A 57,671-nucleotide genomic window follows, 5' to 3' on the forward strand; every position below is an offset into this window, starting at 1 on the left:
TCAGCGCCACACCGGCTTCCCACGGCATGCCGGGTTTCAGGCCGGCCAGCTTGGCGTTGAATTTCTCGATGAATGCCGGTGCCACGTCTTCATGGACAAACAGGATTTTCAGCGCCGTGCAGCGTTGGCCGTTGAAGGACAGCGAGCCGGTCAGCGCCTCGCTGACCGCGTTGTCCAGGTCCACATCCGGCAGCACCAGCCCGGGATTCTTCGCATCCAGCCCCAGGGCGGCACGCAAGCGGTGCGGGCGCGGGTGGAGTTTCTTCAGGTCGCTGGCGGCCTTGTTGGTGCCGATGAAGGCAAAGATGTCGATCTTGCCGCTGGCCATCAGCGCGCTGACGGTTTCCCGGCCGCTGCCGTAGATCACGTTGATCACCCCCGCCGGGAAGCTGTCGCGGAAGGCTTCGAGCAGCGGCCGTACCAGCAGCACACCGAGCTTGGCCGGCTTGAACACGACGGTGTTGCCCATGATCAAGGCCGGAATCAGCGTTGTGAAGGTTTCGTTCAGCGGATAGTTGTAGGGCCCCATGCACAAGGCCACGCCCAGGGGAACGCGGCGGATCTGCCCGAGGGTGTCCTGTTCCAGCTCGAACCGGCTGGAGCGGCGGTCCAGTTCCTTGAGGGCATTGATGGTGTCGACGATGTAATCGCAGGTGCGGTCGAATTCCTTCTGGGAGTCCTTGAGGTTCTTGCCGATCTCCCACATCAGCAACTTGACCACGGCCTCGCGCTGCTCGCGCATGCGCGCCAGAAAGGTTTCCACATGGCGGATGCGCTCGGCGACGCGCATCGTCGGCCACTGGCCCTGGCCGCGATCGTAAGCCCGGACGGCGGCGTCCAGGGCGGTGAGGGCGGTCTCGGCATCCAGCAGGGGCGTGCTGCCGAGAATCACTTGTTCATCACCCAACTCGCCGGTCAGGTAGACGGGGCTGCGGACGACGGCCAGCGGCCCTTGCCAGGTTTGCAGGACGCCGTCGACCAGGTATTCGCGCTGCTCGATCCGACCTTCGAGGCGGTAGGCGTCGGGGATGTCGGCGGCACCGGGGAACAGGTTGGCGAGGAAGGGGGCTGTGGTCATGTCGTTACTCCATCAATGAAATGAGCCATGGGCGAACGGCTTGCAGGCATGAAATGCTTTTAGCGTTATACGCCTTAATGGAGGTGTTTTTTAAGTGGCGGCAGATCGCTTGCGCCGGACGACGTTGTAGGAGCTGCCGAGCGAAGCGAGGCTGCGATCTTTCCCTAGACACTTGAGTCTCAAGCGAAAGATCAAAAGATCGCAGCCTCGTTGCACTCGACAGCTCCTACACAGCTCCTACACAGCTCCGGGATCACCAGCGCATCCGCACTCCCATGCTGGTAATGATGCCGTTGAGATCGTTGTCGTCGACGTCACTGCTGTAATCGGCGCTGACATACAGGCTGACCGCCGGCGTGACACGGGCCACCAGGCCCAGGCCGACTTCGACGGTGGAGGATTTTCGGCTGCTGCTGATCTTGTCGACCTTATCCAGGGACACCGTGCTGGCATCCTGGACGGTGTGCCACAGGTTGGTTCGCAGGTAAGGCTCCACACCGAGGCCGTTGACCTGGTAGTTACCTTTGAGGCGTGCACCAACGCGGCCGCTCCAACTGCTCAATTCATCGCCGGAGCCGCTTTCGGCATTTGGCGTATCGAGGGTGACGCGCTGATTGATCAGTTGCGCCTGGGGTTCGACCACCCAGTGGGTGCTGATGCCAATAGGGAAGCCACCTTCGACCGACAGCGTCACCGCATGGCCTTCGGTGGCCTGGCGCTGGCCTTGTTCGGTGCGGCTGTAGCCATTGACCCGGCCACCGCTGGCACTCAGGTCGACGTGCCAGCCCGCGGGACCGGTCAGGCTCCAATAGGCGCCGAGGCTCGAACCTTTCAGAATGAGGGCATCTTTGTCCGGGTCGGCCAGCGCGGGCATCACCAGCAGGCCGCCGCCGGTTGAAGTGATCTGGTGTTGCCCACTGATCAGCCCCATGCGCTGGGTATGACCGTCGCCGTTGCGCAATGTGAACAGGGCGGGGCTTTTGCCGGAAGGAGGTTCACTTCCAACAAGTGCGGTATCGAGGTGGGTGGATGATGTTCGGTCGTACCAGGGCTGCACGGTCTCCTCGGCAGGCCAGGCCTGGACCTCCATGGATGAAAGCAGCAGCAACGATGTCGAGACGGTATGGAAAGTGGTGGTGAATTCTTGTGGACGGAGGGAAGTTTTCATGGGGGCCTGCCTTGCAATCGCATGCGTTTCTCGCTTTTCTGGCGTCTCTCCTACCCCGAATGAGGGGCGACCGAATGGATTGGGGCAAGCCTCTGGCGGCCCGTCGTGACGGGTTCCAGAGGCCTGCCCCTGACTGTATTTCCGGGGGTAGTATGGTGTAGTCAAGAAGACTGATGGCGGCGCGTCAAGAAAACGAACGATGAATGGCATGGTGAAATCAGCGCTAATAAAGCGCTGATTTCAATTGGTTATTGTGTTGGATATTCGGGCGTCAAGCCTCTGTCGTAGACCCTGCCTACCAACTGATCCGCAAACCGACGTTGCCCATGACACTGTGTTGCTGGTTGCTGTCGAGGTTTTGGCTGTAGTTCGCGCCGGCGTACAGGGCGACGCTGGGCGCCAGGCTCACGGTGACGCCAATCCCGAGGTCGCCGGTGGAGGCGCGCTGCTGGGTCTCGACCCGTTCGGTGTCGTCGAATATCACCGAATCGGTGCCGGAAAACGTATGCCAGAGATTGGCGCGCAGGTACGGTTCCACGGGCATGCCGCTGATCTGGTAGCGGCCCTTGAGGCGTGCACCGAGGCGGCCGGTCCAGGCACCGTCGGAATCGAATTCGACCTTGGAGACCCCATCGTTTTGTGTATCCAGGGAGACCTTTTGGTAGATGATCTGGGCCTGGGGTTCAAAGTCCCAGTCAGTGGTCACCTTGAAGGGGTAGCCGGTCTCCGCCGAAGCGGTCAAGGCGTGCCCGCGATTGTCGATTTTCAGGCCGCGCTCGGAACGGTTGTCGCCGTTCAATCGCGTGCCCATCACCACGGCGTCGACGTACCCTCCGTTGGGGTCGGTGAGGGTCCAGTAGAGCCCGTAGCTGTCGCCGTCGAGTTCGATCTTGCCCGCATGCCGGTCTTCGAAGCCCAGGTTGAAGCCTTTGACGTCGCCGTTCAATTCCGTGTGCCCGACGAAGAAGCCAATGCGCTGGGTCTGGCCGCCGGACAGAAGCGAGCTGTACAAATCGTTGCCCACCTGGAACCCCTTGATCGACCCATCGAACTGTGGGGTCACCGTACCGGCCCAGGTTTTATCCAGGTCTACGCCATAGACCCGACCCCAACCCGCGCCGAACGCGCCGGTTTCCGTGAGCAGGCGCTGGTCACCCTGACGGTCATGGAACGTACCGAGGGCCATCAGCGTCAATTGCGCCGCCGCCGGAGGCAGCACCGACCAGGTCGGCACTTCCGGGCGATACAACGGGATGGGGGCCGCACCGGGCACTGCGGTTGGCAGGGGCGGTAGCGTCGGGACGGGGGGCGCGCCCGGCGCGGGAGGCGTCGTCGGGATGGGCGCCGCTACCGGTCCGGCGACTACGGTGGAGCGCAGGTACCAGTTGTTTTGATTACCGGTCACGCCGCCTTTGAACAGGCGGTAATCGAACGCGCCGGCCGAGACGGACTGCGCCAGGGAAAAGGCATCGATGTTACTGACCGCGCCTCCCAGGGCCTGGACCACTTCGATGCCATCCTGAGTCGTCAGTGCGCCCGTGCCGCCCAGGTTCGTGACTGTGATGGCGGTATTGCCGGTGAGCGTCCCGCCATTGACCACCAGCTTATCGCTGGCGGAGCCATCGGCGCCGACTGCCGTTTGCACATGCAACTGGCCATTGTTGCCAACGTAATTGCCCTGGACGGTAAGCGTGTCGTTGGTGCGGGTGTTGCCCTGGGTGAGGTCTATCGTGCCGGCATTGTTGAGCGTCGCCAGTTGACCGGCAGTAAAAGGGGCGATGACGCCTTGGGTCGCCGTCAGCGTGCTGCCGCTCTCGATGTTGAGCGTCCCGGTGCCGGTGGCGCTGTCACCCAGCGTCAACGTGTCATTAAGGTCCAATTGCGCGCCTTGGGTGAGGTTGACCGTTTCCCAATTGAGGTAGCGGGCGCCGGTGCCGGAGGTGCTGCCTTCAAAGGTCAGGATGTCTTGGCCCAATCCGCCATTCACGCTGGGGGTGATGCTCAGTCCGGTTTCATCGAGGTTGCTCAACAGCGCCGTGTCGTTGCCGTCACCCATCAGGATGGCCGAGTGAATGAGGCCGCCGCTCCACTGAAACTGGTCATCGCCGGCACTGGCCCGGACCTCACCGAGGATTTCGCCGCCGCTGACGGTAATGCTGTCGTTGCCGCCGCTGACACTGACATTGCCGCCGATGCGTCCCGCGGAGAGGATGATGGTGTCCTGGCCGAAACCGGTCACCAGGTTGCCGATGATATTGCCGCCGGACATATCGAAAACGTTGTCATCGAGCTTCATGTCGACCCGGCCGATGGTACCGCCCGTCATCTTGGCGATGTCGCCGTCTTCGAACGCGTCGACGATGGTGCCACCGGTCATCAGGAAATCATCGAGGCCGTCGCCTTGGGCCAGGGAGAGGATCCTGCCGCCGTTCATGACGAAAGAGTCGGCTTCCGAGCCTTGCTCGACATCACCGTCAATCACGCCGTTGGCGTTGATCTCGATGGTGTCGACGCCGGTGCCGAACGTGACATCGCCGGTAATGACGCCGCTGCCGTTGGCGGGCATGGTCAGGCTGTTGTTGCCTGAAAGGTCCGTCAGCCCGGGGCTGGTGCCGCTGTCGCAGACATAGGTGTCATTGCCGGCGGTTGGCGCCAGCGTGCAGGCTGCCATGGCGGCGGGTGCGGGTAACAGGAAGGGAGCCGATACCCACAAGGCGTTGAACAGCCGATTGAATCCTTTATCGTGCCGAATCATGTGCTATCCCTCTGCATCGGCATCCCCATGGATACCGGTTTCAGCATCGGTTGCACAACAGATGGCACACAGGGCCTGGCAACGCTCGCTGTATGGAATGGCACGCTAGCAACGAATGAAGGGCGTCGCTACTGTCAGAACTTACAGGTCCACGGGCAGAAAGCGTCAGGGAAGACCCGCGCTACAAATGCACTTCCACCGAAAGCGGCAGATGATCGCTCAGGTGGGTCCAGGGTTTGTTGCCCAGTATTTGCGGGGAATGACTGCTGGCGTTGCGCAGGTAGATGCGGTCCAGGCGCAACAGCGGGAAGCGGGCCGGATAGGTCCGGGCGGGGCGGCCCAGGTGGTGCTCGAAGGCCTCGTGCAAGTAACCTCGGCGGGCGAGGGCGAGGTTGCCGCGCAGTTGCCAGTCATTGAAGTCACCGGCAATGATCACCGGGGCGTCCTCGGGCAGCGAATCGAGCAATTGGCAGAGCAGTTTGAGCTGTAGCTGGCGATGGCTTTCCAACAGGCTCAAATGCACGCAGATCCCGTGGACCGCGGCGTGGCCAGGCACGTCCAGCACGCAATGCAACAACCCGCGCCGCTCGGGGCCGGTGATGGACACATCGAGATTGCGGAACTGGCGGATCGGGTACTTGGAAAGCAAGGCGTTGCCATGGTGGCCATCGGGGTAGACCGCATTACGGCCATAGGCGAAGTCGCTCCACATGCTGTCGGCGAGGAATTCGTACTGGGACGTCTGGGGCCAGTTGTCGTAGCGTGACGCGTGGCGGTCATGTTCGCCGAGCACTTCTTGCAGGAACACCAGATCGGCGCCGGTACTGCGCACCGCTTCGCGCAATTCGGGCAGGATGAAGCGCCGGTTGAGGGCGGTGAAGCCCTTATGAGTGTTGACCGTCAGGACCCGCAGCCGATGAACCGCCGCAGGCGCGTCCGATGGCATTGGTTCGACGGCTCGCCAATCGGGATCTTGAGTCACGTTCACTCCTGAATCAGACGTACTTGTTCATGCGACTGATCCAAGGCATCGGCAGTTCCGGATTTTTCGTGTCCCCGCCGATCGCTATCGCAAGCACGCTCGCTTCACAGTTTTTGGCGGTGTGCCCAGATGTTGCGTACACCATCGATCCATTGTGGGAGCGGGCTTGCTCGCGAAGACGTCGGTACATCCAACATCATCACTGAATGTACCACCGCCTTCGCGAGCAAGCCCGCTCCCACAGGGGGGCGCACGCAGAGGTTGCATTCCCAAAGATCCAATGTGGGAGCGAGCTTGCTCGCGATAGCGGTGTATCTGAACCACCGCCATCGCGAACAAGTCCAGTTTCTACAGGCAGGCGTTCAGATGAAGACTATCTCATAGGGCAAGCCCATCCGGTCAAGGATGACCCTGGGCAACAGCGGGGCGATGCCGCTCGCCGGTTCGCCGGCGAGTTGGCTGACGTAGGCGTGCATGGCGTGACGTTTGCGGGCGGTGGTCCAGACGTCGAGACGCAGTTTGCGGGCCCGGTGCCAGGGGATCTTATTCTGCTCGCGGACCGGCCAGTGCCAGGCCCATACCGGCAGCTCGTTGAACGCCACTCCGATCCTGTCGGCGGCCAGGGCCCCGGCGCGTCCGACGGTGTCATGGTCGCTGTCGCCGTCCTGGCGCCAGGTGCTGAACACCACGTCACCGGGTTGCAGGTGACGGGCAATAAACGTGGCCAGTTCGGTTTCGTGTTCGGCCAGGCTTTTTTCCGGAAAACCACCGCGCACCCATTGCAGGCCATGGGCGGCGATGCCCAGGCGATGCAGGGCGTCGACGCTTTCCTGGGGGTGAGGGCGGTGGGCACGCAGGCGTTCGTCGTGCCACAGCGGTGAGCCGGGGTGGACCAGGGCGCCATCGGTGACCGAGATCAGCAACATGGGCTGGTCCAGGTTGTTCAGCAATTGCAGCAATCCGCCACAGGCCCCGACCTCATCGCCCGGGTGCGGGGCAAGGATGACGGCGCGAGCGCCGGCGGGAATGAGGGTCTGGGTACTGATGATCGGAATATCGGCCAGTTGCGCGGCACTGTTCCAGATTTGCGGGTACTGCCGGCCAGGCAGGCGAGAGGCGGGCTTCATAAGCGACATCCTTGTATGTATTCAATCTTTCAGCCATGCACCGGGCCTACTGTCCGATGGCACCGATGGGGCATGACTGCGATTCACAGCGCTCCGAATCCTGGAGACTACCGCAGGGGGAAGTATTGACCATGTCAGCCGATCCGTCTCGTGACATGTGCATCTGAGCTGCATTTTTTTCTTGAATCTGGACGGTGTGGAATAAAAAAAACCGCGTCCTTGCGGTTCCTTATGGCTGTTTACAGAAGGTATTTCAATCCTCTTCTTCGCGTTGCAGCTCGAACAGCAGCAGCGAGCGCCCGGTGACCGAGTATTCGGAATCGAAATCGAAGCGCTCCTGCCCACGAACGGTTGGCTGGTTGGTGTCGACCATGCAGGTCCAGAAACTGCCCTCCGGGACTTCCGGCAAGCGGAAATTGACGATGTCATGATGGGCGTTGACCACCAGCAGCAGCGTCGCATCGCCCCCTTTGCGCCGAATACCGGTTTCCTGGGCGCGGCCATCCATCAGCATGCCGAGGCAGCGACCATGGCTGTCCTGCCATTGTTCGATGGTCATTTCGCTGCCGTCCGGGGCCAGCCACGTCACGTCCTTGACGCCGATGTCCTCGTTGTAATTACCCACCAGGAAGCGTCCGCGTCGCAGGATCGGGTAGGTCAGGCGCAATTTGATCAGGCGCTTGACGAACTTGAGCAGCGTCGCGCCATCCTCGCTCAGGTCCCAGTTGACCCAGCCAATCTCGCTGTCCTGGCAATAGGCGTTGTTGTTGCCGTGCTGGGTACGGGCAAACTCGTCGCCGGCGACGATCATCGGCGTGCCTTGGGCCAACAGCAGGGTGGCGAAGAAGTTGCGCATCTGCCGATGACGCAACGCGTTGATTTGCGGATCATCCGTCGGGCCTTCGACGCCATGGTTCCAGGACAGGTTGTTATTGCTGCCGTCCTGATTGTTCTCGTCGTTGGCTTCGTTGTGCTTGTCGTTGTACGACACCAGGTCATGCAAGGTGAAACCGTCGTGGGCAGTGACGAAGTTCACCGAAGCATACGGCCGCCGGCCACGCTGGTTGAACATCTCGCCCGAGGCGGTCATTCGGCTGGCAAAATCGGCGAGTTGGCCGTCATCCCCCTTCCAGAAGGCGCGTACCGTGTCACGGAACTTGTCGTTCCACTCGACCCAACCCGGCGGGAAGTGTCCCACCTGGTAACCCCCTGGGCCACAGTCCCAAGGCTCGGCGATCATTTTCACCTGGCGCAGCACCGGATCCTGGCGGCAGGCGACGAGGAAGCTGTGGCGTTCGTCGAAACCGTCATGGTAACGGCCGAGAATGGTCGCCAGGTCGAAGCGGAAGCCATCGACGTGCATTTCCGTGGCCCAGTAGCGCAGGGAGTCGGTGACCATCTGCAGCACGCAGGGATGGCTCAGGTCCAGGGTGTTGCCGGTCCCGGAGTCGTTGATGTAGTAGCGCTTGTCATCGGGCATCAGCCGGTAGTAGGAGGCGTTATCGATGCCGCGCATGGACAGGGTGGGGCCCTGTTCGTTGCCCTCGGCGGTGTGGTTGTAGACCACGTCGAGGATGACTTCCAGGTTGGCCTCGTGCAGGTGGGCGACCATCTCCTTGAACTCGGCGATCTTGCCGCTGGCCAGGTAGCGCGGGTCGGGCGCGAAGAAGGCAATGCTGTTGTAGCCCCAGTAATTGGTCATGCCTTTGTGCAGCAAGTGCTGGTCATTGACGAAGGCATGGATGGGCAGCAGTTCCACCGAAGAGACACCCAGCTTGCGGATATGCTCCAGCACATCGTCGACCATCAGCCCGCCGAACGTACCGCGCAGGTTCTCGGGCACCGACGGGTGACGCATGGTGAGGCCGCGCACGTGGGTTTCATACAGGATGGTCTTGTCCCAAGGCACGCTGACGCGCTGGTCGTGGCCCCAGGTGTGCGCGGGGTCGATGACTTTGCACTTGGGAACGAACGGGGCGCTGTCGCGCTCATCGAAACTGAGGTCGCCGTCGGGGTGACCGATGGTGTAGCCGAACAGGGCTTCGGACCACTTCAATTGACCGACCAGTTGCTTGGCGTAGGGGTCGATCAGCAGTTTGTTCGGATTGAAGCGATGGCCGTTCGCCGGATCATAGGGACCATAGACCCGGTAGCCATAGATCAATCCCGGGTGGGCATCGGGCAGATAACCGTGGTAAATCTCATCGGTGTACTCCGGCAGCTCGATGCGTTCGAGTTCGACTTCGCCGGTATCATCGAAAATGCACAGTTCGACCTTAGTGGCATTGGCTGAAAACAGCGCGAAATTGACCCCGAGGCCATCCCAGGTTGCACCCAGTGGAAAAGGCAGCCCTTCACGAATCCGCGAAGCCTCGATAACGGGCGGCGGCGTGGTTTTGTTTGGACGGGTCATAGTTGCTCCTGCAAAAAAAACAGACAGATACGGCGATGCGGTTCACTTGAAAGGGATGACATCACCCTTCACCTGTGGCGAGGGGATTCATCCCGTTCCGTGTGACAAAGTTGCTTCTCTGTGAGAGCAAGGTTTGCCCGCGACGAAGCGATGGGGTCCTCCAGACATCGAGGCACTGTTTCGCGACCAAGCCTTGCTCCCACCTGACGAGGAGACCGGTAGGACGAATCAGACCGCCGACGGCTTGCGCGGTGCCCGAGGTTTTTTGTCAGCGGCTTTGTTCGCCGGGGGCACGATCGCTGCGGTCGCCGCGGAAGGCTTGGCCGCTGGCTTGACCTTGGGCGTGGTGCTTTTCGCGGCGGTCTTGGCCGGGGTTGCCTTGGTTGCAGCAGGCTTGGCGCCATCGGTCTTGCTGGCCGCCGATTTACTCGCCGCCTTGGGGGGCTTGCTGGGCGCCAGCGCTTCGGCTTCAGCCAGTTTGCGCGCCATCTCCCAGTGGCGTTTTTCCTGCCCAGCAGGCTTACCTTCCGACTCCCAGATCTGATAGGCGAATTCGCGAATGCGTTTATCGTCGGTACTCATCGCAGTGCTCCTGATTCAACTCAAGGTTGGATAAAGACATTGACCGGGAAATTCCCCAGCGCGGTGCTGATCAGCAGCTCCCTTTGGGGTGTGACTGTTGCGCTTGAAAAAAGTCCCTTCAGTTTTTCATCCTTGGCGGCGAACGGTAACGATACGCGGGTATCGCCCCAATCCGACGCAGCCACCAGCGGCACGGCACTGTTTTCCAGCAAATGCGCCGCATGGACAGGTACGACAACGATCGCCCGTTGTTGCGAATCCTCACGCATGAAGGCCATTACCCGATGGGCCTGCTCGCCGAGCACTTGCAGCGGTTGATAGCGGCCCTGGCGCCACAACTGCGGATACTCGGCTCGCACGGCCAGCGTCCGGGCGATCAATGCCTGTTTGATCCGGCCGTCACGCCAATCGCGTACCAACGCGGCTGGGGTGTTGTCGGCCTGCATCGCTGCGCGGCGTGCCTGGAAATCCACCGGGCGGCGGTTGTCCGGGTCCACCAGGCTGAAGTCCCAGAACTCGTTGCCTTGGTACAGGTCCGGTACGCCGGGTACGGTCATGCGCAGCAAAGTTTGCGCCAGACTGTTGAGGGCGCCCGCCGGCGCGACGGCCTGGACCGCTTCGGCGATGGCGCTGCGCAAGGGCAGCCCCTCATCGCCCAGCAGCAGGCGTTCGAGGAACATCTGGGTGGCTTGCTCATAAGCGTCGTTGACCGCCGCCCAGCTGCTTTGCAACTTGGCTTCGCGCAAGGCCTTGCGTTGCCATTGCCACAGGCGCTCGTTGTAGGCGGCCAGCGCCTGGTGGTCCTGGAGGTCGAGGTCCAGCGGCCAGCTTCCGAGCAACGCCTGGTACAGGATCAGTTCATCACCGGCCGAGGGCGCCGCGGGGTCGCTGTGCAGCGAAGGCGAGAGGATGCGCCATTGTTCCACGCAGGCGGCGTACCAGTCGGCGCGCTCGCTGAGCACGGCCAGCCTGGCGCGGGTGTCTTCGCCGCGCTTGTGGTCATGGGTGGCGGTGGTCATCAGGTTGTCGGGAAAATGCTCGAGGCGTTCGGTGCACACCTGATGGAACGTCTGCGCCGGGGCGCTGAAACGCTCGGTGTCATAGCCCACGTCGTTGCGCGACAGCAGCACCGCCGAGCGATAGAGGGCGGTGTCCTCCACGGCCTTGGCGGCGGCCGGCGAGGTCAGTTGCTGGAAGCGTACGCAGGCGTGGCGCAGGCGTTTGCGCTGGCTGCCGCGGGGGCGTTGCCGCCAAGGCATACCACCGAGCCAGCCAGCCAGGCAGTCGAGCACCGGCCAGTCGGCTTCGCTGAGGGTTTGCCGGGCGCCTTCCAGGGCGTGGTTGAAAAACACCTGGTCTTCAGCAGAGCGACCCAACGGCGTGATGTAGGTGCGATACACCGGGAAATGCACGATCAATTCCTGCAAGGCCCGCCGAATCGCGCCCAGGGTCAGGTCTCGGGTCATCACATCGTCCCGGGCCACTTGCAGCAGGGCCTGGGCAACGCTTTCGAAATCCCCGGCCAAGGAACCATTGAGTATCTGCTGGCGAGCCAGGCGGGCTTCTTCGATGAAGTGCGCCGGCCGCTCACTGTGCCGGCTCCAGAATTCGGCAAGGGGGCCGGCACCGGCCGGGTCATGCTGCAACAGCGAGACCTGGTTCATGAACTCGTAACCGGTACTGCCGTCGATGTTCCAGTCCCGCCGCAATGTCTCGCCATCGCCGAGGATCTTCTCGACGAAAATCGGCAGGTGACGGGTCGGCGACAGCGAATTCACGCGTCGGCGCAATTTGCGGCAGTAACCACGAGGATCGGCAAGACCGTCGATGTGATCGATCCGCAGCCCATCCACCAACCCTTCGCCGATCAATTCGAAGATCTTGGCATGGGTGGCTTGGAATACCGCCGGACGTTCGACCCGCAGCCCGCCCAATTCATTGACATCGAAAAAACGCCGCCAATTGATGTCGTCCGCCGCGGTGCGCCAGCTGGCGAGCCGGTAGCTCTGGCGCTCCAGCAACTGATGCAGGCGTTCGAAACCCTGGGGCTGGGTAGCGTCGTAGCCGGCCAGGTTGGCCTCGATGGCAGCCAGGATGCCGGCGTGTGCCGCCAGGTCCCGCAGCTCCGTTTGCAGCGGGCGGGCGAGGGTGTGGGCGTCGGTCTGGTAATTCAGCGTGGTGAAGCGCTCAGCCAGGGTCTTGAGCGATTCGGCCTGTTCGACGGGCAGGGTTTCGGCGGGTTTGAGCAGTTCGCCGTAGTGCATCGGGCAAATCGGGAAGCGGTGTTCATAGTGCTCGACGTAGAAGCTGCCGTGGGCGGCATCCAAGCGCAGTCGCAAGGTGCCTTCCTGCAAGGCCACGCCGTAGTCGCTGCCCAGGAACGGCAGCAACAACTGGCCTTCCATCAGCGGGTCGGGGGAATGCCACTGGATGTCGAAGAACTCGCCGTAGGGGCTGAGTCGACCCCATTCCAACAGATCCAGCCACCAGGGATTGTCATTGCCGCCGACGGCCATGTGATTGGAGACGATGTCGAGGATCAAGCCCATCCGGTGCTCGCGCAAGACTGCAACCAGACGCCTGAGCGCGGCTTCGCCACCCAGCTCGGGGTTGACCAGGGTCGGATCGACCACGTCGTAGCCGTGCATGGAACCGGCCCGGGCCTTGAGCAGCGGAGAGGCATAAATGTGGCTGATGCCCAGCGCGGCGAAGTACGGCACCTGGGGTATGGCGTCGTCCAGGGTGAAACCTTTATGGAACTGCAGGCGCAATGTTGCCCGCAGAGGTTGGATCAATGGCTGTTTCATCGGTCACGCTCGTTCGCCTGAAGTCGCGCGCAGGCGAGTATTTCCAGACGCCGGGCGGCGTCCGGGTGATCCAGCAGCGCCTGGCTCTGCTGGGCCAGGCGGCGGCGCCAATTGGGATGGGTGTCGATGGTGCCGGGCAGGTTGGCCTGCTCCTCGATGCCCAGGGCATCTTCGAGCGGCAACAACACCAGTGGTGCGCGGGTGTGGCCGAGGAAACGTACGCTGGCATCCAGTACCTGGTCGGTCTCGCGGTGTTCTTCGCGAAAATTCTGCGGATCCTGATTCAACACTTGGCGCAGGCCTTCGCGTTCGCGCTCGCGGTGTTTGCGCCAGTCCATTTCGGTGTGGGAGTCGATCAGGTCCAGCCGGGCGTTCCAGTCAATGTCGTGACCGTGCCACCAGCCGTTGAGCGTTGGCAAATCATGGGTGCTGGTGGTGGCCAGGGCATTGTCCGGCCAGTCGAGGATGGGTTTGAAGTAGGTGTTGTCCTGTTCGAACAACAGCACGCGCATGCCTAGGATCGAGCGGGCGCTGAGTTTGTCCCGCAAACCATCCGGCACGGTACCGAGGTCTTCGCCCAACACGATGGCCTGGTGCCGATGGGATTCCAGTGCCAGCAGGCGCAACAGGTCATCCACCGGGTAATAAAGGTAGGCCCCGTCGCTGGGTGGGGCGTCGTTGGGAATCACCCAGAGCCGTTGCAAACCCATGACATGATCGATGCGCAAGCCACCAGCGTGGGCAAAGTTGGCCCGCAGCATTTCAATGAAGGCGCGAAAGCCGTTGCGCACCAGGCCTTCCGGGGAGAACGCCGAAATGCCCCAGCCTTGGCCGGAGCGATTGAGAATGTCCGGCGGTGCGCCTACGGTCAACGATGCGAGCAGTTCGTCCTGCCGGCTCCAGGCCTGGCTGCCGGCGCCATCGGCACCTACCGCCAGGTCGGCGATCAGGCCGATGCCCATGCCGCTGGATTTGGCTGCGCTCTGGGCGCGTTCCAGGCAGCGGGCGATCAACCATTGGCAAAAGGCGTAGAAACCGATTTCGTCGGCATTTTCTTCGGCGAAATGGGCCAGGACCGCGCTGCGCGGATCGCGCCATTCTTCCGGCCACTGCCGCCAGTCGAGGCTTTCGCCACGGGCGGCGCGTTCAGCCTGCAAGGCCTCGAAGCGGCAATGATTTTCCAGGGCCTCGCCGCTGGTGTGGCGGAAACTGCTGAAGTCTTCATGCAGCGGATGCGCGCCCTGGCTGAACCCGTCGTACAGGGCGCGGAGGATTTTCTGCTTGGCCTGGGCGGCGACTGGCCAGTCGATCAGCGGCTGCTCTTCCAGGTTGCGCAGTTGGTTGGTCAAGCCGGTAGCGTCGATGGCGGTGCGCAGGGCGCGTTCACCGAGGATGGTGCCGGGGGCGGCGTACAGGCTGTTTAGAAACAGTCGGCTGGACGGCGAGTAAGGGCTGTAGCGCCCGGTGTCGCTGCTGAACATCGCGTGCATCGGGCTGATGGCAACGGCCTCGGCGCCGCGTTCGCCGGCCACCCGCACCAGTTCCTCCAGGGCCTGGGTATCACCGAAACCGCCGTCCCCAGGGCGTCGCAGGGCATACAACTGCGCGCTCAGGCCCCAGGTCCGGGGCGTCGGGTCGTCCACCGCATCGGCCACGCTGTAGCAGCGGGCGGGTGCGACGGCCAGGGTGAAATGCTGGTCCCGGATGTGGACGTGCTGATAACCCACCGGGACCATGCCCGGCAGCTTGCCGTCGGCATCGAGGTTCAGATTCAGTGTCGCGCCGTCTTCGAGTTTGATTTCGCAGGGGGTCCCGGCCTCGAAGTAGCGGCTCAAGTCCAGGCTGACCCCGACATCGGCGGTGATCAGCGGTGGCAGTTGATGGTTCTGTTGATCTTTCTGCAACTGCAGCAGGCTGGCGTCGATTTCCTGGGCACTTCCAGCTGGGTGGCCCAGGCCTGTGAGGACTGAGCGCAAGACCGCTGCCGAGACTTTCTGGGCCCGGCCATTGGCATCGATCCAATCCACCGCCAGGCCAGCTTGGCTGGCGAGGATTTCCAGTTGCACATCGCTCATAGGCGCTCTCCAGTGATGTTGGGCAAGGTTGTCGCCTGCGTCAGACTGACCAGCGCGCTGTAGGGCGCAAGGACGCCCTGTTGCAACAGACCCACGACCTGCGGCGGATGTTCGAAAAGAATGCGTACCTCTTCCGGGGCATGGTGTGCGACGGGCTGCTCGCCAAGGTTCAGGTCGATGCGCAACACACTGCCATCGCCCAGTCGCCAGCGTGCGCTGACAGCACCATGACCCAACACATCGGCTCCAAGGGCCTGGGCACCGGGCAGGCGCGGGACGATCTCTTCACGGCGGATTTTCAGCAGTTGGCGATACAGCGCCTCGCTGGCCTGCTGCTCCACGCGTTGCGATTCCAGGCTTGGACGTGAAACCTCGAAGGTGCTGGCCGCGTTGGGGTCGGGAATCCGCTCGCGTTTCTGCGGATCGGCAAAGGCACTGAACGCCTTGAACTCGTTGCGTCGGCCTTCGCGCACGAGTTCTGCCAGTTCGCCGTGATGACTGGTAAAGAACAGGAACGGTTGTTCGGCGGCCACCTCATCGCCCATGAACAGCAGCGGGATCATCGGTGACAACAGCAACAAGACTGTCGCCGCTTGCAAGGCCTGGGACGGGGCGAGCTGATGCAGGCGTTCGCCCAGGGCACGGTTGCCGACCTGGTCATGGTTCTGCAGGAACAGCACGAATGCGCTCGGTGGCAGGTGACCGCTGGGTTCGCCCCGGGATTCGCCGTGACGATTGGTGTGGCCCTGAAAGACGAAACCCTGGCTCAGGCAACGTGCCAGTTGTTCCGTCGGCTGCTCGGCATAGTCGGCGTAGTAGGCGTCGGTCTCGCCAGTCAACAGCACATGCAAGGCATTGTGGCCGTCGTCGTTCCACTGGGCGTCGTAGCCCTGTTCCAGCAGGCTGGCCTGGTTGTGTTCGTTTTCCACGGTCAGCCAGACATGCCGGGCCGGATCCACCTGTTCGCGCACCCTGGCCGCCAGTTCCTGGAGAAAGTCCGGAGCTTCGATGGCGTGTACTGCGTCGAGGCGCAGGCCGTCGAAGCGGTATTCCAGCAGCCACATGAGCGCATTGTCGATGAAGAAGTCCCGCACTTCCCGGCGGCGGAAATCGATCGCCGCGCCCCAGGGCGTGTGCTTGTCTTCGCGGAAGAAGCCCTTGGCATAGCGGTGCAGGTAGTTGCCATCGGGGCCGAAGTGGTTGTAGACCACATCCAGGATGACGGACAGCCCATGGCCGTGGGCGCTGTCGATCAGATGCTTGAGCTGTTCAGGCGTGCCGTAGGAGGCTTGGGGTGCGTAGGGCAACACCCCGTCGTAGCCCCAATTGCGATCGCCGGGAAACTGCGCCAGCGGCATCAGCTCGATGGCGGTGACGCCCAGCCCGGCCAGGCGGGCCAAATGCTGTTCGACACCGTTGAAACCGCCCAGGGCGCCCACGTGCAATTCGTAGATCACGGCTTCGTGCCAGGGACGGCCACACCATTGGGTGTGTCGCCAGGGGTAGGCATGGGGGTCGACCACCACGCTGTGACGGTCGATGTCGCCGGCCTGGGCGCGGGAGGCCGGGTCCGGCACCTCCAGTTCGCCATCGATGTTGTAGCGGTAGCGGGTGCCGGCGGGGCAACGGGTCTGGATCATGAACCAGCCGTCGGCTTGGGGCAGTAGCGGTATTGAATCTCCAGTGTCGAGTTCGACACTGACAAAAAAGGCATCCGGGGCCCAGAGGGCGAAGCGGGTGTGCTCGTCATCCAGCATGACCGCCCCGTGGGTCCATGTCTCAGGCGTCCTTGACGTCATTGTTACCTCATTGTCTGGCCGATTTTCCCAGTGACTTCGCCACCAGCTGTTCGTAGAGTTCGGCGTAGGGTTCCACGGCCTGGCACCAGTTGAACGGTGCCGACATGGCCCGGCAGCGCATGGCGTTGAGCAGGCCCGGGAACTCGAAGACCTTGAAGGCGCGGCTCAAGGCTTGTTGGTAGCTCTCCACGGTGGACTCATCGAACAGGAAACCGGTGACGCCATCTTCGATGGTGTCCGCCAGGCCTCCGGTATTGCGCGCCACTGGCAGCGAGCCAAAACGTTGGGCGTACATCTGGCTCAAGCCGCAGGGCTCGTAGCGCGAGGGCATCAGCAGGAAATCGCTGCCGGCGAACATCCGCCGCGCATCGGTTTCGTTGAAGCCGATGCGCACGCCGATGCGGCCGGGGAAGCGCAGTGCGAGTTCGCGCATGGCTTGTTCTTCCTCCGGTTCGCCGCGGCCGATGATGGCGATCTGGCCGCCGGATTCGACGATGAACTCGGCGACTGCTTCGGTCAGGTCCAGGCCTTTCTGGTAGACCAGGCGCGACACCACGGCGAACAGCGGGCCAGTGGAGTCGTCGAGGCCAAACAGTTCACGTACATGGCTGGCGTTGACGGCCTTGCCTTCCCAGTCACCTATGGCGAACTGACGGAACAGGTGGGTGTCGGTGGCCGAGTCCCAGCTTTCATCGATGCCGTTGGGGATGCCGCTGAGCAAGCCTTGTTGGGTCTTGGCAGCCAGGAAACCGTCGAGTCCGCAACCAAACGCCGGGGTGGTGATTTCCTGGGCGTAGGTGGCGCTGACGGTGGTGATATGGCTGGAATAGGCCATCCCGGCCTTGAGGAACGACAGTTTGCCGTAGAACTCCATGCCTTCCTGTTGCAGGGCGTGCTCGGGGATGCCCAGTTCCGGGCAGGACGCCAGGCTGACCACGCCCTGGTACGCCAGGTTGTGGATGGTGAACAGGGTCGGGGTGCGTTGCCCGCGCCAGTGCATGTAGGCCGGCGCCAACCCTGCTGGCCAATCGTGGGCGTGGACCAGATCCGGGCACCAGTGGATCTGTGCCAGGTTGGCGGCGATGTCGGCGGCGGCCAGGCCCAGGCGGGCGAAGCGAATGTGGTTGTCCGGCCAGTCGCGACCGTTGTTGGCTCCGTAGGGAGAGCCTTCGCGGGCAAACAGTTCCGGGCAGATCAGTACGTAGATCACCAGGCCGTCGGCCATGTCCATGCGCCCGATCTTGCAGGGCGGTAGTGCTGCGTGGCCGCCCAGTTCGCCGACGATGTGGATCGGATTGCCGCTGTTCATCACTTGCGGATAGCCAGGGATCAGCACCCGAACATCATGCAACCCGGCCATGGCCCGAGGCAGTGCCGAGGATACATCGCCCAGGCCGCCGGTCTTGACCAGGTCGGCGATTTCCGAGGTGACGAACAAGACTTTCTTGCGATTGGGATTCTGTCGAACGACGGGGAGCAGTGCCTTGCCGCCGGTGGCCAGCACCGGGGCCGTCGGCGATTCGGCCGCCGGCGGTAATTGAGAACGGACTTGTTGTGGTTCCAAGGCAGCACTGATCATAAATATCTCCCATTTTCTCGATCTGTTTCCGGCAAGCGCCAGAGCTGTTGTTTCATTGGCCGAATCCTGCGGCCAGGCGCACAAGCGCTACGCAAGGAAAGCGAACGGCTACCCAAACGCGGCGAAGCGAATCAGCTGAAGGAGCTGTTGCAAGGACCAGTGCAAGGACTGCACCAGTCGCTGTTGCCCTACCTCTAACCTGACCTGTCGCCGTTGCGAAAAGTTTCGACTTTTTTTCGTCTGGATGACCGGTCGGTTTTCCCCCCGGTTTGGCAGTCTAGGTCATATCCTAGAGCGGTGCGCCTCGGTTCGTCGCATTGTCCGACAATCACGTTTTTTAGCGGCAATGTCTTACACGACGAAGGGGAGTACGCACCGACGAAGTGCAGTTTCCTGCAAAGAAAAAAGTGTAGGGGGAGGGCGTTGGTTCATTGGCGTGCGCGATGGAATGGCGCGATGCACCATTGGAGGGCGGGTGGAGCGATGGCGTTTCGATGTCAACTGCAGGCACTCGAAACACACTATTTTTGTGGGAGCGAGCTTGCTCGCGAACGCAGTCTATCAGTCACACATTTGCTCGACTGATACACAGCATTCGCGAGCAAGCCCGCTCCCACAGAAGGAAGTTGTCCTGAGTATTTGGGTAGGAATCAGCCCGCCGGCGTCAGCAACCGAATCGGCTGGCCCGCCGCCCAGGCCAGCAGGTCTTCGATCATCAGGGAATAGAACTGTTGGTAATTCTGTCGGCTGACGTAACCCACATGAGGTGTGGCCAGCACGTTCTCCAGGGTGCGGAATGGATGGGCCAGAGGCAAGGGCTCCTGGGCGAAGACGTCCAGGGCGGCACCAGCCAGGCGCCGGTGCTGGAGGGCGTCGATCAGGGCGGTTTCATCGACGATTGGCCCGCGGGAGGTGTTGACCAGCAGCGCCTCGGGTTTCATCCAGCCCAGCGCCTGGGCATCCACCAGGCCGCGGGTGCGTTCGCCGAGCACCAGGTGGATCGAGAGGATGTCGGCCTGTTCGAACAACGCCTGCTTGCTGACGTAGGTCACGCCCACTTCGGCGGCCCGCTCGGCGCTGAGGTTCTGGCTCCAGGCGATGACCCGCATGCCGAACACCTGGCCGAACTGCGCCACCCGTGTACCGATGCTGCCCAGGCCGAGGATCGCCAGCGTCTTGCCGTGCAGGTCGCCACCCAGGCCTTGCTGCCACAGACCGGCGCGCAAGGCGTTGGCTTCCTGCACCAGGTTGCGGGCCAGGGCCATGATCAGCGTCCAGGTCAGTTCGGGCGCGGCGTGCTTGTAGCTGTCGGTGCCGCACACCTGGATGCCCAGCTCGGCGGCGGCCTTCAGGTCCAGGGCGGCATTGCGCATGCCGCCGGTGAGCAGCAGCTTGAGATTGGGCAGGCGGCGCAGCAGGCCTTCGTCGAACACGGTGCGTTCGCGCATCACGCAGATCACCTCGAAGTGCTGCAAGCGTTCGGCGAGGGTGTCGCGGTCGGCGGGATAGTCGTGAAGAAAGGTCACTTGGCCGACGCCGTCCAGCACCGACCAGTCCACCACACCGCGTGCCACATCTTGCCAATCGTCTATGACTGCTATTTGCACCGCCATGGAACACCTCGTCAGGGAATGGGTTTGTCCAGCCAGCCCAGCAGGGCTTTGTGGAACCGATCCGGCTCTTCCATCTGCGGGGCATGCCCCAGATTGGGGAACTCCACCAGAGTCGAGCGGGGAATCAGCCCGGCAGTCTGTTTGCCCAATACCTCGTAATGGCCCAGTTTGGCCTTTACCGCCGGCGGCGCGATGTCGCTGCCGATGGCGGTAGTGTCGGAGGTACCGATCAACAGCAGGGTGGGTACGGTCAGGTCCTTGAACTCGTAATAGACCGGCTGGGTGAAGATCATGTCGTAGATCAGCGCCGAGTTCCACGCCACCTGCGTATGACCGGGGCCCTTGTTCAAGCCGGCGAGCATGTCCACCCAGCGGTCGAACTCAGGTTTCCAGCGGCCGGCGTAATAGGTCGTGCGCTCGTAATTGCGGATGCCCTCGGCGGTGACTTTCAGCTCACGGGCGTACCATTGGTCCACGGTGCGGTAGGGCACGCCCAAGGCTTTCCAATCCTCCAGGCCAATGGGGTTGACCATTGCCAGGCGCTCGACCTGGTCGGGGAACTGCAAGGCGTAACGGGTGGCGAGCATGCCGCCGGTGGAGTGGCCGAGAACGATGGCTTTCTGTACACCGAGGGCCTTGAGCAAGGCCTGAGTGTTGGCCGCCAGTTGCTGGAAGCTGTACTGGTAATGCTCGGGTTTGCTCGATGTGCAGAAGCCGATCTGGTCCGCGGCGACGACTCGGTACCCGGCTTCGCTCAGCACCTTGACCGAATCGCCCCAGGTGGCGGCGCAGAAATTCTTGCCGTGCATCAGCACCACGGTGCGGCCATTGACCTTGCCCTGGGCCGGCACATCCATATAACCCATCTGCAACGATTGGCCCTGGGACTGGAAGGCGAAGTGCTTGAGGGTATAGGGGTATTCGAAGCCCTCCAACTGGGCGCCGTAGGCCGGGCCTTCCGGTGGGCTGGCGGCCTGGGCGAGCAGGGGTAGGGCGGCGCTGAGCAAGAGGCTGGGCAACCAGCGGGTGGGGGTTCGGAACATGGTCAATCTCCTTGTGGCCGCTGCCGATCCTGGCGCGACCCGATTATGGCGACATTAACCACAGGCAACCGAACGGCCCGAATGTTCAACCCATCCAGCCCAGCGTGGCCAGGGCGAGAACGCCGTAGCGCAAGCCTTTGGCAACGGTCACGATCAGCAGGAAGCGGCGCCACGGTTCACCCATCACCCCGGCCACCAGGGTCAATGGATCGCCGATGATCGGCAACCAACTGAGCAGCAGCGACCAGCGGCCGAAGCGCTGGTAATGCACGCGTGCCTTGTCCAGGTGCGTCGGGCTGACCGGAAACCAGCGCCGGTCCTTGAAGTGTTCCAGGCGCGTACCCAGCCACCAGTTCACCAGCGAACCCAGGACGTTGCCGAGGGTGGCGACCCCCAGCAACAGCCAGACAGCATAGTGCTCGCTGAGCAACAGGCCGACCAACAAGGCCTCCGATTGCAGCGGCAGCAAGGTCGCCGCGCCAAATGCCGCCAGGAACAAGCCGATATAGGCTTGGCCCATCAGTGGGCCGGGTAATCCGCCACTACGGTTTGGGTCCCGTCTTTTTTCAGGCCGATCACTTGATAAGCGTCGCTCATGCCGTCCATTTCCATGCCGGGCGAGCCCATGGGCATGCCCGGTGCGGCCACGCCGAGCAGGTCATCGCGCTTGCCCAGCGCCAGCACCTGGTCGGCCGGGACATGGCCTTCGACGAATTTGCCGTTGATTTCGGCGGTGTGGCAGGAGCGCAGGTTCGGCGCCACGCCCAGGCGTTGCTTGACCGAACTCATGTCGGCCTCGACATGGTCATTGACCTTGAAACCGTTTTCTTGCAAATGCGAGATCCACTTTTTGCAGCAGCCGCAATTGGCGTCGCGGTGCACATCGATGGTGACCGGTTCCGCGGCCTGGGCCAGGGTGGTCATGAACAGGGCGCTCAAGGCGAGCAGGTGCAGGGGGTTGGCCATGAAGGAGGTCTCGTGTCGAACGGTTAGGCGCAAGGATAACAGAGTAGCGGGCACGAGCTGACAGGGGCCTGAGGCGGGGATTACAGAGTTGTCAGGTTGGGAGGGCGAATACAGTCCTGTGGGAGCGAGCTTGCTCGCGATAGCGGTTTGTCAGTCACTACTTTGTAGCTGATCCGACGCTATCGCGAGCAAGCTCGCTCCCACAGGGGGATGGTGAAGTTCTAGCGAACCTTGAACCGACCCATGATCGCATTCACCCGTGTGTTGGCTTCCAGCAGTTGCCGGGTGTTGGTTTCGCTGGCCAGGCCACTCTCCACCAGCTCCTCCACCATGTGACGGATTTGCACCATGCTGCGATTGATCTCCTCGGTCACCGCGCTTTGTTGCTCGGCGGCCGTGGCGATCTGGGTGCTCAGGCTGTTGATCTGGCTGACCGAGCCGGCCATTTCGTCCAGGCCCGAGTTGACGCGGGAGGTCGCGTCGGCGGCCGACTGGCAGCTGGCCTGGGTGTTTTCCATGGCCGAGACCGACGAACTCACGCCTTGGGTCAGGCGGGTCAGCATTTCGTTGATTTCCGAGGTGCTGGCCTGGGTGCGGGCGGCGAGGGCGCGGACTTCGTCGGCCACCACGGCAAAACCACGGCCTTGCTCGCCAGCCCGGGCGGCTTCAATGGCGGCGTTGAGCGCCAGCAGGTTGGTCTGCCCGGCGATGGCGCCGATCACACCCAGGATCTCGGTGATGCGCTGAGCGTCCTGTTGCATGCTCTCGACCTTGCGGGTGGCGCTGGCCACTTCATCGATCAAGGCCACCACACTGTTGGAGGCCTCACCGACCACCACGCGGGAACGATCGGCATGCTCGTTGGCGCGTTGAGTGAACGCCGCGGTCTCGGCCGCGTTTTGCGCGACGCTTTCAGCCGTGGAGCTCATCTGGGTGATGGCGGTCACGGTCTGGTCGGTTTCCGAGGCGTGGCGCATCAGGATTTCGCTGGTGTGGGCCGAGGTCCGCTGCAGATCGCCCAGGCTCGACGCCATGGCGCCGGTGGCCTGGGTGACTTCACCGATCATATCTTGCAGGTAAGCGATGAAGCGGTTGACCGAGTGCCCTATCGCCCCCAATTCATCCTCGGCCCGGATGGTGATGCGTCGGGTCAGGTCGGCATCGCCAGTGGACAGGGCGTCGATGTTGCCTTTGAGGACTTTCATGCGATGGGTCAACTGGCGGATCGCGTACAGCTGCATCAAGACCAGCAGGATCACCATCGGGATCTGCAGCAGGCTCAGCGTGCTCAGTACATCATCGCGCTGGGCCGTGATCAGGCGAGTCGGCAATGCGGTGGCAAGGAACCACGGTGAACCTTCGATAGGGCGCATGAAAAAGGTACTGGCCTCGCCCTTGTTGTCGAACTCCACACGTTGCAGCGGCTTGTCGCGGTTGGCCAGGCCCGCCTTGACCTGGGCGGCGAATGGCGAGGTGGCCGCCAGTTCACTGATGTTCTTCAGCACGATCGGACCGCTGATGCGCGAACTGTTGCTGATGATCTTGCCGTCGCCTTCGACGATCAGCATCTCGGCGCTCAGGTCGGCTTCCTTGCGTGCCACCAGTTCATTGAAGAAGCCCAGGGTCACGTCGATGGTGGAAACGCCGTAAGGCACGCCGTTTTTCTGGATGGCCATGGCGCAGTTGGTGCGTGGTTCGGCGCTGGCGTCGTCTTTATAAGCCGCGGCCCAGGCGCATTTGCCCGGTGGGGTGGCCATGCCGCCCTTGTGCCAGGGTTGTTCGTAATAGTTGGGCGCGGCGTCACTGTTCCAGAAGGTATTGACCACCAGCTTGCCGGACGCGTCGCGGTGCCAGAACGTGCTGAATTTGCTGCGTCCTTCGGCCCGTTGGTTGGGCAGGGGCCAGATCCCGCCGCCGAAGACTTTCAACTCGCCGTACTGATCCACCAGCCCCGGCAACACTTTGTCGATGGCATCGCTGTCGAGCAACGGGATGGTCTGGGTGATGCTGCGTTGCTGCGCCTGCACCTTGTTCAGTTCGCCCTGGATCTGCTCCGCAACCTCGGCGATGCGGTTAAGTGCCACTTGCTCTTCCGTCTGGCGCAGTTTGGGCGCGACCAGGTAACTGATGCCCACCACGGTCAGGAGGGACAACACCAGCATGAAAATGACCAGAAACAGGGTGTAGCGAGCCTGAATCGTTCGGAGTGAGGGCATGTGGGGAGTCCTTGCACGAAGGCGACGTTCTGGAACTGGTGAATGGGCAGTTCCGTATATATCGGCCTTGGGGGACGCAGCTTTAGGTGTCGGTAGCCAAGGGATAAACCGAGCGGATTGCACGAAGACGCGCCTTCGGCTGTACCATAGGGCCCCGTCGGTGAGTCGTCATTCCGGTAGATGAGGTATGGATCGGCAAGCCTTCGGATACAGAACGGATACATTCAGGAAATTGGCAATGACTCATTCGCAACGTTTGAAATACTCGATTCTGATCGTCCTCGTCGTCCTGGCAATCATGCTGGGGCTGTCCTGGATGCAGGGCAAGGGCATGATCAGCGAGCAGCTGTTTCAATACATCGCCATTGCCGTGGCGGTCATCGTGGTGGTGATCAACGGCGTGATGCGGCGCAAGGTCAAGCCCTGAGCGCCGCTTTCATTCCTCGGCCTCGAGCACGGCCATCGCGCTGGGGTGCAGGCGGTAGCTTTTATCGGCGTTGAGGGTGACGACGCCCTCGCTGCACAGGCGCTTCAACACCTCGCGCACGCTGAGAAAGGACAACGGGATGTCCAGCCCCAGTAACTGGCTGTGCACACCACGCACGCCCAGGCAGCGGTTTTCGTGGGCGGCCTTGAGCAACGCGTCGATGACTTTGAGGCGAATCAGGCTGGTCCTCAGCCCGAAGCTCTTGAGCAGGCGCCTGATGTGGTCATTGCCGCCGCGCTCTGGCGGCCTCTCGAATTCACGGTGGGTGGCGCTCAGCGAGACGCCGGTCGGCCTTGGCTTGCCCTCCATGGGCTGTTGCGCGTTACGCATGCAGAAACTCCTTACCAGCCAGATCAGAAAAGGTCACGAATACTCTCCTGTTATAGGACGAACGAGGACGCGCAATCATGAGGGTGGCGATGTGAAAAAATTGCCCCTGCTTCGTCAAACCCCCGTATTCAAGCGGCGTGCGGCCATTAATTTTTTTTCATCCGGTTCGTTTTCAAGGTAGGCACATTCCGGTTCAGCACACGGCGTGTGATTTCCCAGGCGGGCCGAGTGCTTGTCTACTGGCGCACCGGTAGCCGTCCTGGTTTCTGCAGTTTTCATCAGGAGTGAACGTGAGAATGTCCGGGCAGTTATCGAGGGTTGGCCTTGCAGGTGCTTTTCTAGGGATCGCCCTCGGGCTCAGCCCCGTGGTCAATGCACAGGACGATGGGCAACAGGCCAGTGCCGAGATCCGTCGCACCCGTTTTGGCGTGCCACATATCCGGGCTCAGGACGAGCGTGGGCTGGGTTATGGCATCGGGTATGCCTACGCCCAGGACAATCTGTGCCTGCTGGCCAATGAGATCGTCACGGTCAATGCCCAGCGCTCGCGTTATTTCGGGCCCGAGCAGGTCACGGTCGAGCAGCGGCAGAACCGCGTCAGCGATCTGTTTTTCAGCTGGCTCAACACGCCGCAAGCGGTCTCCGGTTTCTGGCAGGCCCAGACGCCTCAAGTGCAACAACTGGTCGAAGGCTATGCGGCGGGCTACAACCGCGCATTGGCCGAGCGCAAGGCCAAGGGCCTGCCCGAACAATGCGCCAGCGATTGGGTACGGCCGATCACTGCGCTGGACCTGGTCAAATTGACCCGTCGGTTGTTGGTGGAAGGCGGCGTCGGCCAGTTCGCCGAAGCCCTGGCTGGGGCGCAACCGCCCCAGGCGACGGCACTCGCGCACACCCCGGTCGCCGGTTTCGTCGCCGCGGCAACCCGGCAGCAGCGTTTTGCCCTGGAACGCGGCAGCAATGCCCTGGCCATCGGCAGCGAGCGCTCGTTCAACGGTCGCGGGATGTTGCTGGCGAATCCGCATTTTCCGTGGGTGGGCGGCATGCGTTTCTACCAGATGCACCTGACCATCCCCGGCAAGCTGGACGTCATGGGCGCGGCGCTGCCAGGCCTACCGATGATCAACATCGGTTTCAGCCAGCACCTGGCCTGGACCCACACCGTCGACAGTTCCAAGCATTTCACCCTGTACCGGCTGCAGCTCGACCCGAAAGATCCGACCCGCTACCTGCTCGATGGCAAATCCGTGCCGATGAGCCAGCAGACGGTCGCGGTGGACATCAGGCAACCCGACGGCCAGGTACAGACGGTTTCCCGCGTGGTCTATGGCTCGCAGTTCGGCCCGATCGTGCAATGGCCCGGCCGGCTGGACTGGGATAACCAGTTCGCCTACAGCCTGCGGGACGCGAACCTGGAAAACGATCGCGTGCTGGCCCAGTGGTACGCCATGAACAAGGCCGTCACCCTCAAGGATCTGCAGGACGCTGTGCATAAGATCCAGGGTATTCCCTGGGTCAATACTCTGGCGGTGGACGACCAGGGGCAAAGCCTCTACATGAACGTGTCGGTGGTGCCGAACGTCGACGCCGACAAGCTGGCCCGGTGCAGCGATCCCAGGGCCGGATTGCAGCTGATCGTGCTGGATGGCAGCCGCAGCGAATGTGCCTGGGGCAGCGATTCCAACGCGGTGCAAAAAGGCATTTATGCCGCCGACAAGCTCCCGCAGCTGCTGCGTCGCGATTACGTGCAGAACTCCAATGATTCGGCCTGGATGGTCAACCCTGCGCAGCCGTTGTCCGGTTATTCCCCAGTGATCAGCCAACAAGGCCAGCCGCTGGGCCTGCGGGCGCGTTTTGCGCTGGAGCGGGTGGGCCAATTGGCCAAGGGTGGGCCGGTGAAGGTGGAGGATTTGCAACGCATGGTCATGGACGACCAGGTTTACCTGGCTGACCAGGTGATGCCGGACCTGCTCGGCGTTTGCACCGATGACCTGGGGGGCGATGCGTCGGCATTGGTCGAGGCCTGTGCCAGCCTCAAGGCTTGGGATCGCAAGGCTGGCCTGAATAGCGGGCTGGGGTTCGTGTATTTCCAGCAGATCATGGAACGGCTGCAGGCGGTGCCTGATTCATGGCGCGTTGCGTTCGATCCCAAAGACCCGCAACGCACCCCCCGCGGCCTGGCGATCGAGCGACCGCCGGTGCTCAAGGCTGTGCGCGAGGCCATGCTGGCTTCGGTGGAGGCGGTGAAGGTCGCGGGGTTGTCTAAAGACAGCCGATGGCAAGACGTCCAGGTGGCCAGCAGCGGTAGCCGACAGACGCCGATCCACGGCGGCCCTGGAGAGTTGGGCATCTATAACGCGATCCAGAGCGTGCCGGGGGCGAACGGCAAGCGGGAAGTGGTCAGCGGTACCAGCTATCTGCAGGTGGTGACGTTTGACGGTAAAGGTCCGCAAGCCCAGGGATTGTTGGCATTCTCCATTTCCAGCGACCCAGCTTCGCCTTATTCGGCCGACCAGACCCAGGCGTTTTCGCAGAAGCAGTGGAGTGTGCTGCCTTTCACCGAACAGCAGATCAAGGCCGATCCGCATTATCAGGCCGTGATTATCCGTGAGCGTGATGAGGCGGGCAGGGTGGCGACGCAGTAACCGCTGTTGTGCTTGCTCGCGATGAGGGCGGTACATTCCAGATCGAGTCAGGCTGATCCGCCGCTATCGCAAGCAAGCTTTGTTCCCACAGGGAGACTTTCAGTTATTGGACCGGACGCTGCCCGATGGAATTGAGCACCGGGTTGCCGTCCTTGTTCTGGGTCAGGTAGACCGGCAGGACTTTGGGCAATGAAGCCACGAGGTTCTGTACTTCGCTGATGTTGTAGACACCACCGACACGCAGGCCGCCAGTGCTGTTGTCAGCCAGCATGACGGGACGGTCGAGGTAGCGGTTGATCAGCGGCAGTGCATCGCTCAGGGCGAGGTCATCCAATACCAGCTTGCCGTTGCGCCATGCCAAAGAGCTGTCGTTCTGGGGCGTCTCGCGGACTTGGGGCTGATGATCGCCCGCCTTGTAGCTCGCCTGCATGCCCGGCGAAAGTTGCAGGCCGTTACGGGTGAGGGCTTGGTTGCTGGTGACCCTGACCGAACCTTCCACCAGCGTGACCCGCACCTGGTCCTGGTACATCCAGACGTTGAAGCGAGTACCGGTCACGCGCACCTGGCCTTGGCCCGCGCGCACGACAAACGGATGCTGTTTGTCATGGCTGACGTCAAAAAACGCCTCGCCCTTTTCCAGGGTTACGCGGCGCTCGTTCTTGTAGTTGGCGAAGGTCAGCTCGCTACCCAGGTTGAGCTCCACCTGGCTGCCGTCGCTCAGGGTGATATGACGCACGCTCGTGCCGGCTTCGAACCGCTGGTAGGAGTTGGCGATCCAGTCCAGGTTCCAGCCGGTGTAGGCGGCCAGGGGCAGGCCGACGACGAACACCGCGGCGGCGACAGCCAACCGGCTCCAGCGCGACCGCGGCCTGGACGCTGGCGTGGCGGCGGCAGCCTCGACACGCGGCAGATGGTCGGCAACATCCCAGATTTCCAGCATGGCTTCGTATTCGAAAGCATGCAGGGGATCGGCATCGTGCCACTGCTTGAATGCCTGCCGTTCGGCATCGGTGCAGTCGACGGCATGCAATCGCATGCACCAATGGGCTGCGGCATCGGTGATGGCGTCGTATTCGGCTTCCGAGAGGGTATGTTCGGTCATTGATTCGTCCTGGTTTGCCGCATTCTAACCTTCGGCATGAGCTGCCGAGAACTGCCGTCATGGCGTTTGCGCATCAATGAGCCTGTTTTTTTCGCTCAAACATCAGTCGTAGCCTACCGTCGCATACTTTGCGTGAAAAAAAGATCAACAACTCTAATGCCAGTCAGTTAAGCCCCAAACCCGTGGGAGCAAAGCTTGCTCGCGATTGGGTGAGCCAGTCGACAACGCCATTGCCTGATCTACCGCCATCGCGAGCAAGCTTGGCTCCCACAGGCTTTGTCGTTTGATCCTTAACTGACTGGCATTAATCACCCCACCTCCATCTTGTGCAATTCACGGCACGGCAAGTTGCCGGGAGGGACGCGCATCGAGTTGCCGTCCTAATTCACAAATCAATAGCGTGATCGAGTCGGCGTTGCGGAGTATGACGTCGATGCGCTTGCCCGGCAAAATCGGATCCAGAAAATCATCACGGGCAATATCCATGGTTCTGGCGCCAGTGATCTTCAGGATCTCCCGGGTTGTTTCTTTGTACAAAGGCAGCAGCTCAAACTTCTTGTAGGTGTTGTCTGCGCTGTCCCATTGCGTAAACAGTTTGGATTTTGGGGTGGTCAACGAAAGTCCGTTGAGTTGCAGGTCCTTTTGCTTGGCGTATTGCACTTGCCCTGGATAAGTCGCTGTTGAAATCAAGTCGAGGAAGGGCAGTATCGCGTCCAGATAGATGATATCGAGGGTATCTAACATCTGATGGGAGACTTCATGGATGAAGGTCGCCGCCTGGGCATGGGCGTCGACATTAAAGGTGTCGGGGACGACGGCCTTGTACCCATCCAATTCCATGTCGAAGAAAAACTGAGTGAGGTAGATTCTTCCAAGGGCGGTCGGTTCCAGCACGAATGCCGTGGCTCTGTCCTCCAGGTGTTTGAGGTGGCCGACAACGATGCGGCTGGCATTTTGCAGTTCCCAGGAAGGATCGGCCAATGCCTGGCATATCGGCGAGATCGCGGTTTCTATTTTGCTGATAAGACTGGCGTCGACGTTGCTGACACCAAAAAACAATTTAAGGTAGCTGTCCAGTCGAGAGCCCGGAAGAACGTGTTGCTTGAGTTGATGGAGGTTGTGGAGGGCATTGAACGAGTAGAACCGCGCGGTCTCCAGCGCCTGCACGACCGCATTTGCCCGATAGGGGTATTTCCGGCGTATTTCCGTCATGCCGCGAGCTTCAATATTCAATGAACCTTTGGCTTTGAAGTCGCTGTAGGTGATGGCCATCTTCGACCCGGCCTTGCCAAAGCGGATGGTATGGCGTTGTGGGTCGATTCCCCATGTCCGGCCATCCGGGGTTTTCAATAACGGTCCCTCGCCGTGTTCATGGATGATTCGCCAGGTTTGGCCGGCTTTTGCCACTTGAAAGACTTTGCCGGCCAAGGGGATATAAAGCTTGCCGTTTTCCATGGCCTTGTAAGTCCCATCAGCTAGGTTTTTTTGCAGGCTGGACAGACTGACGCCCGTGGCTTCGAATACGCCCAGGTCGGTGCGCAGTTGGCCGGTGGAAGCGATGTCCTTCCAGTTGAGCGTCGACGGGACATTTGGCAAGGCGGGTTCAACGGGATCGAGCAGGCCGAATGTATCGTCGCGATTGAGCAGGCCCAGGGAGACCATCTCGGCGGCACCGGCGATGAAGTTGTGCAAGCCGGTTTTCCAGTCATGCGCTTGCAGGGCCTCGGAAGAAGCCTTGAAGTCCTGGTAACTGTCCCACAGCGTTTCTATGAACGTCAGTTTGCCTGGCAACTGTCTTCCCACTAACCGGATGCCCGAGCTGAACAGGTGCAGGACGGTACTCCAGTCGAATTGGCGCTTGTCCTGTGCCTGGGAGCCCAACAGCTCTGCCAGCAACCTGGTGTTGTCATCGAACAGCGTGTCGAGCAGGTTTGAGCGGACAGGGTTGGAACCCAGGGTGATTTCCGAAAGGTGCCCGAGTGTCGAAGCGAACAGGTTCTTGAAAATGGCTTGCTGGTTTTCGGGAAGCCGGTGGACCAGCAAATCCTGGAGCGCGCCGGGCGTGTTGAATGCCGCGACCACACTCGCTTCGTCCTTGAATTCGGTAAAGCAATGACCTGAGTGATAAGGGGCATACAGGACAAGGGGGTTGCTTGCCTGGGCGTTCGAACCCACCAGGTAAAGCCCAAGGGCCTTGACCGCCGCCGCGCCGCCGGTCTTGATCAGTTCCACTGGGCGAAACACTGCGCTGGCGCCTTCGACCGCGTTACGGGCGATGGCGTCCGGCATGTCCAGTACCTGGCGAATCAGGTCGAATGCCTTGCTGGAGAGATGTTGCTGCAGGTGCCGGGCGTGAGCATGTTGCAGCAGTTGCCAGGGGAGTTGTCGGCGGAACCGTCGCTTCCTTTGCTGGGCCGGTGCGGACGCCCCGGAAAGCGTGTTCACGACCTGTGCTTTATAGGCGGTGGGAATATCCAATGACGATAATATTTGCCTGACCGCCATCTCGTTCAGGCCGTCAGGCAGTTTGTGCGTGGAGGTTGACGAAATCTTGAAGCCGTTTCGGGTCACATCGACATGATGCAAGGCAAAGTCGGTCAACGCGCAGGCCGGCCCCACGACGGCAAGGTTCGGTGTGATCTGCAGGGTGTCGGGGTCGAGGTTTTTTCCAGGGAAACGTGCGTCCAGTGACGTTTTCAGCTTTTTATGCACGTAGGTGCGCAATGGCTCGATACCGTCGAGGTAGTCCTTGGCATCGGCATCGACCACGCTGTTCTTGTACTGCTCGAGCAGTTCGATATGCAGGCGTCGATCTTCCAGGGACGCCGTACCGAGCCAGGCGGGCAGTGTCTGTTGTCGCCGGTTGGCTTGGGCGATGTCCACGGCGCGCTTCAGATTGGTGGGCGCGCCTTTAGCCAACAAGGCGTCGAGACTGTTGCGTAACGCCGATCCGCTGAGTTTCCAATCCCCGACCTTCAATGTGCTCAAGTAATTGCGCTCGCTCTTGAACTGTTCGATGAACGAATTCATCCGATTCACCAGCACATTGTCTTCCAGCAGTTCATAGGCCTGGAGTTGGTAGCGTGCGTGGGGCATGCGTTGAGCGGGCGCCAGGTTCGAGAGCCAGGCAAAGCGTTTTCGAGTGTCCTGCAGGTTTTTGTTCAGTTGCTCGGTGGCCAGGTCGACGCTAGCAAAAGTCTGTAGCCCTCCGGTGGGGGACCAAAGGATGGCCATGCCCGAGTAGGGGGTATCCAGGCCGCCGCGCTCGGTCATTAAAAAACAGTTGGCCAGGCGTAGGGAAATCACGCGCTCTTCAGTACGGCACGCCAGCTTCAACGAATAGACATCTGGTCGAAAGCCTCTGACGCCCAGGCGCTGCGTGCGGTCCGGGTAGTCGGCGTCGTAGGCGAAAACGTTCCTGATCAAGTCATGGGCGGCGGCCGGCAGCGTTGCGTCACGCTCCCTGAGTTCGGCCTCGGCGCGCAGGCCCAGTGAGAAAACGTTGGTCAGTTCAGGTAGCAGCTTGTCCAGCCCGCTGTGCAGCGAGGCCGTGTTGGCGGGCGGCAGCTTGATGAAGTGGGTGTGAAAAGCGTCTTCGACATCGGTGTAGCTCTTGATCTTCCTTTCCAGTTGGTCGGCCATGAAGTTGGACGGTCGCAGGTCTCCGTAAAACACCGGTCGTGTGCCCCAATGCCCATCGGTTTTCTGATCCAGCAGGTTTTTGTTGATCAAGGTGCGGATATCCAGCGCCTTGTCGATGAGTGAGTGGAGGTTGACGTCGCCCTGGCGGGACATTTCCAACGCGTAGTGCAAGTTGTCCAGCTGTTTGGCAATGATCGCGTCAGCCAGGGATTCGGCCACTGGCAAGTTCACCGATTCGCCCGACACTTGCGGTTGGTCGAAGCGCAGAAAACGGTTGCGTTCTGCCAGGCTCAAGAGGTTGTAGAGCGCTTGCCCGGGCTCGACTGTGGCGGCGGGCTTGAGCAGCGCATCCTTGAAGCCCAGGTAGTTGGCGACCTTCTGCAGGCCGTGGCTGGGGGTGTAGAGATAATGATCCTTGCCGCTGATCATCAACGAACCCGCCAGCTCGACAAAACGCGGTGCATATTCCCAGAGGCGAATCGTTTCGATGAACAGCAGTGGCTCTTCCCGGCGCGAAGGCCTGAACAGTCGAAGCAGCTCCTGGCTTTGGGCCTGGGTAAGCTGCCCTTTTTCACGTTCGATCAGGATCGCGGCCTGCAGTGCGTCACGAATGACGCGGGCAAGAAAGTGGCGGCGCGACAGGTGGAAGGGACTGTTCGCCTGCCAGTAGGCATCGATGCATTGGCTGAGTTTGGGGATCAGGTTCCTGGCCGTGGCCTTGATGATGCCTTCCCATTGTTGCGCCGTGTGCGCGCTCGTACCGGGGTGTGTCAGGTCGACGTCATGCCCGGCAGGCCAACCCTGGTGGTGGAAGTACACCAGCACGGCGTCGCTCAGCGCAATGCTCTCAGTCACCGGGATTGCCAGGGTGTCGCCCAGTGGGGGGGCCTTGCGCAACGCCACGCGGGCCTGTCGTTGATCGAAGTCGGGAAGCTGCTCGTTCAATGCCTGGTCAAGCATCGAGGTCAGTGTGGGCAGTTTGATCAGCTCATCCACCATGGCCAGGGCATTGAGGCGCTGGGCGTATTCGATGGATTCGATCTGCGCCTTGAAAACTTCTTCGTTGATGATCTGGCTGGTTTGTGTGATGTCGGTCGTGCTGTTCAGTTCGCTGCGCTGGGAAATCGACAGGTAGCGAAACAGATCGTCGCGCCCCGCGGTGTCCTGCAGCATTTCATTGATCTTGTTTTCGAGGGCTTGCGGGTCGCTGAACTGGGTAATCCCCTTGTCCGGCGTGTAAAGGAACGCAGGCTTGTGGTTGGTTCCGTCGGTATCTGGCAGGGCCTTGAGGGTAAAGCAGCCGGCCAATGGAATCGGCGCCTTGTCCTCGGCCTGGAGCAGGATCGTCTCGGCGGACATCGGCGGTATCTGCGCCGCGCGTTGCGCATGGCTGGGCAGGGAGACATGGTGCAACCAGTCGAGATCGGCCTGGGTCAGCCCGTGGGGAGCGGTCAGTTGGTCCAGGCGAGTGGCGTTCAATACCTCGGGAAATAGCAGTGGCGTGGTTTCAGTGGTCATCGTCGCTTCTCGATCAAGGCGCCGCGAATCGGGCGCAAGCGCTCAGACTAGGCAGCGATGCATGGGCAAGGGTGGTACATAGTTATTGCACGCCGGGCTTCTTCGATCGGCAGCGGGGAAGGATTGACAGTGCGCGCCTGAAACAGTGTTTAATCACCGGGCGGGTCCTTCACGCTGTTGCTACCTCCAACAATCATTCCGGAGCTTCAGATGTCTGCACCATCCGATCATGCCGCTTCTTGCACCCTGTCCTTCGATGCTCTGGTGAGCTTGCTGGAGAAGATTTTCCTGCGTCATGGCACGTCGACCGAAGTCGCCCGGTGCCTGGCTGAAAACTGCGCCGGGGCCGAGCGCGACGGTGCCCATAGCCATGGGGTGTTTCGCCTTCCCGGTTACGTCTCGACGCTGAACAGCGGCTGGGTCAACGGCAAGGCGGTGCCGGTGGTCGAAGACGTGGCGTCAGGGTTCGTCGCGGTGGATGCCGGTAATGGCTTTGCCCAGCCAGCCCTGGCTGCCGCGCGGCCATTGCTGGTGGAAAAGGCCCGCAGCGCCGGTATCGCCGTCCTGGCCATTCGCAACTCCCATCACTTCGCGGCGCTCTGGCCGGATGTCGAGCCGTTTGCCTACGAAGGCCTGGTGGCGTTGAGCGTGGTCAACAGCATGACCTGCGTGGTGCCCCATGGCGCGGATCGTCCACTGTTCGGCACCAATCCCATTGCCTTCGCCGCGCCGCGGGCCGACGGTGAGCCGATTGTCTTCGACCTGGCCACCAGCGCCATCGCCCACGGTGACGTACAGATCGCTGCGCGCAAGGGCGAGTTGTTGCCGCCAGGCATGGGCGTGGACAGCCTTGGCCAACCGACCCGCGACCCCAAGGCGATTCTCGAAGGCGGAGCGCTCCTGCCGTTCGGCGGGCACAAGGGCTCGGCGCTGTCGATGATGGTCGAGTTGTTGGCGGCGGCCCTGACCGGGGGTAACTTTTCCTTCGAGTTCGACTGGAGCAATCATCCGGGCGCCAAGACGCCGTGGACTGGCCAGTTGTTGATCGTGATCGACCCGAGCAAGACCGCCGGGCAAGACTTCGCCGAGCGCAGCCGGGAACTGGTCAGACAGATGCATGGCGTCGGGCTGCGGCGGTTGCCGGGAGATCGTCGTCATCGCGAGCGCAGCAAGGCCAATGAGCAGGGGATTAGCCTGGACGAGCGGACTTTGGCGCAGTTGCGGGAATTGGCGGGCATTTGAACCACCGGCTTTTATCAAGGCCTTGCACTGCCGTGACACGTTGCGCCAAGCCTTCTACTATGACGGCTTCTTTTCTCTGGAATCGCCTGGATGAGTAAGCCCGGCCAAACGGTGCTGGTTGCGCTGCGCAAGATGATCGCCTCGGGTGAGCTGGCCGCTGGCGAGCGCTTGATGGAAATTCCCACGGCTGAGTTGTTCGGCGTGTCGCGCATGCCGGTGCGCATGGCGTTCCGCACCCTGGAGCAGGAAGGGCTGCTGGTGCGCTTTGGCGGGCGAGGTTTTCAGGTGCGTTCGGTCAGTGCCGAGCAAATCGCCGGGGCTGTGGAGGTCCGTGGCGTGCTGGAGGGCCTGGCGGCACGGCAGACGGCCGAGCATGGTTTGTCTGAAGAAGCACGCGCGATACTCGAGCAATGCCTGGTGCAGGGGGATGAACTGTTCGCCAAAGGTTATGTGACCGAGGATGACCTGGAGGTCTATCACGACCTCAACATGCGCTTCCATCAGGTGATCGTCGAAGGCAGCCACAACCCGGCGATCGCCGACGCCCTGGCTCGCAACGATCATCTGCCTTTCGCTTCAGTCACCGCCCTGGCGGTGGATCGCCAGAACATGGCCGGCGAGTTTCGCCGCTTCAACTATGCCCACATGCAACACCATTCGGTATTCGACGCACTGATCAATCGCCAGAGCGGCCGTGCCGAGGCGATCATGCGCGAGCATGCCAATGCGACCCTGCGCTACGCCGAAGTGTTCGGCTCGGCGTTGGCTGACGAGCGGATGACGGTGATACTGCGTTCGGAGTAACTCGCCCGGCAGAATTTCTCTCACCCAGATCCCTTGTGGGAGTAGCCCCAGGATTCGCATACGCCACAGATCTTCTGTGGGAGCGAGCTGCTCGCGATAGCGGTGTGTCAGTCGCCATCAATGCCGCAGAGCCGGCGCCATCGCGAGCAGGCTCGCTCCCACAGTATTCGGCCTTAGAGATCCAGCACCAGCACCGGGGTTTTCGACCTGGAGCAGCACGGTGTGAACTGGTCGTTGCAGGCCTGTTCGGCCTCGGTCAGGAACATGTCCCGATGCTCCGGCACGCCTTCCAGCACGCGGGTCAGGCAAGTGCCGCACACGCCTTGTTCGCAGGAGATCGGGATCTCGATGCCATGGCTCTCCAGCACCTGCACCACGCTGCGGTCCGCCGGCACCTCGAACACCTGGCCAGTACGGGCGAGCTTGACTGAAAAGCTGCCGTCGGCACGGGTGTCGGTAGGGGTGGCGGCGAAGTATTCGCGGTGCAGGCGGTCTTCCTGCCAACCCTGGCCTTTGGCGGTGTCGAGGATGTGCTGCATGAAACCACCGGGCCCGCACACGTAGAGGTGCAGGTCGTTATCGGGTGCGGTCAACACCCTGGCGGCGTCCAGCAGGGTTTCTGGTTCTTCATCGAAATGCAGGAACACCCGGTCAGCGTAAGGGGCCTGGCGCAGGCGTTCGACAAAGGCAGCACGGTCTCGGGAGCGGGCGCAGTAATGCAGCTCGAATGCTGCTCCGCTCTGGGCCAGGTGCTCGGCCATGCACAGGATCGGCGTAATGCCGATGCCTCCGGCAAACAGCAGGCTGCGCCGGGCCTGGGGAGCAAGGGAGAACAGGTTGCGTGGTTCGCTGATGTGCAAGCGCATGCCTGGCTGGATCCGCTCATGCAGGCTGCGCGAACCACCGCGGGACGCCGGGTCCTTGAGCACGCCAATGAGGTAGCGATGCCGTTCCTCGGGATGATTGCACAGCGAGTACTGGCGAATCAGCCCGTCGGGCAAGTGCACATCGATATGGGCGCCAGCGGTGAAGGCCGGCAATGGCTCGCCGTCGACACGGGTCAGCTCGTAGCTGCAGATATCGAGGGCTTCGCTGTGTCGCGCCGTGACCTGGACTTCGATCATGGCCGTTGCTCCGCCAGCTGTGGCTGCTGGCTGCTGGCGATCAAGCCGGCTTGAGGTTCGCGCTCCCGTGCGATCCAACGCTCCAGCACCCGTCGGGACTGCACGCCGCCAGCATCGATGTTGAGCTTGAGCAAGTTGCGCTGCGGATGGTCCAGCAGGTTGCGCTGCTGGCGTTCGAGCATTTCCAGGTCTTCGCTGAAAATCTTGCCTTGGCCTTCGCGAATGGACGCGGTGAGGGCTTCATCCTGCGGCTGGAAGTGCCGGGCCATGCCCCAGAAATACCAGATCGAGGTCTCGGTTTCCGGTGTGATGAAATCCACCACGATGCTCGACGCCTTGAATTGCGGCGCGGCGTGATAACCGCCGTTGCCGGCATGGGCCACGCCCACTTCGATCAGCACATGGCTGGGCGGGGTGAAGCGGCAGATCTGCCAGCGGTCCACCGGCACGTCATCGGCCAGGTTGTTGCCGCGCAGGGCCATGCGCCAGAACGGCGGGGCCATGATGTTTTCCATATGGCGGGCGGTGACCACTTCATCACCTTCTACGGTGGTCACTGGCGGCGCCTCGTCGATTTCCTTCTGGCCGATGCTCGAGGCGTGGACGTAGGTTTCGTGGGTCAGGTCCATCAGGTTGTCGATCATCAGGCGATAGTCGCACTGGATATGGAACAGGCCGCCACCGTAGGCCCATTCATCGCTTTCAGCCCATTCCAGATGATGGATCAACGCCGGGTCGGCCAGCGCCTGGTCACCGGGCCAGACCCAGATGAAGCCATGTCGTTCCTGCACCGCGAAGGTCTTGTTGCAGGGGAATCCCCGTACCCGTTGCCCCGGCATTTCGACGGTCTTGCCATCAGCGCCCATCACCAAGCCGTGATAGCCGCACACCAGGTTGCCGTTTTCGACGTAGCCCAGGGAGAGCGGGGCGCCGCGATGAGGGCAGAAGTCTTCCACGGCAGCGACCTGACCTTCATGGCCCCGGTAAAAAACCATCTTTTCACCGCAAATCTGCCGGCCCAGGGGCTTGTCGGCGATTTCATCGGGGGTGCAGGCAACGTACCAGGCGTTTTTGGGGTACATGACGGATCTCCAGGCGGATGTTGTTCTTGTTTATGGATCCATTAACTCTCTTAACTAATTTCTTTGTCAACGTTTTTGCTGGATAAATGGATGGTTGGCTTGATTGATGGATCCATTGTCGGGTCGGTGGACGATCGGTGGATGATCGCAGGCCGCTGGCATCCGGGCTTCATTGAACGGCTGCAGGTGCGCTATGGTGCGCAGAACGAAGTATTCCTGGACCTGCTGGACGGGTGTCTGATTGTCTTGCGGGCTTGCTGCTGCACAACACGGAGTGACTCATGAAGACCAAAGCGGTACTCACCGAGCAGGACGTTGCGCAATTGCTGGTGGCGGCCAAGGAACTGGCGCACCAGCGCCAATGGGCCGTTTCGGTCTGTGTGGTGGACGACGGCGGTCATCCCCTCGGGCTGTTGCGCCTGGACGATGCCTCGCCGTTATCGGCCTACATCGCGACGGAAAAAGCCCGCACCGCTGCCATGGGCCGGCGCGACAGCAAGGTTTTCGAAGACATGATCAATGGTGGTCGCTACGCGTTTCTCAGCGCTCCGCACCTGCAGGGCATGCTTGAAGGCGGGGTGACCATCCGCCACGACGGCCAGTGCATTGGGGCCATCGGGGTGTCTGGGGTCAAGGCCGAGCAGGATGCTGAATTGGCTCGTCTGGCGGTGGAAGCGGTGTTGCCTATCACCCCGCAAGCCTGACGCTGACGCTGACGCTGAGGACGAGGCTGATGACCTGTGGGAGCGAGCAAGCCCGCTCCCACCGGCAATTGCACAAATCTTCCAGACGTCATCCCTACGAGCGGTTAATCTGCTTCGGTCGGATACACAAAACGAGGCGGCTCATGACGGCGCGCAACTGGATCGATCTCAAGCAGGACGCCACGTCCGGTATCGAGACCGTGCGTGCGCATTTCGAGGGGCATGCCTATGATCCCCATTGGCATGACACCTACCTGGTGGGCGTGACCGAGCAGGGTGTGCAGCAGTTCCATTGCCGCCGCCAGCAGCACAACAGTACGCCGGGCAAGGTGTTCCTGCTCGAGCCCGGCGAGTTGCATGACGGCAACGCGCCCCACGACCACGGGTTTACCTACCGCACGTTGTACCTGGAACCCCAATGGCTGGAGCGCGAGTTGCGCTCCTTGTTCGACGGGGCGCCGGACAACGCCCAATTGGGATTCGCCGCCACCCTGACCGACGATGCGCGACTGGCGAGTGCCACGGCCTTGGCCTTCCAGAGCCTGCATGAGCAGGAAATCCGCATCGTGCGTCAGACGGCCCTCGATACCTTGTTGGCCAACCTGACCCAACACCTGCACTGGCGCGCGCGGATCAACCCCGACCCACGTCTGCCATTGGTGGCGCAACAGGCTCGCGATTACCTGCACAGCCACCTGAGCGACGACATCGGTCTGGACGACCTGGCGCGGGTCACCGGTGTGGATCGTTTTCGCCTGAGCCGTGCATTCAAGGCGGCTTTTGGCCTGGCGCCCCATGCCTATCTGATCCAGTTGCGCCTGGCCCGTGCGCGGCGCTTGCTGGCTTCTGGCGAGAGCGCCGGGACGGTGGCAGCCATGCTTGGTTTTGCCGACCAGAGCCACTTGGGGCGCTGGTTCCAGCGTGCCTATCGCCTGAGCCCGGCGGACTACCGCAAGCGCTGCTCAATTGTTCCAGACTGAGCGGGCCTTCGTGGGGATGATCGAGTGACGATCATTCACCGAGAAGTTGCTCCATGGACCAGTTGCTGCCGTTTGCCTTGTTCGCCTTTGTCGCCTCCATCACCCCGGGCCCGACCAATATCCTGGTGCTGAGCCATAGCTCGCGCTTTGGCCTGGCCACCACCTTGCCGATCATCCTCGGCGCGTGCGCGGCGGCAGCCTTGTTGGTGCTCCTGGTCGGCACCGGATTGGGGGATGTGCTCGCGCGCCATGCCACGATTCAAACATTGCTCTCATGGGCCGGCATTGCCTGGTTGAGCTGGATGGCTTGGCAGATTTTCAGCGCCCCGGCCCAGGCCATCGACCCGGACCGGCCTGCCGAGGGCCCGCGACTGGGCCTGGCGGGAGCGGCCGGGTTGCAGTTGGTGAATCCCAAGACCTGGATGATGGCGCTGGCGGTGGTCAGCGTGTTTGCCGGCGCCGAGGCTGACCGTACCGTGCGGGTGCTCTGGCTATCCCTGGCGTTTTTCGCGATTTCCATTCCGTGCATGACCCTGTGGGCCTATCTGGGCCTCGGCGCTGCCCGGTTCTGCCGTTCCGCTGCGGCGATGGGCCGGTTCAATCGGACCATGGCGGTGTTGTTATTGGCATCGGCGTGGTTGACCTTGGTGGTCTGAGAGATAGGAGGACTGGGGAGCGTCGTTGTGGCGAGGGGGCTTGCTCCCGCTGGGGTGCGAAGCGCTCCCGGACAGGCAGCGCTTCGCTAAGCCTCGGTCTATCGCAAGTCAGCTTTGCAAGTACACCGCATGGGTATGGGTGTACTCATACAAGCCATGTTTCCCATCGGCCCCACCCACCCCGGACTTCCGCACGCCGGCATGGAAACCCTGCATGGCTTCGAAGTTTTCGCGGTTGACGTAGGTCTCGCCAAAGTCCAGGCCACGAATGGCGTGCATGGCCCGGCTCAGGTCCCGGGTGTAGACCGAAGAAGTCAGGCCGTAGTCGCAGTCGTTGGCCAGGGCGATGGCCTCGTCCAGGTCGTCAATGATCTGGATCGGCAGCACCGGACCGAAGATTTCCTCACGCATGATGTCCATTGATGCGTTGCAACCGGCCAGTACCGTGGGTTGGAAGTGAAAACCGCTGGAGCGATCCGCCACGCTGCCGCCGCTCACCAGGCTGGCGCCTTGGCTGAGGGCGGTTCGAACCTTGTGTTCAACGCTGTCCAGGCCCTGGCGGTTGATCAGCGGGCCCATCTCCACATCGGCTTCGGCGATCGGGTCGCCGTAGCGGGTGGCAGACATCGCCGCGCTGATCCGCTCGATGAATTGATCGGCGACCTTGCGTTCCACGTAGACGCGTTCGGCACAGTTGCAGACTTGCCCGGTGTTGATGATCCGTGAGTCGCGAATGGCTTTCACCGCCAGCGCCAGATCGGCATCCGCCAGCACAATGGCCGGGGCCTTGCCGCCCAGTTCCAGGTTGAGCTTGGTAATGTTCGGTGCCGCCGCCGTCATGATCCGCGAGCCGGTGGCGACGCTGCCGGTGAAGCTGATCATGTCCACGCCTTTGTGACCGCTCAGGGCAGCGCCCACCTGGCCGTCGCCGCATACGACATTGAACACGCCGGGTGGCAGGTCGGTCGCGGCGACCAACCGGGCGAACTCGAAGCAGTTGTTCGGGGTTTCTTCGCTGGGCTTGATGACGATGGTGTTGCCGGTCAACAGCGCCGGGGCCATCTTTCGAGCGATCAGGAAAAACGGAAAATTCCACGGCAGGATCCCGGCCACCACGCCCAGGGGCTTGCGGAACAGGAAGATGTTTTCACCGGGGCGGTCGCTGGTGATGATCTCGCCTTCGATGCGCCGGGCCCATTCGGCCATGTAGTCGAGGTAGTCAGCGGTGAAATTCACCTCCACCTCGGCCAGGGCACTGATCTTGCCTTGCTCCAGGGTAATGGTGTGCGCCAGGTGGGCGACGTTTTCCCGCAGTTTGGCAGCGATGCGGCGCAGGTATCCGGCGCGTTCGATGGCCGGTTTGGCCGACCAGTCTTTCTGCGCGGCACGGGCGGCAGCCAGGGCCTGATCGACGTCGGCGGCGTTGGAAGCCGGGACCCGGGACAGCAGCGCCCCGGTAGCCGGGTTGAACACGTCCAGGTGTGCCTCGCTGTGGGTGAACTGGCCGTTGATGAAGTTCTGGAACACAGGAACGGATGACATGGCGGTGTCCTTCAGTAAGTGCGCGACGGCGCTTGAGCGGTGGCGGGTTCGCGGTAGAGGGCAAGGGTGGCAAGGGCACTCTGGCGCAGCAGGCTGATGTCGATGGCCACGGCGATGAACTGGCAACCCCAGCCCTGATAACGGCGGGCGTCTTCTTCGTTGGGTGCGAGGATGCCGCAAGCCTTGCCGGCCGCGAGGGTGGCATTGACCGCGAACTGGATACGTTCCTGGACTTCGGGGTGACCAGGATTGCCCGCATGGCCAAGTCCGATGGACAGGTCGGCGGGGCCGATGAACACCGCGTCCACCCCTTCGACGGCGGCGATGGCCTCGACGTTCTCCACTCCGGTGCGCGACTCCACCTGGACGATCAGGCACAGCTCTTCATGGGCCGTGCTGAGGTAGTTGGCGACGCCATCCCAGCGGGTGGCGCGGGTCAGGCCTCCGCCGACACCACGCATGCCGTGGGGCGGATAACGCATGGCGCGCACCAGGGCCTGGGCTTGTTCAGCGGTCTCGACCATGGGAATCATCAGGGTCTGGGCGCCGACGTCCAACAGCTGCTTGATGAGGTTGGCATCGCCGGTCACCGCTCGCACCACTGGCGCGGTGGCATAGGGCGCTACGGCCTGGAGCTGGCTGAGCACGCTGGGCACGGTGTTGGGGGCGTGTTCGCCGTCGATCAGCATCCAGTCGTAACCGGTGCCAGCGACGATTTCGGCGGCGTAACCGCTGGCGAAACCGGCCCAGATGCCGTACTGCGTATGCTTGGAGGTCAGCGCGGCCTTGAAGGCGTTGTGGGGCATGGTCATGGTGGGCTCCTCTAGCGGTTATAAGGCCTATGCAGTTGGCACTCAGGGTTCAGCGTCACGCCGAAGCCGGGCTGATCGAGGACCGACAGGCGCATGCGGCCTTGCACCGGTACCGGCTCGCCCAGCAATTGCGGGTGGAACATCGGCACCACTTCGTCTGCCTTGGGCGCCATCATCAGGAACTCGGCGAACGGGCTGTTATGCCGGGTGGCGACGAAGTGGTAGCTGTAGACCGAAGAGCCGTGGGGGATCACCAGCGCGTTGTGGGCGTCGGCCAAAGCCGAGATTTTCACCAGTTCGGTGAGCCCGCCACACCAGCCGACGTCGGGCTGGATAATGTCGCAGCAGCCCATTTCCAGGAGCATGCGGAAGCCCCAGCGGGTGGCCTCGTGCTCGCCGGTGGTCACCAGCATGCCCTTGGGGACGTTTTTGCGCAGCGCCGCGTAGCCCCAGTAGTCGTCGGGCGGCAGGGCTTCTTCGATCCATTTCAAGCCGTGCTCATGGGCGCCGACCGCGAGTTTGGTGGCGTAGTTGAGGTCCAGGCTCATCCAGCAATCGAGCATCAGCCAAAAGTCCGGACCGACCCGTTCGCGCATCGTCGCCAGTGCCTCGAGATTCTTGCGCAGGCCTTCTTCGCCTTCGGCCGGGCCGTGATGCAAAGGCATCTTGCCGCCGATGAAGCCCATTTTCTGCGCCAGGTCAGGCCGTGCACCGGTGGCGTAGAACTGCAACTCATCGCGCACCGCGCCGCCGAGCAGTTGATGCACCGGTTCCTGGCGGATTTTGCCGAGCAAGTCCCAGAGCGCCAGGTCCACGCCGGAAATCGTGTTGATCACCAGGCCCTTTCGGCCGTAATAGAGCGTCGATTGGTACATCTGGTCCCAGATCTTTTCGATGTCGGTGACCCGGGCTCCCTCGACGAATCGCGCCAGGTGCTTCTCAACGATGTAGGCCGCCGGCTCGCCGCCGGTGGTCACGGCAAACCCGACCGTGCCATCGTTGGCCTCGATCTCTACCACCAGGGTGCCGAGTACGTTGATGCCGAAGCTGCGGCGACTCTGGCGGTAGTCCGGGTATTTGCTCATCGGTGTGGCGATGTGATCGTCGATCCAGTGGCCGTCCGCCTGGTCGTGATAATCCGCGCCGCCGCCTCGCAGGACGAAGGCGCGGACGTGTTTGATAGTGGGGATACCCATTGTGCAGCTCCTTGAGTTAAACCGTGGCCGGTGTGTTCGAAGCGCGTTGGCCGGGGGAGTGGATGCCCAGTACCAGCAACGCGGCGATGACGGTGGTGGCGGCGAGCAGGTAAAGGCCGGCCGCAGGAGAGTGGAAGGCGCCTTCGGCCCAATTCTTCAGCACCGGGGCAATGAAGCCGCCGAGGGCACCGAAGGAGTTGATCAGCGCAATGCCTGCCGCAGCGGCACTGCCAGCCAGGTAACTGGAGGGAAAGGTCCAGAATACCGGCTGCACGGCGATGAAGCCGGAAGCGGCGAAGCACAGGGCGATGATGCCCAGAAGTGGGCTGGACACACTGACCGAGCAGGCGATCCCGGCGGCGGCCATCAACAGGGTCAACGCAGCCGTGCGGCGACGCTGGCCAGTGCGGTCGCTGTAACCGGGAATCAGGTAGGCCGCGCACAGCGCACAAACCCACGGAATAGCCGTGACCAGACCCACCAACAAGCCAACCTTGCTGCCCAGCAACCCGGCCACTTGGGTCGGCAGGTAAAACACCACGCCGTAGACGCTGGCCTGGATCAGCAGGTAGATCAGGCACAGGTAGAGCACCGAAGGCTGGCACAACACGCTGAGCAGGCTGCGGCCATGGGATTGTTTGTGTTGGTCCTCGGCATCAAGCAGTTCCTGGACCTGGCGGCGCTCTTCGAGCGTCAGCCATTTCGCATCGGCGGGGCGGTTGTCCAGGTACCAGTATGCCCACACGCCCACCGCCGACGCCATCAGGCCTTCCACGGCGAACAGCCATTGCCAGCCGTGAACACCGACGAAACCGTCCAGCTCCAACAACAGTCCCGACAGCGGGCTGCCGAAAATGAACGCCAGCGGCGCACCGAAATAGAAGAAGCCCATGGCCTTGCCCCGGGCCGCCGAGGGGAACCAATAGGTGAGGTAGAGGATCACGCCGGGGAAGAATCCGGCTTCGGCCACGCCCAGCAGGAAGCGCAGCACGTAGAAACTGGTTTCGTTGTGGGCGAAGACCATGGCCGCCGACACCAGGCCCCAGGTAACCATGATCCGGCACATCCACAACCGCGCGCCGACGCGGTGCAGGATCAGGTTGCTGGGCACCTCCAGCAGTGCGTAACCGGCGAAGAACACGCCCGCACCAAACGCGAATGCGGCGTCGCCGATACCGGTGTCGGCCTGGAAGGCCTGTTTGGCGAAGCCAACGTTGGCCCGGTCGAGAAAAGCCATGATGTACATCAGCAACAGGAAGGGCAGCAGGCGCCAGGAAATCTTGGCCAGCACAGACACAGGAAGAGTCTTCATCGCGGGAGTCCTTTAGCAGGTATTTGTTCTTATGGGCTGGACTGTACGGCGGGCGATTGATGCGTTACAAATCGAATCTCGCTAACAACCGATACCTTCAAGGTATCGGTAATAAGGGGCCTATCCATGACTCATCCAGTATCGTCGCGCAGTCTGTTCAACCGCCTGCGCTACAAGCACTTGCACATGCTGGTGGCCTTGAACGCCAGCCAGAACCTGCACCGGGCTTCCCAGAGCCTGAACATGTCGCAACCGGCAGCGACCCGGATGCTGCACGAGATCGAGGACATGTTCGGTTGCGACCTGTTCGAGCGCATGCCCCGGGGCATGCGCCCGACCGCCCTGGGCCAGGAGCTGATTCGCTTCGCCGAATTGGCCCTCAGCGGTCTGGACCGCTGCGCCGAAGACCTGCTGGCCCGTCAGCAGGGCGGTTATGGTTACCTGTCCATCGGCACCATCATGGGGGCGGCGCCGGACCTGGTCATGGACTCCATCGCCCGGATCAAGGCGCTCAATCCGCAGCTGCGGATCCGCATCATGGGGGACACCAGCGACCAGGTGATCCAGTTGCTGGAGCAGGGCCGCATCGACCTGGCCATCGCCCGGCGCAACGCCTCCACCGACAGCGAGCACTACGAGTTCGAACAACTGGGCAATGAACGGCTGCTGGTGGTGGTCCACGCCGGCCATCCCCTGGCCCGGCGCAAAAAACTGGACCTGGCCGAACTGGTCAGCGACTGGCCGTGGATCCTGCAGCCGGAAACCAGCCCGGCGCGCATCGGCCTCGATCAAGCGTTGCAACGTCTTGCGCTGCCGACGCCCGCAGACATCATCGAATGTAGCTCGGTGTATTCCATGCAACAGCTGATTCAACTGACCGACGCGATCATGGTGCTCTCGGAAACCGCCTTGCGCGATTACCTGAAGATGGGCCTGGTGGTGGCGCTACCGGTGGCGCTGGACGTGCAATTGGCGCCGTTTGGCTTGTTGCGGCGCAAGGGGGAGCCGGTGAGTCGGGAGCTGGGGTTGTTCATTGATCTGCTGCGTACGCAGGCCGCGGCGGGAAGGTAGCGCCTGAGCGCTTGCTGCGCTGACGCCGGCAACCCCTTGCAACGGTTGCGCGGTTTCAAAAACCGATCGGTTTGGAGAGCATCGGCCACGTCAACGCACTCAATCGCCCCCAAGGATGGAGGTTCCACCATGTCTACCCTCGATAACCATGTCGAGTTTATCCAGGCCAGGCTGCCCGCCTGGCTGAAACGAGCCACACGGCCCCGGCAGGAGCGCTTCAGGGTGCTCACCCGGCAACTGCAACACGACAGCGATGCACTCAACGCATTGCTCAAGGACCTGCCCACGCCCTATGCCTTTACCCTCGACCTGCTCAAGGTGCAGCCGCAGGTGCAAGGCTGGAGCCAGGTCAATGGCCGCGGCGATATCGCGGAGGCCCTACGTCGGGCAAGGGTCCGGCGCAGCTCGTTCATCACGGATCCCTCGCTGTCGGTCGTCGAGGCGGCCATGCGCAACTACCCTCCCGACGATGCCGTCACCGGCAGCGCGTTCGATCGAAAAGGCGAGCTTTTCATCAAGGGCAAGCCTGGGGAGTTCTATCGTTGGGGCGCCCCGGCGGACACCGCGCCGCTGCCCATGACCCCGGCCAGTTTTGCCCGCCTGTGCCGCAGTGTGGATGTGGGCGGGGCTTACCGGCGCTCGCTCGAATGGCGGCTGCCGCGTATCGGTCATCAGGTGCCCATCGTCGCCGCGGCCTACATGGCCTATGCCCGCAGCCAGCTCGCCTATGATGCCTACGAGGCGAAGCTGGATGGCCGCCTGGACAACACCGGTGAGCGCTTGCTGGCCCACGTCGGCGTGCAGTTGGACGATCGGCCCGTGGCGCCGCTGGCCTGCGAGGTCAAGTCGCTGGCGTTGCTGTCGGCACCGTTGTTCGGCGCTCGGGTGTACTGGGGGCTGGCAGGGGACGCCAAGGGTGTTCGCCCGATCGTGCTGCACATGCCCCATGATGCAGTGGCACCGCTCAAGCAGTTTCCCAGCTTGCAGGCACTGTCGGCCGAGCTGACCGAACGGGTTCGCAAACGCAGTTACCGCCAGACCCTGTTGCGTTATCTGCCGCTGCGTCTACAGGCCAGCCTGGGGTCGGCCCTGCACGACCAGGTGGAGTGGAAGGTCACGGACAACCCCAATCTCTTCCAGGAAATCCATGCCCGCATCACCGGGTGGCGGGAGGGTGAGCGAGGCGAGGACGGCAACCCTCGACGCATTCGGATCCCCGCGCCCAAGGTGGCCTGGGGCCTGGATGACCTGCGCGAGGATCCCTGGCACTCCACCTACCACGAATGGCGCGGTCATACCTTGGCCAACGCCTCGGCGTTGATGGTCCCGACCCGAGATCAGGATTGGCGGGCGCTGCTGGCCCGCCTCGAATACTGGGAAAGCCTGGTCGAGCGTTCGCTGATGGTCGCCGCGACCTTTTTCCCGTTCTGCGCGCCCGTCGGCATGGTGGCCGCCGCGGTAGGCGGGGTGCGTCTGGTGTATGAAATCTTCGAAGGGATCCAGGCGTTCAATGAAGGTCACGGGCAAGAAGGTATCGAGCATATCTTCAACGCGTTGTTCGGGGTCGCCCAGGGCGCTTACCTGGGCTTCATTGGCGCAGCCATCGAGCCCATGCCCGTGGCAGACGGCACCACCCGGTTGTGGAATGGCGATGTGCGCCCCTTTGAAGCACAGCGTTTGCCTCCGGTGGAGGCCGAGCAGGACGCCTGGGGTGTCTGGCGCACGGAGGACGAGGCTTGGGTGCGAATCGAGGATCGTTACTTCGAAGTGCAAGGCACGCAGGACAACATGAATCTGCGCCTGCCTCCCGGGCATAGAGGCGTTGCACCGCCGCTGGAATGGAACCGCACGCGAGGCTGGCAATGGGCGCACCGCAACCCCTTGCAGCGAAGCGGCCTGGAGCTGTTGCGAACCTTCGCCGAGACGCCCGCCGAACTCGACGACTCTACGATCCTGACCTTGCAACGCCAGGTCGGTATCAGCGAAGCGCATCTGCGCTACCTGCAAGTGGAGGCGCGGCCAATGCCGGCCATATTGGCCGACGCCCTGGACGAGGCACGGAACTGGCAACGGGTGCGGCATACCATAGAACGCCTGCGCCGTGGCGAAGCACCGCAAGGAACGCATCTTCGCATTGTCCAGACTCTCGTGGAGTTGCCGGGCTGGCCGCAAGACATGACCTTGCGCTACCACGATGGCGTCAATCTCTACCCGGTAGGCGATACGGCCGACACCCGCTCCATCCTCCTGACCAAAACCGACCTGGCCCACGACGCCTGGGCCGCTCGCATCCTGGAAGGCCTGAGCAGCGACGAGCAAACCGTACTGTTGGGGCAAAGCAGTATCGGTTTGCAACCCCTGGAGCGAAGTCGCCTGTTGGCCAGCCGTTGGGCCGCACGCCTGGAGCGTGACGCCAGGCGGGTGACGATGGCCATGGGCAGGTCTACCCGGCTCGATCCACTGGCAGTGCCCTTGGTCCAGGCATTCCCGAGCCTGCCTGAATCCATCGCCAACGAGCTCGTTCGCGACGTGACAGGCGATGACCGGCTGCGTTTGCTCGAGGGGCGGGTGGCTGGGGACCTCGGCAGGCGGGCGGCCGAAGCGTTGCGCGAGCTGCGCTTGAGCCGTGCGTTGCGCGCCCTGGAACGTGGCGAAAGCAGCGTCGATCGGGATCGCATCGTCATGGGCCTGCTGGCGGATATGCCCGGGCTCCGCGCTCGCCTGCACCTGCGCCTGTGGTTGCGCGAGCTGGCGGATCCGGTCGAGTTGGGGGACGCCGGGCCGTTGAAAGTCATCCGCCAGGAAGGTGAACGGTATCGCCCCTTCGACGAAACCGGCGAAGAACTGGCGAACGCCATGGCCCTGGAGGCTGCGCTGCTAAGGGCCATGCCGGACGAAGCTCGCAGCGCCCTGGGCCTGAACATCTGGGAGGCGGACCGGCTGCGCAGCCAACTGCTGGCACGGGCCCTGGAAGACCGGCAAGCCCTGCGTCCGTACTTGGCGATGCGTCGCCTGGGCAGCCTCGGGTCTCGTCCGCAATGGCTGAACGGACACCTGGTTTACCCGCTCAGCGGCCGTGGCCGGCTGCCGTTGCAGGAGTGGCAAGGCAGCCTGCGTCAGCGTCTGGAGCGGCTCTATCCCGCCCACGCGGGAAATGCACTGGAACGGCTGCAGCTTGGCCTGACCGAACAGGCCGGGCTCGAGGGCATCAGCCTCAACGATGTGATCACCCGCCTGGAGCACGAATGGACCACCCTGGACCAGGGGCTGCGCCAATGGGTCGACCAGGAAGGCTTTCATCACCCCGCCGAACAGATACTGGACCGTGAGGCACTGGTCGCGCAGCGCCAGGTCATCGCGAGGGAAATTCGCCGGGCCTGGCAGCGCGCGCCTGACCCGGGCAGGGAGGGCGCAGAGTTGGTATTGCGGATAGAAAACATCAACGTCGGCCGGCTGCCCCCCGTCAATGTTCGTTTCGAGCACATCGAATCAGTGGTGCTGGCCAACCTGGAGCTGGTCGAGGATCCTTCAGATTTCCTGCGCATGTTCCCCGGCATCGAATCGCTTAGCCTGCGGGGCAATCACCTCACCGCCGTCCCCGTTGCGGTAGCTGAGTTGCGGGCGCTGGTGGATCTGTCATTGGCCCGCAACCCGTTGCACTTGAACGCGGAGGTGTTTACGCCGCTGCTGGGCGACGATCCCATGATCCCGTTATGGACCCTGGACTTGTCCGGGATCAGCAGCGGCGCGGCTTCGGGAACCAACGCCGAGGTGCTTGCCGCCATTGGCAGCCTGGCTTCGCTACCGTCCCTGCGTGAAGTCATATGGGCCGACAACCTGGATTTCACGCCCGAGCAGTTGCAGGCCCTGACGGCCACATTGCCCGACCTGCGGGCGCTGAACCTGGCGCGCTGTGGCCTGCGGCTGGACGAGGAGGGCAGTGCCTTCCTGCGCAGCGCCACCGCTTTGCAGGAACTGCGCCTGAGTGGAAACAACTGCCGAGACCTGCCGGAGCTCCCCGAGCTTGCAAACCTGATGACGCTGGCACTGGGCAGGACCGGGCTGGATCGGGTGCCCTCGTTGGCCTTGGCGGTGCTGGCCAGGCATTCCGATGTGTTCATCTCCGATACGTTCGTCGTCGATCTCAGCGGCAACCGTATCACCTCTATCCAGGATGACCTGCTCCCGGCGCTCAACCGTTTGCCGAGCCTTGACACACTTGGAGTCTGGCTTGACGACAATCCCTTGCCCAGCGCCCAGATCAATGCCCTGCGCAATGTGTTTCCCGAGGCGTTTCGCTACACCGTCGACGAGTGGCTCTATATTTCTGCCTCGCTCCAAAGGGCACTGGAGGTCGCCCGTGACGATCCCGGGATGCGGGGTTTCATCGATTGGTTTTCTGGCCGCGTCCGCGAAGCCGACGAGGATTCCCCCGCCGGACTGGCGTTTGGCGTTCGCCAGAGGGCCGGGGCGGTTCTGCAGCACTTCATCGGTTATGGAAACGTCTATGGCCGCCTGCCCACCTTGATTGGCGATTTCGATGTGCAACTTCGCCAACTGCGCACGCGCTTGCAAATCCGCAGCCAGGACAGACAGCAGCCAGACATCGGCGAGCTGGAGGTGCACTTCACGATGTTCGAGTCGGTGATGCGTGCACGGCTGGCCCGGGACGGGGCGCCGTTTGCGAGGTTCCTGGCGGAACACCTTTCCCATTGGGACTTCGCGCTGATGGACCGCTTTATCGATCCGGTGCAACGCCAGGCGCAAATGAGCCGGGAGGCCTTCATCGATTGGCTCAGCGACGCCCAGGATACGTTCAATAGCAACGATCAAACCCCACGTACCGGCGAGATGACCTGGCGACCTTACCTGGGGTTGATGTCCCGCGACTGGCCCGAAGGACTGGCGATTTGGGAAACGGTCGATGACGACCTGGTGAATGCCTTCAGCGAGCCCATCGATCCGTCCCGCTGGCCCCGGGTCATGCTGGATAACCTGGTCCTGCCGGACCCCGAATTACCCAGCCCCTTGGAGCCGGTCACCGAAGGCGAGCGGATTGTCTGGCGTCGCACGGGGCTCGAAGCCGTCGCCGATGTGGATTGGAGGGGCGGCCAGCCGGTGACGCTCAACGAGGATCAGCTACGCCGCACCATGGCCATCTACCGCTCGGTCAAGAGCCGGGAGGTCGAGGCCTTGGTGCGCCGGGTGACCAGGAGCCTGGTTACCGCCTGGTGGCCGGTGCTGCCGCTTTGAAGACCAGCGCCTTCAGGCCACATTGCACATCGGCATCGGGAAACTCCGGTGGGTTGGCCAGCCGCTGCTCGAACGTCAGGCCGGGGGCTTCGCGGGTGACGCCGTCGATGAGGAAGTCCGGGCCGGTGGCCGGGTCATTGCTGCAGGCCAGGACCGTGCCGTCGGCCGTCAGCAGTTCCGGCAGGCGGCGCAGGACCCGCTGGTAGTCCTTGGTCAGCAGGAAGCTGCCTTTCTGGAAGGTCGGCGGGTCGATGATGACCAGGTCATACGGACCGCTGTTGATCACTTTGCCCCAGGATTTGAACAGGTCATGGCCGAGGAAACTCACCTGGCCAAGGTCATGGCCGTTCAGGCGATGGTTGTCACGGCCCCGGCTCAGGGCCGCCCGCGACATGTCCAGGTTGACCACATGCCGCGCACCGCCGGCGATGGCCGCTACCGAGAAGCCGCAGGTGTAGGCGAACAGGTTCAGTACCCGCTTGTTGGCGGCATTGGCTCGGACCCAATCACGGCCGTAGCGCATGTCGAGGAACAGGCCGTTGTTCTGTTTCTTGCTGAGGTCGATTCGGTATCGCAAGCCGCCTTCGGTCAGGGTCCATTCGTCGATGGGGTCGCCCACCAGCCATTGGGTGAGGCTTTGGGGTAGATAGCGGTGTTGCACGGCAAGCGTATGGGCGCCGCTGTTTTTCCAGGCGGGCGAGGCGGCGAGGGCGAGCAGCATGGACATCAAGTCATCCAACTGCACCGGTTCCGGTTCCTTGAACAACGACACCAGCACAATCCCTTGCAGCCAGTCGACGGTGATCTGCTCCAACCCCGGCCAGCAACGGCCGCGACCATGGAACAAACGGCGGGTTTCTTCCGGCGGGGACGCCAGGGCTGTCAGCAAATGGGTCTGCAGGTCATGTAGAACTTGAGGGGTCATCAGGCAAGGCCAGCGATTCGAAAGGCCGGCATTTTAACCTGTGGCGAGACAGCTTGCTCCCGCTCAGTTACGCAGCGACGGCCTGTTCAGCCACCGCTGGTAGCCAGAATGCTCGCCACCTGTTGCGGCTGGCAGTTGAGATAGGCCGAACGCTTGAGCCAGCCCGGGTCCGGGTACCAGGAAAACATGAATTGGCCGCCCTTGAGCTTGTCGATCACCTGCCGCGCCACTTGCGGGCGCACGGCCGGGCAACCCTGGCTGCGGCCGATACGCCCCTGGCGCACGCTCCACAACGGGTTCACGTAGTCGGCGGCATGAATCACGATGGCCCGGTCACGGGCCAGGTCATTGAAGCCCGGTTCGAGGCCGTCCATGCGCAGTGAATAGCCGTGGGTGCCCTGGTAGCTTTCCTGGGTACGGAACAGGCCCAGGCTCGACTGATAGCTGCCCAGGCGATTGGAGAATTGCGTGGCGAAATTTTCCCCGGATTTTTGCCCGTGGGCCACCAGGTCGCGCAGCACCAGCTTCTTCTGGCGCAAGTCGAAGATCCACAAGCGCCGGGCCGTGGACGGTTGCGAGTAGTCGATCACCGCCAGGTGACGGGCCTGGCCGGCGCCATTGGCGACCGCGCATTGCATGGCGCTCAAGGCACTTTTGAGCGCCAGGGGATTGAGTTCCGGCGCTGCCTGGGCGAGGCTGTGGTAAAGCGTTTGCGACTTTGCCTTTTTTTCGGCCAGCGCCGGGCTGCAAATGATGCCCAGGCCCAGCATGAGCAGGCAGAATCGGCGCAAAAAACCCGTTACAGGCGAAGGGGGTCCAACGTGGTGTTCGTTCGCGGCATCCCGTCCGATTTCGTTTGTTTGCATGATGGCGGGTCGTACCTGTCGCAAAATTCACCGTCAACGAGACGGCCATGGATTGGAGTAAAGCAGTTGTTCAAAAAGTCCGCATGTTACCTGAGCCTTTTATTGCTCACTGCGCCATTGGTCGCCACAGCCGAAGACAGCGATCCGGCACTGGTGCAGACCACCCTGGCGCAATTGGCGGCCGCGTGCCCGGACGTTGCGGTGGGTGTCGACTTTCCAACGCTGCTCGACTTGCAGGCGTTCTACCAGCAAAACGCAGGCCAGGAAGTCTGGTCGGACGACGAACGACGGGGGGCGTTGCAGGTCCAGTTGCAACAATTGGCCGATGACGGCCTCGATCCCGCGCGCTATAGCTTGCCGGTCGAGGGGGCAAACCAAGTCCCTCATTGTGCCGACATCGCTATCAGCCGGCGCTACCTGCAAGCCTTGCATGACCTGCGCTTCGGCTATTTGCCGCAAGACCGGCTGGAGCCGGTGTGGAAAGCCAATCCACCGCCACAGGACCACCCGGCCGTGGTACTGGCCATCGCCGGGCTGGGCCTGCAGAACCTGGCCGACGCTTTTGAACAGGCGCGGCCGAACCTGGACCTCTACCGCAACCTGCGCGGCCTCTATGCCCGGCTGCGGCAACAGCCTTTAGCCGAATGGCAAGCGGTGCCGGGCGGGCCGTTGCTGCAACCGGACAAACAGGATGCCCGCGTACCCGCCCTGGCCCAACGACTGTTCAACGAGGGTTACCTGAGCACGCCGCCGCAGGTGAGCGACGAGCACTACAGCCCCATGCTGGTGGAGGCGATGAAGAGCTTCCAGGCCCAGCATTCGTTGCAGGCCGATGGCGTGGTGGGGCCGTGGACCGTCACCGAGCTGAACATCAGCCCGGCCATGCGCCGCGAGCAGTTGCGCATCAACCTGGAGCGCATGCGCTGGCTGGCCCAGGACGTGGAGACCGACAGCATCCTGGTCAACGTGGCGGCGGCGCAGTTGACGGTTTACCAGGGCGGCGCGCCGGTCTGGCAAACCCGTACCCAGGTGGGCCGTGCGCAACGGCAGACGCCGCTGCTCAAATCCCACGTCACCCGACTGACACTCAACCCGACCTGGACCATTCCGCCGACCATCATGCGCGAAGACAAACTGCCCGAGATCCGCCGCGATCCGGAGTTTCTCAGCCGCCACAACCTGCGGATCCTCGATGGTGATGGCCTGCCGTTGCTGGCGGAAGACATCGACTGGGAGCACCCGGGCAACCTCATGCTGCGCCAGGATCCAGGTCCGAAGAACCCGTTGGGCAAAATGGCGATCCGTTTTCCCAATCCGTTTTCGGTGTACCTGCATGACACACCGAGCCAGGCGTTGTTCAGCAAAGGCCCGCGGGCCTTCAGTTCAGGCTGCGTGCGGATCGAGCAAGTGATGCACCTGCGCGACCTGCTGGTAAGCCCGGCCGAACGCGCACGCACCGACACGTTGCTGGCCAGTGAGTCGACCCACGAGTTCAGGCTGGCCCGGCCCGTGCCGATCCTGCTGGGCTACTGGACGGCACAAGCGGACAGCCAGGGCCAGGCGGTGTACGTCCCGGATATCTATGGGCGTGACGCGACACTGTCTGCCGCCCGTGGACGTGCGCTCTGAGCTCAGGCGCATGCGGTCGCGGGCGCCTGGGTGGTTTCGTCGAGCGTTGCGAATAACCGCTGGCCGATAACGCCGGCGGCCTGCAAATGCTGTTGCGGATCGGCGGTTTCCGAGTCGAGCAAACGCTGGGAACTCACTACCTGGGCGCCGCAATAACCGAAAATGCCATGGTCGATCTGCGTGATCATCGCCTCACCGTAGCCGTGGCGCTGGAAGCTGTCGGCATCGGCGCCTCCGACCCCCACCAAATGGACCTGCAAGTGCTGCAGTTTCTGGATGAACGGCTTGTCGAGGCTGAAATCGAACGCCCAGCCGTTGGAAAACACCCGGTCGATCCAGCCTTTGAGCAGTGCCGGCATGGACCACCAGTAAATCGGATAGACCAACACCAACGCGTCGGCACGGTCGATTCTGGCTTGCTCGGCCAGCACATCCGCGGGCGGCAAGGCCTCGCGGTGGTGCACGGCGTGGTCGGCAAAGCTGAAGCGCGGCTCGAAGCCTTCGGCAGCCAGGTCGGCGATCTCGAACGTATCGACAGGGTTGGCGCGGGTGATGCCCTCGGCGATTTTCCCGGCCAGGCTGTGGGTGAGGGAGCGCGGATAGTGGTGGGCCACAACGATGAGTGCATGCATGGCGAAACTCCTTCTGGTCACGAGGTCGTGATGACAGGTATGCTTAAGTTACGCTTAGTAAGTTACGGTTGGTAAAGTTAGCATGTCAAGCACTGACGAACATTCGCAGGCTTCACCTCGTCGTCGTTTATCCCGGCACGACCGGCAGCGCCAATTGCTGGAGGTCGCCTGGCGATTGGTGCGCGAGGAGGGCAGCGACGCCCTGACGCTGGCACGGCTGGCGGACCAGGCGGGGGTGACCAAACCCATTGTCTACAACCACTTCATTACCCGCTCTGGGCTGCTGGCGGCGCTTTACCAGGATTTCGATGCCCGTCAGACCGCACGGATGGATGCGGCCCTGGATGCCAGTGAGGCCACCTTGCAAAGCCGAGCGGCGGTGATCGCTTCTTCCTACGTCGAATGCGTGTTGTTGCAAGGCCGAGAGATTCCCGGGGTGATTGCAGCGTTGACCAGCTCGCCGGAGCTGGAACGCATCAAGCGCGAATACGAGGGTATTTTCCTCGACAAGTGCCGCGCGGTGCTGGAGCCGTTCGCCGGCACGAAGGGCATCACCCAGGCCGGTTTGCGGGCGATGCTGGGAGCGGCGGAAGCATTGTCCAATGCCGCCGCTACTGGGGAAATCAGCGCTGATGAGGCGAAGGAAGAGTTGTTGGCCAGTATCGTGGCGATGGTGACCAGGACCGCCGATAACCCTTCGAGCTGACCCACCGCTATCGCGAGCAAGCTCGCCCACAGGGGAGTCGCGGTGGATTCCGAACTTGAGCCCAACCCTATGTGGGAGCGAGCTTGCTCGCGATGACGGTCTTACGGTGAACGGTGGGTTCGAACGACTGCACTTTTATGAAGCCGCAGGCGGGGTGATCGCACCATCGCAAGGCAGTTGGCGGTGCCTGCGAAACAGCGCAGGAGGCTGGTCAGCTTGCGATGGCTGAGCCGACGGTTTCGCGGCCAGGCCCGCTCCCACAGGGGATCGTCGGCGAATTCGAGGTTGCGAATACAGTCGCGGATGAGGTTTGGCACGCTCGCTGCAAGAGGCTATTCAGGCCCACCGTGAACACAGCCGCGTGGGCAGCCCCGTCGGTCAACGAAGATCGAGCGCCAGCAGGCCGGGGGACAACGGTAGGTCAGGGCGCAGTCGCCGGGCCGATACCGCACAGAACAGGCAAAGACGCCTGGAACCGCAAGGTTTCAGGCGTCTTTTTTTTGCTTTCAAAATCGTGATGGGCTTTTGTCGGGTGCTTTTTATGAATTCCAACGTTGCTTCTCTGAACAAGCTGCAAACGCTGATCGTGATCGGCAATGGCATGGTCGGCCATCACTGCGTCGAGCAACTGATCGAACGCGGTGCCCTCAATCATTACCACGTGCATGTGTTCAGCGAAGAGCCGATGCGTGCCTACGACCGCGTGCACCTGTCCGAGTACTTCTCCGGGCGTGATGCCGAGTCCCTGGCCCTGGGCGAAGCGTCGTTGTACCAGACCGCCGGCGTCACGTTGCACCTGGGCGTACCCGTGCTGGAAATCGACCGCCAGGCGCGCCAGGTCGTCACTGCCCGGGAGCGCATCAGCTACGACAAACTGGTGCTCGCCACCGGTTCCTACCCGTTCGTGCCGCCGATCCAGGGCGCCGAGGGTGACTCTTGCCTGGTCTACCGCACCCTTGAAGACCTGGATGCGATCCGCGCCGCTGCCAGTAATGCCCGCCGTGGCGTGGTGGTCGGTGGCGGCCTGCTGGGCCTGGAAGCGGCCAACGCGCTCAAGACCCTGGGCCTGGAAGCCCATGTGGTGGAATTCGCGCCACGGCTGATGCCGGTGCAGTTGGATACGCAGGGCGGCTTGGCCCTCAAGGCGCGCATTGAAAGCCTGGGCGTCGGCGTGCACCTGTCCAAGGGCACCCAGTCCATCAGCGCCG

The 57,671-nt window shown here is 62.4% G+C and carries 40 protein-coding genes (2 of these 40 only partly in view); 12 read left to right on the top strand and 28 right to left on the bottom strand.

Going from position 1 to position 57,671, the window contains the following annotated elements; all coding sequences use genetic code 11:
* From BM317_RS05700 to BM317_RS05780, 16 genes are all read right to left on the bottom strand, one after another.
* Positions 1 to 1,078, bottom strand: the 5' portion of a protein-coding gene (locus BM317_RS05700; RefSeq protein WP_092473451.1) for an NADP-dependent glyceraldehyde-3-phosphate dehydrogenase. 548 nt of this gene lie to the left of the window's left edge; 1,078 of the gene's 1,626 nt are visible here — the first part of the coding sequence; it begins with the start codon at positions 1,076 to 1,078; the stop codon falls past the left edge of the window.
* 253 nt (positions 1,079 to 1,331) lie between these two features.
* The gene (locus tag BM317_RS05705) at positions 1,332 to 2,246 is read right to left on the bottom strand and encodes an autotransporter domain-containing protein (RefSeq protein ID WP_092164372.1); all 915 of its coding nucleotides are present in this window, start codon (positions 2,244 to 2,246) and stop codon (positions 1,332 to 1,334) included.
* Between the two features lie 295 nt (positions 2,247 to 2,541).
* The gene (locus tag BM317_RS05710) at positions 2,542 to 5,001 is read right to left on the bottom strand and encodes an autotransporter family protein (protein WP_092473453.1); all 2,460 of its coding nucleotides are present in this window, start codon (positions 4,999 to 5,001) and stop codon (positions 2,542 to 2,544) included.
* 181 nt (positions 5,002 to 5,182) lie between these two features.
* Positions 5,183 to 5,983: an endonuclease/exonuclease/phosphatase family protein gene (locus BM317_RS05715; protein WP_092164376.1), complete on the bottom strand. Its 801-nt coding sequence runs from the start codon at positions 5,981 to 5,983 to the stop codon at positions 5,183 to 5,185.
* Between the two features lie 362 nt (positions 5,984 to 6,345).
* Positions 6,346 to 7,110, bottom strand: coding sequence for a PIG-L deacetylase family protein (locus BM317_RS05725; RefSeq protein ID WP_092164379.1), 765 nt, complete (start codon positions 7,108 to 7,110; stop codon positions 6,346 to 6,348).
* Positions 7,111 to 7,363: 253 nt separating this feature from the next.
* Positions 7,364 to 9,523: a glycogen debranching protein GlgX gene (gene glgX, locus BM317_RS05730; protein WP_092164381.1), complete on the bottom strand. Its 2,160-nt coding sequence runs from the start codon at positions 9,521 to 9,523 to the stop codon at positions 7,364 to 7,366.
* Between the two features lie 228 nt (positions 9,524 to 9,751).
* Positions 9,752 to 10,105 carry a DUF2934 domain-containing protein gene (locus BM317_RS05735; RefSeq protein WP_092473455.1) on the bottom strand — a complete coding sequence of 118 codons (354 nt, stop codon included), beginning with the start codon at positions 10,103 to 10,105 and terminating at the stop codon, positions 9,752 to 9,754.
* 20 nt (positions 10,106 to 10,125) lie between these two features.
* The gene (locus tag BM317_RS05740; protein WP_092473456.1) at positions 10,126 to 12,912 is read right to left on the bottom strand and encodes a malto-oligosyltrehalose synthase; all 2,787 of its coding nucleotides are present in this window, start codon (positions 12,910 to 12,912) and stop codon (positions 10,126 to 10,128) included.
* Entirely contained in the window at positions 12,909 to 14,987 is a 2,079-nt protein-coding gene (gene malQ, locus BM317_RS05745; protein WP_092164385.1) for a 4-alpha-glucanotransferase, read from the bottom strand. Before malQ ends, BM317_RS05740 begins: the two co-directional genes overlap by 4 nt.
* Positions 14,984 to 16,786 (bottom strand): malto-oligosyltrehalose trehalohydrolase, encoded by a 1,803-nt coding sequence (gene treZ, locus BM317_RS05750; RefSeq protein ID WP_092164386.1) that lies wholly within the window; start codon positions 16,784 to 16,786, stop codon positions 14,984 to 14,986. Before treZ ends, malQ begins: the two co-directional genes overlap by 4 nt.
* A 7-nt stretch (positions 16,787 to 16,793) precedes the next feature.
* Complete coding sequence (glgA, locus tag BM317_RS05755; protein ID WP_092164387.1) at positions 16,794 to 18,365, bottom strand: glycogen synthase GlgA; 1,572 nt, start codon at positions 18,363 to 18,365, stop codon at positions 16,794 to 16,796.
* 650 nt (positions 18,366 to 19,015) lie between these two features.
* Positions 19,016 to 19,978 carry a D-2-hydroxyacid dehydrogenase family protein gene (locus tag BM317_RS05760; protein WP_092164388.1) on the bottom strand — a complete coding sequence of 321 codons (963 nt, stop codon included), beginning with the start codon at positions 19,976 to 19,978 and terminating at the stop codon, positions 19,016 to 19,018.
* Positions 19,979 to 19,989: 11 nt separating this feature from the next.
* Positions 19,990 to 21,021, bottom strand: coding sequence for an alpha/beta fold hydrolase (locus BM317_RS05765; protein WP_092473457.1), 1,032 nt, complete (start codon positions 21,019 to 21,021; stop codon positions 19,990 to 19,992).
* Positions 21,022 to 21,106: 85 nt separating this feature from the next.
* Positions 21,107 to 21,541: a YqaA family protein gene (locus BM317_RS05770; RefSeq protein ID WP_092164390.1), complete on the bottom strand. Its 435-nt coding sequence runs from the start codon at positions 21,539 to 21,541 to the stop codon at positions 21,107 to 21,109.
* Positions 21,541 to 21,987, bottom strand: coding sequence for a DUF411 domain-containing protein (locus BM317_RS05775; protein WP_092164391.1), 447 nt, complete (start codon positions 21,985 to 21,987; stop codon positions 21,541 to 21,543). Before BM317_RS05775 ends, BM317_RS05770 begins: the two co-directional genes overlap by 1 nt.
* Before the next feature lie 221 nt (positions 21,988 to 22,208).
* Positions 22,209 to 24,203, bottom strand: a complete 1,995-nt coding sequence (locus BM317_RS05780; RefSeq protein ID WP_092164393.1) for a methyl-accepting chemotaxis protein — start codon at positions 24,201 to 24,203, stop codon at positions 22,209 to 22,211.
* A gap of 238 nt (positions 24,204 to 24,441) precedes the next feature.
* Here BM317_RS05780 and BM317_RS05785 point away from each other — a divergent pair, with 238 nt between their 5' ends.
* Positions 24,442 to 24,630 (top strand): hypothetical protein, encoded by a 189-nt coding sequence (locus BM317_RS05785; protein WP_042731964.1) that lies wholly within the window; start codon positions 24,442 to 24,444, stop codon positions 24,628 to 24,630.
* 9 nt (positions 24,631 to 24,639) lie between these two features.
* On the opposite strand, the gene BM317_RS05790 is transcribed toward BM317_RS05785, so the two are convergent.
* Positions 24,640 to 25,020 (bottom strand): fe2+ zn2+ uptake regulation protein, encoded by a 381-nt coding sequence (locus BM317_RS05790; RefSeq protein WP_092164394.1) that lies wholly within the window; start codon positions 25,018 to 25,020, stop codon positions 24,640 to 24,642.
* 296 nt (positions 25,021 to 25,316) lie between these two features.
* Here BM317_RS05790 and BM317_RS05795 point away from each other — a divergent pair, with 296 nt between their 5' ends.
* Positions 25,317 to 27,665, top strand: coding sequence for a bifunctional acylase PvdQ (locus tag BM317_RS05795; RefSeq protein WP_092473458.1), 2,349 nt, complete (start codon positions 25,317 to 25,319; stop codon positions 27,663 to 27,665).
* Between the two features lie 103 nt (positions 27,666 to 27,768).
* Here BM317_RS05795 and BM317_RS05800 read toward each other — a convergent pair whose 3' ends face one another.
* Both BM317_RS05800 and BM317_RS05805 read right to left on the bottom strand, forming a co-directional pair.
* Positions 27,769 to 28,767, bottom strand: a complete 999-nt coding sequence (locus tag BM317_RS05800; protein WP_092473460.1) for a FecR family protein — start codon at positions 28,765 to 28,767, stop codon at positions 27,769 to 27,771.
* Positions 28,768 to 29,100: 333 nt separating this feature from the next.
* Positions 29,101 to 33,927, bottom strand: coding sequence for a dermonecrotic toxin domain-containing protein (locus tag BM317_RS05805; RefSeq protein ID WP_092473462.1), 4,827 nt, complete (start codon positions 33,925 to 33,927; stop codon positions 29,101 to 29,103).
* 210 nt (positions 33,928 to 34,137) lie between these two features.
* On the opposite strand from BM317_RS05805, the gene BM317_RS05810 reads away from it, so the two are divergent.
* Together BM317_RS05810 and BM317_RS05815 are read left to right on the top strand one after the other, a co-directional pair.
* Positions 34,138 to 35,169 (top strand): Ldh family oxidoreductase, encoded by a 1,032-nt coding sequence (locus BM317_RS05810; protein ID WP_092473464.1) that lies wholly within the window; start codon positions 34,138 to 34,140, stop codon positions 35,167 to 35,169.
* Positions 35,170 to 35,259: 90 nt separating this feature from the next.
* Complete coding sequence (locus BM317_RS05815) at positions 35,260 to 35,973, top strand: GntR family transcriptional regulator (protein ID WP_092164402.1); 714 nt, start codon at positions 35,260 to 35,262, stop codon at positions 35,971 to 35,973.
* 173 nt (positions 35,974 to 36,146) lie between these two features.
* On the opposite strand, the gene BM317_RS05820 is transcribed toward BM317_RS05815, so the two are convergent.
* Both BM317_RS05820 and BM317_RS05825 read right to left on the bottom strand, forming a co-directional pair.
* A complete protein-coding gene (locus BM317_RS05820; protein WP_092164404.1) occupies positions 36,147 to 37,097 on the bottom strand; it encodes a PDR/VanB family oxidoreductase in 951 nt (316 codons plus the stop codon).
* Complete coding sequence (locus BM317_RS05825; protein WP_092164406.1) at positions 37,094 to 38,179, bottom strand: aromatic ring-hydroxylating oxygenase subunit alpha; 1,086 nt, start codon at positions 38,177 to 38,179, stop codon at positions 37,094 to 37,096. The genes BM317_RS05820 and BM317_RS05825 overlap by 4 nt, the downstream gene beginning before the upstream one ends.
* 281 nt (positions 38,180 to 38,460) lie before the next feature.
* On the opposite strand from BM317_RS05825, the gene BM317_RS05835 reads away from it, so the two are divergent.
* The 3 genes from BM317_RS05835 to BM317_RS05845 all read left to right on the top strand — a co-directional run bounded on the left by BM317_RS05835 (position 38,461) and on the right by BM317_RS05845 (position 40,519).
* A complete protein-coding gene (locus tag BM317_RS05835; protein WP_092164410.1) occupies positions 38,461 to 38,883 on the top strand; it encodes a GlcG/HbpS family heme-binding protein in 423 nt (140 codons plus the stop codon).
* Positions 38,884 to 39,026: 143 nt separating this feature from the next.
* Entirely contained in the window at positions 39,027 to 39,863 is an 837-nt protein-coding gene (locus tag BM317_RS05840; RefSeq protein ID WP_072405663.1) for an AraC family transcriptional regulator, read from the top strand.
* A 53-nt stretch (positions 39,864 to 39,916) separates the two neighbouring features.
* Positions 39,917 to 40,519, top strand: coding sequence for a LysE family translocator (locus BM317_RS05845; protein WP_092164412.1), 603 nt, complete (start codon positions 39,917 to 39,919; stop codon positions 40,517 to 40,519).
* Between the two features lie 108 nt (positions 40,520 to 40,627).
* Here the strand turns inward: BM317_RS05845 and aldA are convergent, their stop codons facing one another.
* From aldA to BM317_RS05865, 4 genes are read right to left on the bottom strand one after another with little or no spacing between them, the layout of a single operon-like run.
* Complete coding sequence (aldA, locus tag BM317_RS05850; protein WP_092164414.1) at positions 40,628 to 42,061, bottom strand: aldehyde dehydrogenase; 1,434 nt, start codon at positions 42,059 to 42,061, stop codon at positions 40,628 to 40,630.
* 11 nt (positions 42,062 to 42,072) lie between these two features.
* Positions 42,073 to 42,873, bottom strand: a complete 801-nt coding sequence (locus tag BM317_RS05855) for an aldolase/citrate lyase family protein (RefSeq protein ID WP_092164416.1) — start codon at positions 42,871 to 42,873, stop codon at positions 42,073 to 42,075.
* Positions 42,874 to 42,884: 11 nt separating this feature from the next.
* Entirely contained in the window at positions 42,885 to 44,069 is a 1,185-nt protein-coding gene (rhmD, locus tag BM317_RS05860) for an L-rhamnonate dehydratase (protein WP_060742260.1), read from the bottom strand.
* Positions 44,070 to 44,085: 16 nt separating this feature from the next.
* The gene (locus BM317_RS05865) at positions 44,086 to 45,381 is read right to left on the bottom strand and encodes an MFS transporter (protein WP_072405658.1); all 1,296 of its coding nucleotides are present in this window, start codon (positions 45,379 to 45,381) and stop codon (positions 44,086 to 44,088) included.
* A 126-nt stretch (positions 45,382 to 45,507) separates the two neighbouring features.
* Between BM317_RS05865 and BM317_RS05870 the strand changes: the two genes are divergently transcribed.
* Both BM317_RS05870 and BM317_RS05875 read left to right on the top strand, forming a co-directional pair.
* Positions 45,508 to 46,452 (top strand): LysR family transcriptional regulator, encoded by a 945-nt coding sequence (locus BM317_RS05870; RefSeq protein ID WP_092473468.1) that lies wholly within the window; start codon positions 45,508 to 45,510, stop codon positions 46,450 to 46,452.
* Between the two features lie 129 nt (positions 46,453 to 46,581).
* Positions 46,582 to 51,705: a dermonecrotic toxin domain-containing protein gene (locus tag BM317_RS05875; RefSeq protein ID WP_092473469.1), complete on the top strand. Its 5,124-nt coding sequence runs from the start codon at positions 46,582 to 46,584 to the stop codon at positions 51,703 to 51,705.
* On the opposite strand, the gene BM317_RS05880 is transcribed toward BM317_RS05875, so the two are convergent.
* Positions 51,674 to 52,630 carry a class I SAM-dependent methyltransferase gene (locus BM317_RS05880; RefSeq protein ID WP_092473471.1) on the bottom strand — a complete coding sequence of 319 codons (957 nt, stop codon included), beginning with the start codon at positions 52,628 to 52,630 and terminating at the stop codon, positions 51,674 to 51,676. The genes BM317_RS05875 and BM317_RS05880 overlap by 32 nt on opposite strands.
* Before the next feature lie 86 nt (positions 52,631 to 52,716).
* A complete protein-coding gene (locus tag BM317_RS05885; protein ID WP_092164422.1) occupies positions 52,717 to 53,400 on the bottom strand; it encodes a murein L,D-transpeptidase catalytic domain family protein in 684 nt (227 codons plus the stop codon).
* 162 nt (positions 53,401 to 53,562) lie between these two features.
* On the opposite strand from BM317_RS05885, the gene BM317_RS05890 reads away from it, so the two are divergent.
* The gene (locus tag BM317_RS05890; RefSeq protein ID WP_092473473.1) at positions 53,563 to 55,125 is read left to right on the top strand and encodes a L,D-transpeptidase family protein; all 1,563 of its coding nucleotides are present in this window, start codon (positions 53,563 to 53,565) and stop codon (positions 55,123 to 55,125) included.
* A gap of 2 nt (positions 55,126 to 55,127) precedes the next feature.
* On the opposite strand, the gene BM317_RS05895 is transcribed toward BM317_RS05890, so the two are convergent.
* Entirely contained in the window at positions 55,128 to 55,757 is a 630-nt protein-coding gene (locus tag BM317_RS05895; RefSeq protein ID WP_092473475.1) for an NAD(P)H-dependent oxidoreductase, read from the bottom strand.
* Between the two features lie 82 nt (positions 55,758 to 55,839).
* On the opposite strand from BM317_RS05895, the gene BM317_RS05900 reads away from it, so the two are divergent.
* On the top strand, positions 55,840 to 56,463 hold the full coding sequence (locus tag BM317_RS05900; protein ID WP_092473477.1) for a TetR/AcrR family transcriptional regulator: 624 nt from the start codon (positions 55,840 to 55,842) through the stop codon (positions 56,461 to 56,463).
* A gap of 541 nt (positions 56,464 to 57,004) precedes the next feature.
* A protein-coding gene (nirB, locus tag BM317_RS05905; protein ID WP_092473479.1) for a nitrite reductase large subunit NirB crosses the window boundary here: on the top strand, positions 57,005 to 57,671 show its 5' portion. The gene runs 1,895 nt beyond the window's last position; 667 of the gene's 2,562 nt are visible here — the first part of the coding sequence; its start codon is at positions 57,005 to 57,007; its stop codon lies off the right edge, out of view.

The organism is Pseudomonas sp. NFACC24-1 (genome assembly GCF_900115235.1).
Classification (GTDB): domain Bacteria; phylum Pseudomonadota; class Gammaproteobacteria; order Pseudomonadales; family Pseudomonadaceae; genus Aquipseudomonas; species Aquipseudomonas fluorescens_AA.

Bases quoted from the DNA above. Each gene is read 5' to 3' on its own strand.
- BM317_RS05705 (WP_092164372.1), bottom strand. From the start codon at position 2,246: ATGAAAACTTCCCTCCGTCCACAAGAATTCACCACCACTTTCCATACC.
- BM317_RS05710 (WP_092473453.1), bottom strand. From the start codon at position 5,001: ATGATTCGGCACGATAAAGGATTCAATCGGCTGTTCAACGCCTTGTGG.
- BM317_RS05725 (WP_092164379.1), bottom strand. From the start codon at position 7,110: ATGAAGCCCGCCTCTCGCCTGCCTGGCCGGCAGTACCCGCAAATCTGG.
- glgX (WP_092164381.1), bottom strand. From the start codon at position 9,523: ATGACCCGTCCAAACAAAACCACGCCGCCGCCCGTTATCGAGGCTTCG.
- BM317_RS05735 (WP_092473455.1), bottom strand. From the start codon at position 10,105: ATGAGTACCGACGATAAACGCATTCGCGAATTCGCCTATCAGATCTGG.
- BM317_RS05740 (WP_092473456.1), bottom strand. From the start codon at position 12,912: ATGAAACAGCCATTGATCCAACCTCTGCGGGCAACATTGCGCCTGCAG.
- malQ (WP_092164385.1), bottom strand. From the start codon at position 14,987: ATGAGCGATGTGCAACTGGAAATCCTCGCCAGCCAAGCTGGCCTGGCG.
- treZ (WP_092164386.1), bottom strand. From the start codon at position 16,786: ATGACGTCAAGGACGCCTGAGACATGGACCCACGGGGCGGTCATGCTG.
- glgA (WP_092164387.1), bottom strand. From the start codon at position 18,365: ATGATCAGTGCTGCCTTGGAACCACAACAAGTCCGTTCTCAATTACCG.
- BM317_RS05760 (WP_092164388.1), bottom strand. From the start codon at position 19,978: ATGGCGGTGCAAATAGCAGTCATAGACGATTGGCAAGATGTGGCACGC.
- BM317_RS05765 (WP_092473457.1), bottom strand. From the start codon at position 21,021: ATGTTCCGAACCCCCACCCGCTGGTTGCCCAGCCTCTTGCTCAGCGCC.
- BM317_RS05770 (WP_092164390.1), bottom strand. From the start codon at position 21,541: ATGGGCCAAGCCTATATCGGCTTGTTCCTGGCGGCATTTGGCGCGGCG.
- BM317_RS05775 (WP_092164391.1), bottom strand. From the start codon at position 21,987: ATGGCCAACCCCCTGCACCTGCTCGCCTTGAGCGCCCTGTTCATGACC.
- BM317_RS05780 (WP_092164393.1), bottom strand. From the start codon at position 24,203: ATGCCCTCACTCCGAACGATTCAGGCTCGCTACACCCTGTTTCTGGTC.
- BM317_RS05785 (WP_042731964.1), top strand. From the start codon at position 24,442: ATGACTCATTCGCAACGTTTGAAATACTCGATTCTGATCGTCCTCGTC.
- BM317_RS05790 (WP_092164394.1), bottom strand. From the start codon at position 25,020: ATGCGTAACGCGCAACAGCCCATGGAGGGCAAGCCAAGGCCGACCGGC.
- BM317_RS05795 (WP_092473458.1), top strand. From the start codon at position 25,317: ATGTCCGGGCAGTTATCGAGGGTTGGCCTTGCAGGTGCTTTTCTAGGG.
- BM317_RS05800 (WP_092473460.1), bottom strand. From the start codon at position 28,767: ATGACCGAACATACCCTCTCGGAAGCCGAATACGACGCCATCACCGAT.
- BM317_RS05805 (WP_092473462.1), bottom strand. From the start codon at position 33,927: ATGACCACTGAAACCACGCCACTGCTATTTCCCGAGGTATTGAACGCC.
- BM317_RS05810 (WP_092473464.1), top strand. From the start codon at position 34,138: ATGTCTGCACCATCCGATCATGCCGCTTCTTGCACCCTGTCCTTCGAT.
- BM317_RS05815 (WP_092164402.1), top strand. From the start codon at position 35,260: ATGAGTAAGCCCGGCCAAACGGTGCTGGTTGCGCTGCGCAAGATGATC.
- BM317_RS05820 (WP_092164404.1), bottom strand. From the start codon at position 37,097: ATGATCGAAGTCCAGGTCACGGCGCGACACAGCGAAGCCCTCGATATC.
- BM317_RS05825 (WP_092164406.1), bottom strand. From the start codon at position 38,179: ATGTACCCCAAAAACGCCTGGTACGTTGCCTGCACCCCCGATGAAATC.
- BM317_RS05835 (WP_092164410.1), top strand. From the start codon at position 38,461: ATGAAGACCAAAGCGGTACTCACCGAGCAGGACGTTGCGCAATTGCTG.
- BM317_RS05840 (WP_072405663.1), top strand. From the start codon at position 39,027: ATGACGGCGCGCAACTGGATCGATCTCAAGCAGGACGCCACGTCCGGT.
- BM317_RS05845 (WP_092164412.1), top strand. From the start codon at position 39,917: ATGGACCAGTTGCTGCCGTTTGCCTTGTTCGCCTTTGTCGCCTCCATC.
- aldA (WP_092164414.1), bottom strand. From the start codon at position 42,061: ATGTCATCCGTTCCTGTGTTCCAGAACTTCATCAACGGCCAGTTCACC.
- BM317_RS05855 (WP_092164416.1), bottom strand. From the start codon at position 42,873: ATGACCATGCCCCACAACGCCTTCAAGGCCGCGCTGACCTCCAAGCAT.
- rhmD (WP_060742260.1), bottom strand. From the start codon at position 44,069: ATGGGTATCCCCACTATCAAACACGTCCGCGCCTTCGTCCTGCGAGGC.
- BM317_RS05865 (WP_072405658.1), bottom strand. From the start codon at position 45,381: ATGAAGACTCTTCCTGTGTCTGTGCTGGCCAAGATTTCCTGGCGCCTG.
- BM317_RS05870 (WP_092473468.1), top strand. From the start codon at position 45,508: ATGACTCATCCAGTATCGTCGCGCAGTCTGTTCAACCGCCTGCGCTAC.
- BM317_RS05875 (WP_092473469.1), top strand. From the start codon at position 46,582: ATGTCTACCCTCGATAACCATGTCGAGTTTATCCAGGCCAGGCTGCCC.
- BM317_RS05880 (WP_092473471.1), bottom strand. From the start codon at position 52,630: ATGACCCCTCAAGTTCTACATGACCTGCAGACCCATTTGCTGACAGCC.
- BM317_RS05885 (WP_092164422.1), bottom strand. From the start codon at position 53,400: ATGCTGGGCCTGGGCATCATTTGCAGCCCGGCGCTGGCCGAAAAAAAG.
- BM317_RS05895 (WP_092473475.1), bottom strand. From the start codon at position 55,757: ATGCATGCACTCATCGTTGTGGCCCACCACTATCCGCGCTCCCTCACC.
- BM317_RS05900 (WP_092473477.1), top strand. From the start codon at position 55,840: ATGTCAAGCACTGACGAACATTCGCAGGCTTCACCTCGTCGTCGTTTA.